Below are 57,671 nucleotides of genomic sequence, written 5' to 3'. Positions count from 1 at the left end.
CAGTCTCGCGATTGGTTTCGTTAAGCTTGGACTCGGCCACGATCTCGACAAAATCATTATCGGTTCCGTTATGCCTTTAGTGCCTGGGCTCCATATAACCAACGCAGTCCGCGACCTGATGGCTGGACATCTTGTGTCTGGACTATCCAAAGGCGCTGAAGCTTTTTTGACCGCCTTTGCCATCGGATCCGGCATAGCAGCCATATTATCTATCTTCTATTAGGAGCACAACATTCGGCATGGATATCATCTACCAGCTTATAACAAGTTACGTCTCATCCGCTTTATTCGGATTTATCTTCAACTCGCCGATTCGCCAGCTTGCGCGATGCGGGTTTGTTGGCATGTCCGGCTGGATCGTCTATTATGCCGGCATAGAGCTTGGGCTTGATGCCATTCCGGCGACGCTCATCGCCTCATTTCTCGTAACGGTCATCAGCCAGCTGTTCGCCAAGCTCTACAGAACGCCCATCATCATCTTTAGTGTTGCGGGAATTATCCCGCTTGTGCCGGGAGGACTCGCTTATGATGCAATGAGACATGTCGTCTTGGATCAGTACGATACGGCTGTCGAATTGGCGGTCAAAGCCTTTATGATTTCTGGCGCAATTGCGATCGGTTTAATTTTCTCCGAGGTTATCAATCAAATTATTAGGCGAACGGCTCGTTGACACGATTAGGAGGCGCTGGGAGATGGATGCAGTTAATGAAAAAGTAAAGTATGAGAATCCCTTATTGTCCGTACGCATCTTCCGAACGGGGCGGTTCGAATCGGGGGTTACAAATTGGCATTACCACAAACAACTGGAGTTTCTGCTCATACTGGAAGGGAATCTCGATGTATATTTGGAGCAGGACAGCTACCATCTCGGTCCTGGCGATCTTGTTGTCATTGGCGCATCTGAGCTGCATCGCGACAAAAGCGACTGCAACAATCTCGACTACATCGTGTTGCAATTCGATCTGGAGCAGTTTTTTGACCATAGCTCCATCCCGTACATTCGGTATTTCTCAGCGACACATGCGCCGCTTAGCAAATCGAATTACATCTTCGAAGAAAACGCCGAGGTGAAAAGGGAAGTATCCGCATGCATCAGCCGAATACTGGAGGAAGCGACCAATAAGTCGACGGGGTACGAACTGGCTGCGAGCATTCTAATCAAACAAATTTTATTGATCCTTCTCCGCAACGACTCTCGCAAGCTCCTTGTCGAGCAAGACAACTTCGATAAGGTTCGCCTAAAGCCAGTCCTTGACTACGTGGAGAACCATCTGACCGATCGTATACAAGTCGAGGAAGTATGCAAGATTGCCAACATGAGCTATTATTACTTCGTCAAATATTTCAAAAAAACAATCGGACTTTCATTCACCGAATACGTCAATTACCGCAAAGTAAAATGGGCCGAACGGATCCTGCTTACCAAAGACATGAGCATCTCAGAGGTCGGTGAGAAAATCGGGATGCCCAATATGGCTCACTTCTATAAGATGTTTAAAAAGTACAATGATTGCTCGCCCAAACAATTCCAGCGCAAAATGTTGGCGTGGCAGAGTCATTAGAACAAGAAAAAAGCTCGGAATCCCTACGGTTTAGGGGTTGCGAGCTTTTTGGGCATTACAAGTTTGTAGCCGACTCCACGAATCGATTCGATCTGTACAGATTGTTGGCCAAGTTCCAGCTTCTTACGCAGTGAGCTGACATGTACGTCCACTGTGCGTTGTCCGCCGATGTAATCGAAGCCCCATACAATATTCATCAGATCGTCGCGGGTAATCACCATGCCGGGACGCTGTACAAGATACAGCAGCACTTCGAATTCCTTAGGACGCAGCGGAATGGACTCTCCATTCACGACGACCTCGTATTTCTCCGGATAAATCGCTAAGTCGCCAACCGCAATAACCTTTTCGTTCGAGGTAACCGGCGCCGGATCTTCATTCTGCGTTCTGCGCAAGACAGCCGATACACGGGCAAGCAGCTCTGCCACGCCGAACGGCTTCGTAATATAGTCGTCTGCGCCGTGTTTGAGCCCTTGAACGACCTCCTCTTCGGCATTGCGCGCCGTAAGGATAATAATCGGAGTACGGACGCCATGCTGACGCAAGCGGCTCAGTACTTCGAATCCGTTCATGCCGGGCAGCATAATGTCCAGAATAATAAGATCGAAGCTGCGTTGAAGTGCGGTTTGCAAGCCTTCGCTGCCATGGTCGATTACCGTTGTTTCGTAACCTTCCTGAGTCAAGTTGTAAGACAATAACCTAGCTAATGTCGGTTCGTCTTCGATAACAAGCACTTTATAAGACATGTCGACCTCCAACCTCTATAGCGGCAAGTATTAGCCCGCATACACGATATAATTAACGATTTGTTAACAGTTTAACACGATAATATAGGTTTGAGCTAACTATTTGTAAACAACGGCCCCTATTGTATAACCGGCAGGTCGATCGTAAAGGTTGTACCAACGCCAACCGTACTGGATACCGATATCGTGCCTTTGTGCAGCTCAACCAAATGTTTGACAATAGACAAGCCAAGACCCGTACCGCCTGAGCTGCGCGATCTCGCCTTATCCACACGGTAAAACCGCTCAAATATGCGCGGCAAATCCTTTTTGGGTATGCCGATTCCGGAATCCCGAATTTGAATGCGGATATGCTCTTCGCCATATGCGAAGATTCGGATCGAAACTTTCCCGCCTTCAGGCGTATAGTTGATGCCATTAGACAACAGATTCATCATAATCTGACGCAGTCGATCTTCATCCGCTTCGAGATACAACCCCGACTCCACATCGCGTTCCAACATGATCCCTCTGCGGGTTGCTTCCGATTCTAACATCGTCATGGTCTTGCTCATGAAGGCATCAACCTCAACAGGGGAGAACATCAGCGGCACTCGTCTCGATTCGATCTTCGATAGCTCAAGAATATCGCCAATAAGTCGATTCAGCCTCTCACTCTCGTCATAGATAATTTGAAGGAACGAACGCGTCGTCTCTTCATCCTTTACGGCCCCTCCAAGAAGCGTCTCCGCAAAACCTTTGACCGCCGCGATCGGTGTCTTGAGCTCATGAGACACATTCGCAACGAACTCGCTCCTCATCCGCTCCAGGCGCCGAATGGCCGATACGTCTTGCAAGACAAGCAATACGCCGCTGAACTGCCCGTCGTCATTTTCCATGACCGGTACCAAATTAAGCTCCAGCAGTCTTTCTTCCGGGAAGTAAAAGGTAATTTCCTCGCGCAGATGCTCTCTGGTATCAAGCGCCTCCTGAATAATTTGGGCTAGCTCGTACTGCTGCTTGGCTTCTGCGAAATGTCTGCCGACCAGCTCGCGTGCAGAGAAACCTAATATCTCTTCCGCTCTACGGTTCATGAGCAGGATCCGTCCGCTGGTATCAATCATGACGACACCATTAATCATGTTCGCAAGGACGCTCTCTAGCTGGTTCTCGTTTTGCTTGATTCGGCTCATTTGTACTTGCAGACTGTCCGCCATGGCATTAATAGCATTGCCGAGCTCGCCAATCTCATCATGTTTCGTCAGCTTGACGCGCGCGCGGTAATCCATGTTTTTGATCCGTTTGGCTACCTTCGTAATTTGCTCCAGCGGGCTCGTTAAGCTTCGGGCAATACGATAACTGATCAATGCTGCGACGGCGCATAATACCCACAGACCTGCGATCAGAACAAGCATCAACTGGTCGATGCTGCTTTCCACCTCTTCAATCGTCATGGCTAGCCGAATAATGTACGTGTCGCCGCTGGCAGCGTGATAGGGCATCGCGACGTAGATTAGGCTCTCTCCAGCCGTATCGCTTGAACGTATAGATTGACCTACACCCTTCTCGAACGCTTCTTTAACCTCTTTGCGGTCCGAGTGGTTGTCCATCTTGCGGGCTTCATAATCTGAATCTCCAATAACCGTGCCATCCTGCCGGATAAACGTAATTCTAGCATCCGTATATCCTTCGAGCTCGACAGCTTCCTTGGTATAATAATCGAATTGTTGCTCGGGCTCACCGGCCAGCCATACCATCTTGTTAACGATCAGATGCATCTCGCGCACCAAATTATCTTCTAGTGCGTTGATGTGGTTATCTTTGAATGTCTTCATCATTAAGAACCCTGCGGCCGTTACCGACAACGCAGTCATAGCAATGATGATAAACGTTAATCGCGTGCGAAAACTGTTCAAGTCCGTTCACTCCTCACCGATAGGCGGATCCACTATGTTAACGTCTATCGTACATGCGTCATCACACTTTCGCCAGTCTTATTCTTGTTAATTTTCTGTAAAATATAATGATGTACGGTAGCGAAGGGCTGTTGAATCAGAATGGACAGCACTACCGGAACCGCTGCAAGCGGGCTGAAATAACCCATCGCAAGCACAATGCCTAATGAAATATTGCGCATTCCCGTGGCATAGGATACCGTCGTCTGCGTTTCATGGTTGCGAAGTCTCGCCGTGAAGATGAAGCCTACAGCATAACAGATGCCGACCAGCACGATTACGATCGGAATGAGCATTGCCATATCCTGCTTCAGTTCCTCAACGTAAGGTGCGATAGCAGCTGCGTTCAGCGCAACGACAGATACGAAACAAAGCTTGGAGAACGGAGCCGTAATAGGTTTGACACGTTCCGCGATACGACCTTTGCTCCATTCATACAAGATGATGCCGATAACGGTAGGGAGCACGATCAATATAGTTAAGTCCAGCATCAGCGGCCCCGCCTTAACCTCGACAGCCGCCCCAAAGAATAGATGGATTCCTGCAGGCACGACCAGCGGACTCAGCAATGAATCAAGCACCACCATCGCCAGCATAAGCGGTATACTGCCTCCCGACATGCCTACCCACAATACGGACGATACGCCGAGCGGAATAATCGTAAACAACACAAGACCGACAACATAAGGCGAATCTGATCCGAATATCGCACTTCCCACCGCATAAGCGATGACAGCCGACAATACATGTGCCAGCATGAAGGTCAGCACCATGATACCCGGTCGCTTCATGACACCTCGCAGCTGATCAAGTCCACAGCCCATCGCCATTGTAAGTGTAACAAAAGCAAATAAGTAAGGAACAGCTGGAACATAGGGACTTAATAGTCGTTCAAACAAAAAACCAAGGATTAATGAACACGGGACGATAAGAAACATCCATTTCTCGAATAATGCATTAAAGGTCAATCCAAATTTCCGTAATTCCATCTGAGTTCTCCCGTCTTATAGATGCCATACATGCCATAATGATGACTCCAATGATAACCCTAATCTGCAATTCTCACCATCATTCGCAGGAGAAAGTTTTCCGGATTTTTTTCCGAATAATAATTTAACAAATCGACCGAATAAGCATCTCCCTTCACTTGAAGCTCATTCGTATCGATGAATGTTTTGATAATCTCGAAGGTGTTCGGCGCACTTTCGTAGGTTCCCTTGTGATCCATCACCACATACAGACCCGCTGGTTTCTTACCGAATCTATCCGTCTGTACTGGCTCCGCCAATCGATAAGCGATCGACTCCGGGTCGAAATCTCCGCTCATGAAACGTTTTTGTCCGATGATGCACCATATCGCGAAGCCATGATCCGCTTCAAGCTGCTCACAGTAGCTTCGGTGTTCACTTAGCTTGCTCGCGAACTCCTTGTCTCCTGACTCCTCCAGCTTCGTCATAATCAAATATTCCGCATCGTATCTTCTAATGATCGGTTGTGAGATAAACTCTTCATTCCCGATTCCCGTCATGTCGATAGCATCCTGCAATAAACGATGCATTCGCTTGAGTCTCGATTGCTCCAGCTCCAGCTCCCTCTGCTTTTCCTTGAACATGCTTACCAAAAGCTCGGGAGTTTGATCCACGATATAACTTTTGATTTCCTGCAGGCTGCTGCCCGTTTTCCTCAGCACGTTAATCAGGTCCAACAGATAACATTGCTTCAACGAATAGTAACGGTATCCCTTATCGTTGACGAACTCGGGCTTGAGCAAGCCGATTTCGTCGTAGTGAAATAAAGCATGTTTAGTGACTCCGCATGTTTTGGCGACTTCTCCGATCGTCAACAATGGGCTCGTCATATCCGACATCGACATCGTTAACCTCATCCTCTCTCTACGCCATTCATTATAACGTGATTCTTAGGACTTGACTATTGGGTTACCCGATAGTATACCTTTAGTATCATTGCTGAGAGCATACATCAATAGAGAGATGGAGCCTAAAGAGATGACGATCAAAACGTTAAACAAACCATTTTATTACTTGTTAGGTACGCAAACTGCATCCAATATGGCCGATATTTTATACAGTATGGCGCTTACTGTGATGGTACTGAACCAGACAAACAGCTTGATCTCAGCGACGCTCGTGCCGTTGATTCGCGGTGCGATGGGGATGCTCAGCGGAGCTGTTGCGCCACTACTCATGAACAGAGTCAGGCTGCCGCGTTTACTTTTTTTCTCACAGCTAGGACAATTCGTTGTATTCGGACTACTTGTGATATATCTTTGGATTACGGGTGATTCGGCCAAGCTCCTCATGATTTTGTTACTCGTTGCAGGTTTGTCCTTCCTTGACGGGTGGACAACGCCAACGCGCAACGCGCTTGTACCGAGGCTGATTGCCTCTGACGCCGGACTATTGAAGGCAAATGGATTGTTGTCCGTCAGTGACCAGATCGTGCAATTTGCCGGCTGGGGGTTAAGCGGTATCGTCGTTGTACTGATAGGCACAGACTTTACGCTGATGACAGCATCACTCATTTACGGCCTTGCGGCAATCTTGACTCTTCGCATCCAAGAACCTTCCACACATGTTCGAGAGATCGGTGACGAAGAGTCACAATCCACTAGCCAGTGGAAGGTTATGCTTGAAGGCTGGCAGCTCATCTGGAGAGTGCCGAGACTTCGAGTGTTGACCTTCATGGACGTATCCGATATGGTGGCGAACTCGGTATGGGCCGGTGCGTTCCTACTCGCATACGTACATGAGGTTCTCGGACGAGGCACCGAGTGGTGGGGATATCTGAATGCCACGTTCTTCTCTGGTGCCGTGCTGGGCGGCATTATCGTCGTTTCGCTGGTTCAAAGGCTAAGCTCCAGTATTTATCCCTTCATGCTTGTCGGAATGATTGGATACAGCCTGTTCATTTATTTATTCGCTTTCAATCAATCGCCATGGCTTGCGCTGCTGTTCGTCATTCTGTGCGGGCCATTCGCAGAACTCGCGATGGTAAGCCGCAGAACTTTGCTGCAACGCAGTGTAGAGAAGCGACTGCTGCCTCAGGTATTTGCCGCGCAAGGCGTGCTGCTTAATTTGTTTTTCTGCCTGTCGCTGCTTGGCATGGCATGGATCGCAGAGACGTTCGGGATTGTACGTTTGTTTATGTTCGCGGCATGTCTGACCTCGATCACATTCCTAATCGCCTTATTTAACTACAGAGTCTTTCGCCAATCGGATGCTGAGGAAAAGTCTGGTCAAAACGTTTAACGCATACAGAGAAAATTGGAGGGGAGATACGCATGAAGAACAGCCGATATACCAATGCCATCATTCAAATGCAGTATGTGTCCCGGTGGAAGGAGTTCTCTCCCAGGTTCAAGGACAATGCGGCCAGCCATAGCTTTCGTTGTGCGGCCTTCGCGATCATGATTGGCTTAATAGAAGAGAAGATCACCGGTCATTCGATAAACAAACTACAGCTAGTCGCTCGCGCATTGCTGCATGACCTTAACGAAACGGTAACCGGCTCAATCAAATATGTGACGAAGAAGGACATACATGTCGCCGACCACATCCGCCACCTGGAGAGCGAGGTCAGCAAAGAAATCGTCTCGCATCTCTCACGCTCTCTCCAGCCGCATTTCTACGACTATATCGTTGATGCGGAGGATGACACCTATGTTGGTCGGCTTGTACAAGCGATTGATTCGTTCGACGCTATGTTGTTCTGCATGAGAGAGTACGAGCTGGACGGCAGCCCTTATTTCACGTCCAAATTCGAACAGCTTCGAACCGAGCTTACTGCCTCCCAATATCCTTCCATCGTCTGGCTCCTGCAGGCGCTAGAGATGGACAAAGGTGTCCGCCAATTTCTCGACCATATTCTTAATCTCGATCTCATCGACCGCTGGGGCGGCAGCTTTAATCTCATCCCGGATAATGACGCAACCCACTCGTTCCGGGTAGCCGCGATGTCTTTGTGGAACGGTCTATTGGAGAAGGAGCGGTTCGGGCAGCAAAACATCGATCTTTATCGTCTGCTAGGCAAATCCATCATGCACGACATCGTCGAAGGGGTCAGCGGCGACGTAGCCTCCCCGATCAAAAAGTCTTCTGCCGTCGTACGCGAAGCGTTCGAGCGATACGAGCAGGAGGTTGCACGCAACATGGTGGAACAGCTCCCTGAATTTTTCCATGAAGAGATGATGGATTTTCTCGTTAACGCCAAGGATGACACGTACGAAGGAGTACTCGTCGATGTAGGGGACAAGCTGGATGCGTTAATTAAAAGCAATCTTGAGATGCGCAACAACCCTCACTATGGGGAGAAGTATTACGGACAACTGATCCATATCCAACATCACTATGAACAGCCGTGCGTTATTTTTTTTCTCGCGTATATCTTGCATGATCTTACGTATGATCATTTCGTCCGCTAGAAGGACAATGACAACTCCCTGCCTCACATCACAAAAAACATCCTTCTCCGGATGATCGAGGAAGGATGTTTGTATTTACCGGATATTATTCTGCGTTCCAGCCGAACGGATATGCCGGCGAGATTTCGAGCGGCAGCTTGCCTTGCGGTTTGAGCTCGCCAAGAAGCACCTTCGCGGCAGACGACAGTGCCAGAGGCCGGCACTCGTATACAGCGATGTATGCCTTCACATCCGGGTACAGGAGAAGGTCAAGCGGATTGCGGACAGACACCGCCACAACCTTTTCCCTCGCGCGCTCTACGACTTGCCTAGCGATGTGTCGCTCCAACATATGTTTGTTTGCATCGTAAGTAACAACGACAATCTGATCGAATTCCTCGAGACCGGCAAGCGGCTCCTCTCCGGTCATGCGGCGCTCGGTCACATGGGCACCTAGCTGAGACAAGAAGTCGCCAAGCGTGCCGTCTCCGGACAACATCTCATCCGCAACAGATACAGGAACGATGTCCGGCCATAATACAAGCGTATTCGCTTCGCGTTTGAACGGCAGCAAGCCATCTTCATTCTTCACTAACGTTACAGATGATTCGCTCCAGCGGCGGGCAACCGCCTTATTGGCTTCCGTACCGATGGCGGCCGACGCTTGCTCCCAAGATACGATTGGTTCCGATAGTTCAAGCTTACTCTTGAGTTGCATAATACGGCGCAGAGCCTCATCAATACGCGATTCGGATAGATCTCCGTTCTCGACAGCGGCGCATACCGCTTCCAGAGCGGCACGCTGCTTCTCGATCGTGTGGCTCACCAGCACCATATCCGCTCCAGCTTTAATCGCTTTAACCGAACCCGCAGCCGGACCGTAGAACTCGTCGATCGCACTCATCTCGAGGCAATCCGTCACAACGACGCCATCGTAACCTAGCTCGTTACGAAGCAGCCCTGTCAACACATTCTCGGATAGTGTACATGGCACTCCACTCGGGTCCAGGGCCGGCAGCACGACATGTGCCGTCATAATACAATCCGTACCCGCTTCGATAGCCGCCTCAAAGGGCTTAAGCTCAATGACATCAAGTCTTGTGCGATCATGAGGCAATACAGGCAATGCATGATGCGAGTCAACCGACGTATCGCCATGTCCCGGGAAATGTTTGACGGTTGCAGCTACACGCGCAGACTGATACCCTTGTACAGCTGCAGCGCCGAGCTCCGACACGAGCTCTGGACGGTCGCTGTAAGAACGAACGTTGATCACAGGATTATCCGGATTATTGTTTACATCAATGCATGGCGCGTAATTAAGCGTAATTCCTAGCGTCCTTAATTCTTCTCCGCATACGGCTGCCGTCTGCCAAGCTGCTTCCGCGGAACCAGTTGCGCCAAGCGCCATGTTGCCAGGCATGAGCGTCACGCCGTCAACCAGCCTTGCCACCATTCCGCCCTCTTGGTCGATCGCGATCAACAGCGGCGGGCGTCCGGCCTGCTTGGCCTTATCTTGAATCTGAACGGATAATCCATGTACCTGCTCGGCGTTCTTGACGTTACGAGTAAAGTAGATGGTACCGCCGATTCCGTATTCTTCGATCAGCTCATTTAATTCCGCGGAAGGCTCATAACCGTGAAATCCGAACACAAACAGCTGTCCGATCTTTTCTTTCAAGCTCCAATTACTCCATTGTTGTTCTCCCATATCAACTATTCCTCTCCAGTTAATTAATTTGATTTCGAACGCTCTATGATTCCGATTCAGGCTCACCAGCCCATCCGGAAACCTCGGCATTCAGGTATTTCCCGCGGAAATCCGTTGGATTCTCACCGGTATATTTCATAAATACTTTCGTAAAATATCTACGCTCTGCGTATCCAACCTCTTTGGCGATTTGGGCAACGCTCTTCTGAGACTCCGCAAGCATCGTCTTGGCTCGCTCCATCCGCTCGCGAGTCACGTATTCGATAAAGGTCTCGCCGAAGGTTTGTTTGAACAGCAGGCTGAAGTAAGACGTACTAAGTCCGACATACGTGGCGGCTTCTTCTACGCTTAGATCTCGATTGAGATTCCGGTCAAGGAACGTACGGGCCTCCAGCATAGAAAGCTCTGACTGCTTTTTCTTATCCATACTCCGCTCCGTTACCGCCTCCGTCACTTGGCGGATAAAGTTCAGCAGATCCTTGATATTAAACCGGCGGTCAAGCTTACGCCACAGCTGCTCCTCCTGCTCCTTCGTAAAGACAGCCATTTCTTTCATCTCACGCATCAAGTGGAGGACAAAAAAGTGGAGCAACGGCTTTACTCGCGAGCCGTTATGTTCATTCAGATGCTGCAGCTGAGTCGCGATATGATCGACTTCTATACCGACCGCCGTCGCATCGCCTCGTTTCACTGCTCCGATGAGACGTTCCGCGGTCACCCAGAACGCCTTGTCTTCCCCTGGATGGCGTTCGCCATCGGATGGATATAACGTAATCGTGTCATGTACAGGTGTCAGCTGCATCCCCAATTGCACTTGTTTATACGCTTCCGACAATTGCTCGACCGTAGCGAATCCGCGGTAGATGCCTGCATTCAGCGACAGCTTAACGTGGTTGTGGACAGCAGACATGAGCATCTGCGCCCAATCCTTCACCCGAGCCTCGTCAAATCCGTCCACCTCGTCAGCAGTCTCGATTAAGACGCACCACTCGCCATCACGCATCTGAATAACGGCATGATGCAGCCCGTTTACCTGAAGCTTCTCGCGAAGTACATTACAAACTGCGAAATTCCACAGCTTACGTTCCTTGTCTGTCCAGTCCCGCCAATCCTTTGTCGACTCCGAGCTCACATCGAGATCGAGTATGATCATCACGAATTGCTGCAGCTTAAGTTGCTGCTCATCGCCGGAGAACAACCAATGACTGCCCGAAAAATCGGTATAGTCCATGATGATGTCATATAGAATCTTCTCGCTTGCAAGATCGATCATACGACCAATCTTCTGTTGCTCCTCGAATAGCTGCTTCTGCTTGCTTCGCTGGTTGGACATAATTCTTGCGATAACGCCTGTGAGCTCGTCATACGGTATCGGCTTCAACACATAGTCGTTAACCCCGTATTGAATGGCTGCTCTCGTATAAGCGAAATCCTGGTAGCCCGATAACATAATAATGTCGCATGGAAGCTCCTTTTCGCGAACTTGGCGAACAAGCTCAAGGCCGTCCATCACCGGCATTCTGATATCGCATAACAATAGCTGGATGGATTGATCAGCCATAATTTGCAGCGCTTCCGCACCGTTCTTGGCAGTACCCGCCACCTTCAAGCCGAGCATTTCCCAGGGAATGACCTTCTCCAAATTACGAGTAATATGGGCTTCGTCATCTACTAACAGCACCTTATCAGTCATTCGCGCTCACCTCTACTCTTAGGAATTATGCATCTGATCATTGTGCCTTCCCCTTCTGTGCTGCAGATCATCATTCCGAAGCCCGGACCGTAATGAATACGGAGCCGATCGGCCACATTGCGAATACCTAATCCTCTGCGTTCCCCTAATTCCGCTTCATCATGGGTTTTCCTTGATGGGTTGTAACCTTCTGCGAGCTGTTGAAGGATATCTCGGCCCATGCCTTTTCCGTTATCGCTTACCATAATGACTAGAGCATGAGGCTCGACCTGTACATCAATCGAAATGAGGCCATAACCGTCCTCGTACCCTTCGAATCCATGTTGAATACTGTTCTCGACCAGCGGCTGCAATGTCAGCTTCAGAATCGTATAATCAAAGGCTTCCTCAGGAACATGCAGCTCATACGCAAACAGATCCTCAAAGCGGTATTTCTGAATCTCGAGATAACTCCTGACATGTTCGACTTCTTGTTTGATGCCGATTTCCTCGGAGTGATGCATACTCGTGCGAAGCAGGTTGCTTAATCGTCTTACCATCAGCATGATCTTAGCGCCTTCGTTCTGGGCGGCGAGCGCATTAATCGACTCTAGCGTATTGAACAAAAAGTGCGGCTTAATCTGTGCTTGCATGAGCATCATCTCTGCATGCTGCTTACGATCCTGTTCTCTTCTTACTTCGCTGAGCAGATTGCCGATTCGCTCTACCATGCTATTAAAGCTGTTGGCGAGCAGCACGGTCTCATCCTTGCCCTGCGCGGATACTCGAATGTCCAGCAGACCTTGCTCCACCAATTTCATCTTGCGAACGACTTTAATAATCGATTTGGCGACTCGATTGACGAAGAATACATTAAACAATACCGCGGATAACAGACCAATGACCGTAATCATCCCGATCCATTGCACGAATCTTACGTTCTCATTCGTCAACGAATTCCACGGCTGTACAGAGAGCAGCACCCAGTCATTAATATCCAGCTTCTGAGAAGATACAAGACTGTCGACACCATCAAACTTCATTCTGGAGCTCTTGTAGTCTTCGGTCAGCTGCGGCATAAATCCCGTATAGTGATCAATGCTTTCGCCATCGTATCGCTTATTGCTGTCCAGCATAATTAGACCGTTGCCATTAATGATGAAATAACGGGAGCCAGAAGATGCTGAATCCGGTTTCTGGAAACCCTTCAGCATGCTGCTGACATCCTCAGTCTTGTATTGCGTTACCATGATTCCAATGTCGTTGAAGGATTGAATATCCTTGACAACGCGGAGCATCGTGAATAATGGCGGATCAACCCCCGTCAGCTCTCGCTGCTCGTGCGGCCCAATCCAGAGCGGCTTTCCTCCAAGCGATATGACTTGGTCGTAGAGCGAATGTTGCTGCAGCTGTCCGAACGTAATCGGCCTAAATGTTGTAGGATCATTACGATTGGATCTGTACATCGTGCCGTCGCTTGAATACATGACTACAAAACTGACGGCGGGATGTTGGAACAGGATGCTGCTAATCTGCTTCTCATCCTGATTGATCCGAATCAACGTGCTGGGATCGTCCATATTAAGGTCCGTTTGGTTTAAAATATCTTGTACTTCCTTACTGACGACATTACCATTCGACAGTTGGTCAAGCTCACGGAAGAAATACGAGATATTTCCTGCGATCGCTTTCATCGTGATCTCCGACTGTTCGCTGTACTTCTTCTCCAGAAGAGTCTCGGAATTAAGAAAGGAGAATATGCCAAGTCCGATCATCGGAATAATAATAAGTGAAATAAAGGCAAGCATCAGCTTCGGTCTCAGATTCATGATGCTCCCCCTATCGTTCCCCCGAGTCGGTCTGGCTGGCGCCTTCCGCTGTTTGACCAAGTGATGTCTCCGTCACAAAAGTCCGATTTGCTTTTTCTTGCGCCTCCTGGATGGACTGCGCTACTTTCTCCGGCGTACTTAAATTACCGATGAGCTTCTGCAGGCCAACGCCAATCTCAGAGGTCACAACCGGCTGCACAATGGCGTCAAAGGCCGGCCACTTGCTCGAGGCTTGCCCCATGACCGTCAATACTTCATTCACAATTGGATCCGTATCGGTCAAATCATTGAATTTCATCGACGGGAGCAATTTATCTTCGTTCATAGCGCGCTTCTGCACTTCTTCATTAAAGTAATTCGCGATAAAAGATTTGACGACCTCGATTTGATCTTCATTCAGATTCGAAGAGAAACCAAATCCGTTAGAGTAAGATGCATTAATCGATTGTTGATCGCCAAGACCTCCAGGAATGGTCGGAAACGAAAAGAATCCGATTTGGCCACGCAAATTCCCTGCTTCCACACTCGTAAAGTGGCTCATATCCCAGGTCCCCGTGAAGACCATTGCAGCTTTGCCTCCCAGCAGCTGCGATCCTTGCTCTGAGTACTCGAATCCAAGAGCTCCCTTAGGGAAATAATCTCGTTCAATCAGCTCGGCATAGGCCTCGAACCCTTGGATAAAGCCGGGATCCGTCCATTTTGTTTCACCGGTAAGCAGTCCACTGAAAGCATCAATGCCCACATAACGAACCATGATTGTATTCCACATCATACCAGTAGCCCATGCGTCCTTCGCTGCTAGACCAAATGGTATGTAACCCGCATTCTTAATGACTTCTGCAGCATCAATTAATTCATTCCACGTATGTGGAATGGACAGCCCTAAATTCTCGAACATTTGTTTGTTGTAGAAGATACCTTCGCTGTATCCTCCATAAGGAACACCATATACCTTGCCGTCAATGGTGAACTCTGACAAACTCTCGAAGCTGTCCGTTAATTTGAGCTCCTGCAGCAGCGGAGTCAAATCCAGCATACGGCCTGCTTTGACATACAGCTTGAGATCCGCTCCTCCGAACACCTCGAATATATCCGGGGGATTGCCTACGGCCATCTCTTGCTTCAGCTTGGTATCGCGGTTCACGATCTCGTCGATCCCCTCGAGTTGGATGGTTGCGCCTTCGTTCTCAGACTCTGTTTGGGCAACAACATCCTCCAGCACGCGCAGACGGGCTTCGCTAGTCTCTTTGATTTGGGTATGTCTAAGGGAAAGCGTAACTTGCTTAAACGTCTGTGTTTGATCTGTATTGTTCTGGTCCTGCGTACAAGCAGAGGTTCCCGTTGCAATGACCAGAAGCGCAGCAATCAGAATATAACTGTTACGCAAGCCTTTCCCTCCCCCAATCCACTGTCACCATGCTCGCTCTGAGGTATTCCATAAAGTCCGCTGCTCCGTTTCTAGCTGTATTCAAGCTTGTCGATTATGTATTGGCGAACAATCCGAACATACCTGTCATTATTATATCCGCTTAGAGGCTAAAGACAGGAGGTCCAAATAACGATAACTCGGGGATACAATTCTATTATTTGTGAAGCTGACGATTAATCCCTCAGCCGTTCCGTCGCTCTTTTGATGGAAGCGTACAATCTACGCCATTCTTCATTCGCTTGCGGAGGCCCGAGATGCAATGGCAATTCCTCGCGTTGCATCCCGCTTGCCTCTATATGCTCGTTCGTTGATTCAGATCGGGTATTCCTTGGTCCCTTCAGACGATCCAACCGATCGATCCGGTGCGGGCTGTTAGACACATTATCATTCGTCAACATTTATCATCCTTTCAACCATACATCCCGCAGCGCAAAGAGCTCCTTCAGCTCATCCGTGCTCATCTCCGTAATCCATTGCTCCGACACGCCAACAACTTGATCGTTGAGCGACTGTTTGCTCTCGATCATCTCGTCAATTTTTTCTTCCAAGGTTCCAAGCGTGATGAATTTATGAACTTGAACCTGGCGTGTTTGACCAATCCGGAACGCGCGATCGGTTGCTTGATTCTCGACGGCAGGATTCCACCAACGGTCGAAATGAAAGACATGATTGGCTGCGGTAAGGTTTAGCCCTGTTCCGCCAGCCTTAAGCGACAGAACAAACGCACCACCGACCGTTTCATCAGACTGGAAGGCGGCGATCATTTCGTCCCGCTTCGCCTTAGGTACGCCACCGTGCAAATACGGAACCTTCACGCCAAGTGTTTGCTCAAGCGTTTCTTTAATTCGCTGGCCCATCTCCACGAATTGCGTAAAGATCAAGCAGCGCTCTCCCTCCGCGGCGATCTCCTCGCACATTTCGATCAGTCTGGCCATCTTGCCCGAACGTTCGGCTTCCCACTTTTCGATCTCCGTCTCATGCAGCAATAATGCAGGATGATCACAAAGCTGTTTAAGCTTAGTTAGTGTCGCCAGTATCAAACCTCGACGCTGCATAGCGTCTAAGGTATCCAGTTTCTCCATTAGCTCGGCAACGAGATTCTCATACAAGGTGCCTTGCTCTGCGGTTAATGTCATATAACTTTTGGTCTCTATTTTGTCTGGAAGCGAGAGCTGGATGGCGGGATCCTTCTTGACCCGGCGCAGCATGAACGGCTTCACCCAACGCTGTAGACCTTGGATCAGCTTCTCGTCCCGCGTCCGTTCGATTGGCGTGACGACCGCCTTGCGGAAATCCGTCATATTGCCCAAATATCCAGGATTAATAAAATCATAGATGGACCATAGCTCCGTTAGCCGATTCTCCATTGGCGTACCGGTCAAGGCGATATTGTGCCGGGCATTCAGACGTCTAATCGCGCTGGATTGTTTGGTATATACATTTTTAATATTTTGCGCCTCGTCCAAACATAAGGAATTCCATTCGATGTTCACGAGATCCTCTTCGTCCAGCTGTGCAAGCGAATACGAGGTAATGACCACATCCGCTTGCATCGCTAGTTGGGTCAATTCCTCGCCATGTCCCCTCTTCCCGCCGTAATGCAGATGCACGTTAAGCGTTGGAGCGAATCTCCGCAGCTCCCGCTCCCAGTTTCCGATTACCGATGTCGGGCATATGAGCAAAGACGGTCCCGCCACGCTGTCTGCATCCGACTTGACGCAACACAAATAGGCGATGAACTGAATCGTTTTGCCGAGACCCATATCGTCTGCCAGCACGCCGCCTAGTCCGAATTGACGCAGAAACAGCAGCCATGATACGCCTTGAAGCTGATACGGACGCAGCTCACCAAGGAATGACGGCGGCAGCTCCGCTTCCGGAATACGAGATACTTGCTGCAGCTGTGTGAGCCAGGCGCCGAGATGCTCATTAAGCTCTACCTCAGCGCGCAAACCATCTTCCCGTTCTTCGTCAAGCGAAAGCTCCGTGCCTCCGCGGAGATGCATCTCCAATATATCGCGGAACGACAGCCCTTTGCGTTTGCCGACACGCTTCAGCCAAGACCTGATTTCCGCTGCATCCTGCGGATCAAGATGCACCCATTGATTGCCGATTCTAACAAGACGCCTGTTCTCTTCGGCCATTTGCATAAATTCGGCTTCTGACAAATCCACGTCTCCAAGAGCGAGCTTCCAGTCGAATTGCACAATCTGATCCAGTCCAAACATTGGTTGAGTTGCCGATCCAACGGACGATTTGAGCTTCGCGCGTACCCTCAGCCTGCGGCTTCGGACGGCTTCCCACCATGCAGGCAATAGGACCGGCGTACCTGATTCCAGCAGTCTGAGACTATCGTGCTCCAGAAAGCCCCATGCCTCTTGTTCGGTCAATTCCATACGCAAATCTATATCATCGCCCATCGACATCGATAACACTTGAGATGGTCGTTCTTCTTCAACAACAGTTTTACTGAGATGCGGCAGCACAGTCGCCCACTTCTGTTCTTCTTTGGCCATCTTGCCAGCAAGCTGCTCCGTCCACTCTGCTGGTAACTCAAAGTATTGTCGTTCCACTTCTCGTCCGCCATCAGGTGACCCATCAGACTTAACCGCCATCCAGCGTCCTGCTTCGAGTTGTTCGATCGTGATCCACTCGCCGCCGCCTTGCGATTGTAGTGCGGGACGCAGTCGCCACCCCTCTGATTCTCTCGGCTCAAGCAACTGCAACGCCACCCGGAATGGGAGCATATCACGTTGCAGGCCTATGGCAATTAGCCATTCTTCTTCATCCGTCCCTTTATGCCGGAGAACGCCGTCGCCCATTGTGGCTCCAATCGCCGTCCAGGCGCTTGACGTATCGCTGTCTGTATGAATCAATTCCTCGATTGCCGCGCCAAGCCATCGCGACACTCCCACATCGCCGTTGGCCTCCGCCTCACGAAGAGACTGGGCCCACTCATCCGCGAGCGCCGCTTCGCTCTCCGGCCATGCTGCCGTCCAGCTGCGCTTAGTTTCGCTCCAATTATGCCAATCCGGCATATACCACCCTTGCAGCAGCATCGTTCGCACCATACCTGCCAATCGCACCAATACGGTAAGCCGATCCGACCATGCCACATCGAGAAGTCGGACAGGCTTCGGCAACGTCAAATAGTCAACTGCAAGAAGTGGTCGCAGGCGAAGAAATCGTTGATTCCCTACCCGATGCTCGTCGATATCCGCACCATACCATGAAGCCTTATGCCACGCGAACAGCAGCGAGCTTAGTCGTCCTTCCGTCAAATCCTTGCGGTCAACGGCGCACAGGAGCAACCCCGGTTGACCATCTTCCTCGCCCCACATGCCATCTATCGTCAAATTGCGTAAATTCGTAGACGTTCTCATTGGCCGACTTTCCCTTTCCACAACTCTTCCTGCAGCGCGCGCAGCCGTTGATATTTGGTATTTAGTCCAGCGAGATAGGCTTCCCATTTCTCCGTCTGCTTCAATGTCTTATAGATTTTCTCCAATTTCTTAATCCCTTTAACCGCAATTCGATAACCTTGTCTGTTACGTGTGGCAATGTTCGATTCCACGGATTGGTGATACAGCGGTAATAACGATTCCGGTGATAACTTGGCGACCTCACGAAGCCCTGCAGCGTCCAGTTCCTCGGCCTTTGCCCCCATCAGCATCTGCAAATCCGCCCAATCCTCGTATCGTTTGACGCTCAGCCAATGCTCGGATAAATCGCTGTACGAGTATGGAAGGAGTTCGATCATGTACGTCGACCAGATAGGTGATTCAGGGCGGTCCTCTTCCGCACGGCGGCATAAGGTCATAAAGGGTCCAATGTTCCGCGCGTTGCGCGCAGCATGCACCTTCTCAAAGAGATAGGACATCCACGCTTCAGCTGCTTCCCAGTTACCCGACTCCATTCGCTGCGCGACACACGGATACATCAGCTTCTGCGTTTTCTCGAACGAACTTAGCTTGAACTGTGCAATAGAGGTGAGATCGTCTCCATCTAAGTAATAGAACATGCCCGCCGCCGCATGCAGGAACGAGGTATCTAGTTCCTCATCCTGTCTCTCCGATGCATCCAGCAGAGCTGAAAGCTCGGCCTCAAACCATTCTCTGCGCCGAGAGAGCACCTGACAGAACGAGAGGTACAGCATCGGCCAATCGAACATCTGGCTTTCCGTTAACATCGCCCATTGTTTCGATCGATCTGCCAGAGCGGATGCTCTCTCCCATTCTTGCTCGCTCATCTGATCAGTGTCTAGCTCGAATAACAGCTCGTAGCCCTGCTCAAGCCAAGGCTCCGCCATTCGCAGGAACGACATCTCGTGATAATAGCGGCTAAAACTGTCTACCGTCATAATCGCGCGCTCCGCCTGCTCCATCGCGAACATAATGGAAGTAAACCAATGCAGCTTCTGCAGCGGCTTCTCCCACTCCCTCGCCAACCCTTTAAGTCCGGATAACACCGGCTGAAGCGCATGCAACGAATGTCGGCATTTGAGATACGAATCGCCGTACTCCGCCTCCATCCACTGGAACCACTCCGCTGTCGTCCCCTCCATGCCGGGATCCGTGGCTCCTATAGGCTTAGGAATATGTACACCATCCGCTTGTGCTGGCTTTGCCAGCCGACTTGCAGGTGCGATACCGAGCAGCCTGAAATAAGTGGCCTCCGCCGCTTCAGCGCTTTGTTGCAGGGCGATGTAATAGAAGTAGACCGCCGCCATGTGCTTACAATATTTGCTGACGGGGCATGTGCATGTGCTGTACCGGATCTGATCTGTATCGATGACGACCGCGTACAGCTCCGTGCCTTGTACGATTCCTGTCAATATATCATCGGTCGTATCCTTCACATTACGGACACGCCCTTCCTTATAATAACTCCAGCCGCGCTTGAAGACGACGCTTCCCATATTCGCCTTCAGCTCTTTCTCCAACCTGTCGCTATCCTTGTCGAATAAGACCATTGCCGTCATTCACCCGCTTTCTGATTCAAAAGCATCTTTCCATTATAACACAAAGAAACGTCATGCCGGCGACATGGAATCGCCGGATGACGTGTTGCAACTTTTACTGACAACTTCATTTCAGATTAGGATAACGGGATATAGACCGTAACGGTTAATTTATCAGGAGAAGCAGCGAATGCAGCTACATGACCTTTGTTTTTCTCCGCAATTGTTTTAACGATTGCCAGGCCAAGCCCTTGATGTCCATCTTGTTTGGTGGAGAATCCCGCTTTGAAGAGTGGTTTATTTGCAAGCTCTTCGGCACTTAGACAGGTATTCGTAATAATGATTTCGAGCGCGTGTTTGTTCTGTGTAACGGATAATTCGATTTCACGCTTGCTCTCGTCATACTTCAACACTTCGTCAAAGGCATTATCAAGCAAATTGCCAAGAACACGGTTGATATCAAGCGTCTTCGCGCCCATCCCCTGCATATCTAGACCATTAAAGCTGCATTCCAGCATGATGTGATAGCTTTCTGCCTGAGAAATCTTGGAGCGGATGAGAGCGGCAATCGCCGGATTACCGATGTTAATATATTCGTTTACAGAACGAATATCCCCGGTCAACTCCTTCGTATATGCAACAAGCTCATTCTGTTTGTTGAGCTCTGCCAGCGCCTGAATGGTCTGAACATGATTAAGAAAATCATGGCGCTGCGATTTGATGGATTGGAACAGGCTGTTGATTTCTTCTGTGTACGTCTCTTGGGCGACTTCGACTGCCTTCTCTCTTGTGTACCGATAGTAACGTAAAGCAAAATATGCAATAAGTAGACTTATAATCGACAAGAATAGAATGATAAGACCCAAATCCAGAAATTGATCATGAAGCTTCTTCTCGATAAATTCGTAATCCGAAACAATCGTCAGCACATAACTGTCTAACTGCTTGCCGAACTCATCCGTTATTTTGATGCCTGCTTCCTTGACATAGACGGGAACGAACAGCTTATAATAATGTTTATTACCGTCCTTATATTGCAGAGATTGTACATTATGGCTCCGATAGGCTTCGCGTACGAGTGTAATATCCTTATCCGATTTGACGGAATAGTTGCCGTATATTAGAGGGCGCTGGACAAGATGCTCCTGCTCTTGTCCGTCCTTGGTTGTCGTCCATACGCCATCGGGAAAGGTTGCGGGATTAATGGCTGCAATCTCTACGATGGATTCGCTCTTATTCTCTAATTCGGCAATAAGCCGTTCTGCTCCCGTTATACGATTGTACTCATCCATATCCGTGAAATTGACGTATGGATCGACAATATAGTTCGTTGAACCGTCATAATAATAACCCCATTTGTAAACTTTATCGATCTGGGTCGTGGATACTTCGTATGGTCCGCTCCAGAAATTCGTCATCGCCTGTCCGAGCCACTCCTCTTTGATGGCTTCTCTTGCGAACAGTTGTTGGAATACCTGGTGCCATGGCGTCCAGCTTTTTGTGCTTCCGCTCTCCATCTTGTCGGATGAGCGATACATGATAATGTCGTCAGCCGTTTTCTTGAGCAGTGTAATATGTGCGATATCGAGTTTGCGACTTAACTCCTGAAGTTGCTCAGTTGTCACTTTCTCCACATCGGGATCTAGCGCATATTGCGCTGCAATTGCCGCTGTTCGAAGTTCTCGTCCAATCTGCTCCTCGAAGCGCTCTGCGCCCAGACGTGATTGTTCGACTGCAATCTCGATCTGTCCCGCCAGCGTGAGCAGCTCTGCGCGATGCCCTTCCTCCAAGGTGGATCTCGTTAGAAAATAATATACTGTGTTGTTTACGAGAATCAGCGTGACGATAACGCCGATTACGATCAGCCAGAGATTGCGTTGCATAACAAGCATCTTGCCCCTTACCTTATTTTTTGAATAATAACCTCAAGGCCCATCTGCGCTCTGATCGTTTCCTATATTTGGGTAACGTTCGGTATACGCGCAGACCTTCCTCAGCCGCATCCTTCGCATCGGCTTCCTTGCCCATCCGCTTATAGATTTCGACTAACCGGTAGTAGGATTCGCAGGATGAAGAATGAATGTCCTGGAATGATCTTAAATACGTTAAAGCGAGCTCTTGGTTATCGCTTGCATACATAGCCGCAAGTCTCAGATACGAAGCTCCGTACTTCACGCGAGGATTGATTTTGAGTGCCCGCAGCATGGCTATCTCCCCTTCGGGAACACGCCCCTCGGCTACTAATGCTCGCCCTAGATCATCCCAATATTCAGCGGATTCTTCAAGAACACGTCCCAGCGGTTCAAGCAATCTAAGCGCCTCTCCGAACTTCCTTTTCTCGATCAGCAGCCTGGCAAGCTCTTGCTTGGCGGATACATCATTAGGCGATGAGACGATGATACTCTTCAGCTTGCGAATCCTTGAATTCCGTTTGAACATCCCCATCAAGCTTGGAGATAAACCGACGAATCTACGATCAATCAGATACAGGATAACAAGGAGGACGATAACGGCCACAATTGGGCTGCCTAATAACCAGGACAACCAAATGAATAAAAATGTGAATTTAAACAGGATTCACACCCCCGAATTCATACACTTATTTTCCGATAAATCTCGTTACATCATACCACATTTTAGGGATTTCTGTTGTGGAAAGTTCATTGGTTTCAAGCTATTCATTTGTATATTCTGGTATCCTCCGTTCCATACTACACATGAATTTACACTTGATTCAGGAGGATGACTGCAAGATGAACAAGGACGATAAGCATCCAGGAACGGTGGGGCGTGAAGACGTCCTCGCGCCTGATGAAACAGAAAGAACACTCACCAACCGGCAAGGGCATCCCATTACAGACAATCAGAACATTCGAACCATCGGAAGCAGAGGACCATCCACACTCGAAAACTATCATTTTATTGAGAAAATATCCCACTTTGACCGAGAGCGGGTTCCCGAGCGCGTCGTGCACGGCAGAGGGGCGGGAGCTCATGGCCACTTTGAGGCATACGGCAAGCTCGGCGACGAGCCGATCGCCAACTATACGCGCGCGAAGCTGTTCCAAGAGGCAGGGAAACGTACACCTGTATTTGTCCGTTTCTCGTCCGTCATCCATGGCGGACATTCGCCCGAGACGCTTCGCGATCCGCGCGGCTTCGCCACCAAATTTTATACGGAGGACGGCAACTGGGATTTGGTCGGCAATAACTTAAAGATCTTTTTCATCCGCGATGCGATGAAGTTTCCGGACATGGTGCATGCCTTCAAGCCGGATCCGGTTACGAATGTTCAAAGCATGAAACGTTTCTTCGACTTTGTCTCCCAAACGCCTGAAGCGACACATATGATCACCTTCCTATTCTCGCCTTGGGGCATTCCTGCCAACTACAGACAAATGCAAGGTTCAGGTGTCAATACATACAAGTGGGTCAACGCAGATGGCAAGGCCGTTCTTGTAAAATACCATTGGGAGCCGCTCAAGCAAGGCATTCGCAACCTGACGCAACAGGAAGCAGAGCAGCTGCAAGCCAAAAACTTCAATCATGCAACGCAGGATCTATATGAGGCGATCGAGCGCGGGGACTATCCCGAGTGGGAGCTGCAGGTCCAATGGATGAGCGATGGAGAACATCCAGAGCTTGACTTCGACCCGTTAGACGATACGAAGCTATGGCCGCCGGAGCAATTCCCGATGCTGCCTGTCGGCAAGATGGTGCTCGACTGCAATCCGCTCAACTACTTCGCAGAGGTGGAGCAAGCAGCGTTCGGAACCGGCGTGCTCGTCGACGGTCTCGACTTCTCGGATGACAAGATGCTGCAGGGCCGGATTTTCTCCTATTCGGATACGCAGCGTTATCGTGTAGGCAGCAATTACTTGCAGCTCCCGATCAATGCGCCCAAAAAACATGTCGCCACGAATCAGCGCGACGGTCAGATGGCGTTCTACGTCGATATCGCGCCAGGACAGAATCCGCATATCAACTATGAGCCTTCTTCACTAGGCGGGCTGACAGAAGCCGATCGCCCTGGCGCTCCCCACGAGCCCGAATACAATGCGAAATTAACCAGGCAGACAATTGAGCGCGAGAATAACTTCGCACAAGCTGGAGATACGTATCGCAAGTTCGAAGTCTGGGAGCGAGACGAGCTTATCTCCAATCTTGTGGATGCGCTCAGTACCTGCACCGATTTCATTCGCGAGACGATGATCGGCTACTTTACCGAAGCAGATGCCGACTATGGCAGAAGAGTTGCCGAAGGTCTGAAGGCGATGAGCAAGAGCAGCGATCATATCGGCACGTTCCCCGCCAATGAAGGCATGGAGTTCGCGGACGAGCTTGGGCAATCAACGGACGGATATTGACGAGAACAGCTGATTCTGTGATCAGTTAGTTTAGGAGCCGCTCGGATCATGGATCCGTTCGGCTCCTAAACATGCTGTCGCAATCTTTCGTTTCCTTGCCGGGATACGGATAAGTATCGTCGTGCCGATGCCCAAGCGGCTGAAGAAGGATACGCCATATTGCTCTCCATATTGCAGCTGAATACGTTGATGGATGTTGCGTATGCCAATTCCCGTCTCTCCATCCGCCTTCATCGAAACAATCTCCGCCAATCGTTCATGAGTAACGCCCATCCCGTCATCTACGATCCGGTATACGATGTCATCCTGTTCAAGCGATACGGCAATCCGGATAGCGATTCGGTCGCCGCTCCAAGCGTGTTTAAGCGCATTTTCCACAAAGGGCTGCACGATCAATTTCATCGTCTCATAAGGCCAGACAGCCGTATCAACATCGATCATGACTTCTAGTCGCGTACTGTATTTCACTTTCTGAATGTCAATATACGCCTCCGTCTGTTCGATCTCAGAGGCAACCGGAATTAACGACTTGCCTGAATTGAGTGTGAGCCGATAAAATTTGCCTAACTGGACGACCATCCGCTGCAGCTTGTCGTTCTCGCCGAACTTGGCCAGGCGATTAATCGACGATAATGTGTTGTACAGAAAGTGGGGATTGATTTGCGTCTGCAGCATCTCGAGCTCCGCTTCCTTCTTCTGTAGTTGAGTTAAATACACCTTGTTGATCAGCGCCTCTATGTCCTCTCCCATTTCATTAAGCGCCGTTGCAATCTGCGAGAATTCATCTTGCCCTTTATAAGAGATTCGCTTGTGGAGATCTCCTTCGCGGAACGCATGAAGGACCGACACAAACTTTCCGATCCGTTTGGAGAAATATCGAGAGATAAATACACCTGCAAATGTGAAAAGAACGAAACAAATCACACAAATTCCAATGATATAGGCACGAACCCGCTCGGCCTCCCGTTCGATAATCGTAAGCGGCACTAGTGCCTCAATCGACCAGTTCTGCTGGAGCATCTGTTCGTTTATTCTGATGTATGCACCCTCGTCCTCTGTCTTCTCTGATGCATATGAGCTGGAGTCGCTTGTGGAGGATGCCTCGAACGGAAGATGATCCATCCGTTCGCCCGAATCATAGATGATATGGCCATCGGCATCCTTAACCGCGATGTAACTCCCTTCGCCTAGCTTCGATTCTACAACACTCTCGAACAGCTCCGACTTGGGGACGCTGAAGCGCATCATACCCACTTCCTTCACCTCAAGCAGGTCACTCATATCTACGATCCGACGTATCATCGAAATTCGATTATCACGAAAATCATCCTCGACCTGCCCCCAACTCATGGTCTCCCGATACACCTCTTTCGGAAAAGTCTTGTACCACGTCTGATGGGCGATTCGATCAAGATGATAAATATCGAATGTCTGCTCGTTATAGTCCTCCAACCCGATCCGATTCTCATAACGTTCGTTAATCGATTGATTGTGCACATACACGGTCAACCTTAATTGAATCCCGATCGACTTAGCCGCAATATCAAGCTTTGGCAGTATAATATTGGTCATCCGTGTGTAGTTCTCTGATCCCGTCAAATCCGCCTTTAACTGCTGAACAAACGTATAATCATCATATAAAGTGCCGGATATTCGAAGCATGTCCCCAGTCTTGTAGGCGATGTTGTCACGGATCTGGACAACCGTCGCTTGAATGTTCGACCTCGTCTGCTTCCTCATCGAGGCTTCGTACATGGAATGCGAAACATACCCGTTGATGGTCACCAGGAAAATAATAAAAATAAGATACGATAACATCAGCTTGTAGCCAATAGGCAAATACCGGGTTCGCAGCTCTCGCCGCCGTTCGAGTCGATTCACAGGATGTTCTTCCTGTATTCCATCGGTGTCATACCGAATTTCTCTTTGAATTGTCTGCTGAAGTAAGGCAAATAGCGGTAGCCAACCTGATCGGACACTTCATATATTTTCAGCTTTGGCTGCTTGAGAAGCTCGCAGGCTCTTTCCATCCGCAGCTGGACGAGCAGCTCGTTAAAGGTCTGTCCAGACTTCTCCTTAATAAGGAAACCAAGATAACTTGGCGAGAAGGAGAAATGCAGCGCAATATCCTTCAGCGTAATATTTTCCCCCATCCGCTCCTTCATCGTCGCCATCACATTTCGAATGAACCTGCCATCCTTCGACGAAGCCTTCTCATGAAGCCGTTCAGACAATTCATACAGCCGGCGAATTAGCCAAGCACGGATGTCCGTAATCGTATCCATTTGCATCAGAATATCGAGATTGTTCAACTCGATGCCTAATAGCTCAAACAGATTTTCGTTGCGAGCATTCAAGTAGTTGTCCAGCTTCCAGATGATGTACCCGCTTACGTTCTGAACTGTGCACTTCGAACGAAGGGAAGCGATCGACCGAAACAGATTGTCACATTCATCATGAAGAAGCACAAGATTATAATCCGACATCGCCTGCAGCAGAGCCGCCATTCGGATATCCAGCTCCCTGGCATCCATCATCTCCGGCTTCGACTGCGCTTCCTCAAACTTAATTGTAATCCCCTTGCCAAGAAACATCTTGCCCTCAACCGCTTCAACTGCCTGCTTGTAAGACAGAGCCAGACCTTCTGCTCCATCCACCGCTGTGCCTAATCCTGTAGTAATGCTCAAATTCAAACCCTTGCTGGCAACAAGCTGCAGCTGCTTGAGCTCTTCTCCCAGCCTTTGCTCCTCCACAATCAATGCGATCCGTTTGGCGTCCATGCGGCAATAGGGAATATGCGAGCCTATTGCGCCTATCCCGTCATGCAGCTGCCGCACGAACATACGGGACATCTCCAGCAGTGTGCTATCACTTCCAAGCGCTCCGCCTGCATCAAGCTCCATCACCGCAACGCGAGCCGGCCACTTTAGCTGCTCCAAATCCTGTGAGACCGGCAGCTTGCCGCCATATTCCTTTAGACTCGCCGCTTCTCCCTCGAACAACCGGATCAGCAAATCGCTTTTGGCGATCGGGATGAGATGTTTGTACGCTTCCTCCACTTCCCGCATCTTCCGTTCATCATCCAAATCACGTTTGACCTTCATCAGAGAAGCAACCAGCTCGCTATCGTCCATAGGCTTCAGCACATAGCTATAAGCTTTGAGCGACAACGCTTGCTGCACATAACTAAATTCCTGATAACCGCTGACAAAGATAATTCGTATATTAGGCCTGCGCTGCAAGGCAATCCTAGCCAGCTCTAAGCCAGACATGTATGGCATATTGACGTCGCTAACCAATATATCGATCTCCTGCGTCTCCAGCAATTCGCAGGCCGACAACGCATTATTAACGCCGCCCTTCACGACCATATCAAGCTCTGACCACGGAATAAATTGTTTCATTCCTTCCAAATCCAGCTCCTCGTCATCAACCAGCAGTACATTGTACATGACAACATTACCCTCCGCTCTATTCCTGCCGTCATCATCAAAGATTAAGCTTCTGAATATTTTCTTGCCATCTCCCTGTGATGTAATCCAAATAAGATTCGAAGCCAACCTGCATAGACGCCTCATGTGCCTGATCCAGCATGTTCAGCACCTCCTCGTCGGATTGACCGAACATTGTAGCTGCCCGAGTATGCAGCCAGATTTCTTTGAGCTTCAAATAAATTTTCCCTTCCGGCGAGAATGCTGGAGGAATAATCTTGATGAAGGGTGTAGCGTCACCTTGTGAATCCCATGTTATATGTTGCTGCCAATATGTCGCCCAGCTCCGCTTCTCTTCAGGCAGCGTCGCCTCGTATTCGCTTTTGATCTTATCCAGATATACCGTATTGCCTACCCAAATCATATCGCCGGAGATGGCTTGTATTTCTGCAAGCCCTCTCGGATCCAAGCTGTATTTGTCTGTAAATGCCGGTGTCATGCCATCCGCCTTGAATCCATTCCAATAGCCGTCTTCGCCAGGAGGACCCCACATTTGCACAGCAGAGCCTTCCGGGCCTGTCATCCAATCAAGCAAGGCGAACACGGCTTCGGGATTAGCAGCGCTCGTCGTGATGGCGGTTGCATTCCAGCCTAGCAGGTTGTAGGTTCCCGGATAGATTCGTGTTGGATCAAGCCCTTTTTTGTAGATCGGGTTAATAAAGAAATAACCATTCTGTTCATCCTGCTTCGACAGCTCGGCATCCGCAGTCATGACCATTCGCATCGGATCGGCGCTTGCGTATATCGCGACTTTGCCCGCCATCAGCTTCTCGCTCACCTGGAATTCTGTTTGCTGCAAAGCATCCTGTGTCATGAGTCCTTCCCGCATCAGCTTTGCTACGAACTGTACGGATTCGCGAAAACCCGGATCCTTATAGATCGAACTCATCCGCTCACCCTCTGTCACGGCAAAGTACCGAGTAAAGCTGAAGTTGTCTTCCTTGAATGCAGAGAAAAGCTGATCGATACCATGTCCCTCGGTCGCCAGCCCCGTTTCGAACGGAACAACATCAGGATAGCTTTTTTTGACCATAGTCAAATAGCGATACAGGTCATCCGTCGTCTCCAGCTTAGGTGAGCCCAACTCGTTATATATTCGTTTGTTCACCACGTAACCAGCGTTGCCATAGGGCTTGTTCGTATAATAGTTGGGAAAGTAATAGATATGACCATCCTCTGAGCGTAGCATCTTCAATATTTTCGGGTCTGCCCACTTCTTCAGATTCGGGTACTTGTCAATATAATCATCCAGCGGGACTAGCAGCCCAGCTTCTCTTAGACGATCCAGATCGGAATCCCGATCTCCCCATACCATATCTGGCAGAACACCGCCTGCCACCAGCTTCTGCAGCATCAGCTTGCCATTCCCCTCTGCACTGATGCCTCTGATGTGAACATTCAGCTCATCCCGGATCCATCTGGAGGACGGATCTCCCCCCCAGGCCGGCATTGTATAATACCCATAATGACCGTAAAAGGTTAGATGCAGCGGTTCTTTGCCCAGCTCAAACAGCTCTCCGTTTTCTTCGAACGGTTTAAACGCCAACGGTTTGCTGCTCTCTTCGACCACAATAGCAAAGTTGTTGCTTGCTCCTCCGCTGCATCCAGACAACATCCATGCAAGTATTACGATTCCGCTCAATCGCAGAATGCCATTACCTTTCGTTCGCACAGGAATCCCTCTTCCTTCCAGATTAACCCAATACATAATGAACTAATAATACCAGAAAATACATGATAGAATAAGATGCTTTTTCACAAACGCGCAGGATCCCAAGGAGCATTGCTCCTTGGGAATTTGTGGTAAACGTTTATTCACCTTTCATACGTTTTACATTTTCCTGCCATTTCACTGTGCGCCATTTCAGGAGCTTGTCATATCCAATTGCCATCATATCGGCATTGCCTTTATCGAGTATTTTATCGACTTCCTCGTCACTCTTCGCATTGACGGAATTTGCATAAACTTCGAGGAATAACTCGTCAACGGATGTCCTGATGATACCCTCTTCAGATTCTGGACTAGGATTAAGATTAATAAATTCAGTCGCATTCGCTTGCGACGGCCATGTGATCGTCATCTGGTATTTCGTACGCCAATCCTGCTCTTCAAATGGCAATTTCTCCATATATTTGTATTTCGCAGGATCGATGTAACTCGTATTGCCTACTAGCATAAGCGGTTCATTTTCAGACTGGATTTCTTGTATCTTCTTTTGGTCGTACGCATCCGTAAAGATCGGCTGACCCTCGGCATCAAATCCATCCCAATACAAACCTTCTGGTCCAAAGAATTGGAGGTTCATCCCCTCAGGTCCTGTGTACCAATCAAGGAATGCAAAGATCGCTTCCGGATCCTTCGCTGCTGTCGTAATATAGGCTGCGTTCCAGCCAAAGCTTGTGTATGTTCCTGGGAAAATTTTATTCGGGTCAAGCCCAGGCTTATGAATCGGCTTGATCATGAAGTAACCAGCGTTCGGATCTTCCTTCACCAATTCGGCATGCGCATCGCCAGCAAACGTTGTCGGGCTTGAGCCGGCGAATACGGCTACCCTGCCGGTCATTACCTTCTCCTTGACCTGATCTTCGGTTTGATTGAAGGCATCCTGCGAAATCAGCTTTTCACGGAATAACTTCGCTATATACTTCTGTGCTTCACGGAATACTGGATCCTCAAAAATGGAGACCATCTTGTCGCCTTGCGGTACACCAAGCACATTACGGTTCAAGAACGAATAAAGCGCACCTTCACCGAATGCTGTATAGAGAACACCAAGTCCTTGCGAATCCTGAGCGCGGTGGGGCTCGAACGGAATAATCGAATCTCCATGCTTTTCTTTGACCTTGACCAAATACGCGTAGAGATCATCGGTTGTCTCAAGCGGCGGTGAACCAAGCTCCTCATAGATCTTCTTGTTCACAACATATCCAGCATTGCCGAACGGTCTTGCGGAATACCAGTTCGGGAACATATACAGCTTGCCATCATCGTGGCGAAGAAGATTAAGATCTTCACCCATCCACGTTTTCAGGTTCGGATATTTATCCAAATAATCATCGAAGGCAACTAACTTGCCTGCTTCACGCAGCCTCTCGAGATCGGGATGATTGCGATCTGTCCAGATCAGGTCAGGCAAGTCGTCTGCCGCGATCAGAGAAGCCAGCTTCTGTGTATGAGCAGAGCCTGCTTTGACCATCTCCAGATTCACTTGCTTGTTCTCGCTTAACCACTTTCCGACAGGCGTACCTGTCCATTCTGGAAAATCCGAATTTGGATAATGCGAGTATGCGGAGAACGTAAGCGGCTTCTCGCCTAGTACCCACTTACTCGAATCAGCGCCCTCCTTGCCAGCATTGTTGTTTTCACCTTTTGCATTCGTTCCGGCGTTTGATGTCGGCTTGACGTTATTATTGCCGTTGTTGCTGCCGCTGCAGCCTGCCAGAACGGTCGTCAGCACCAGTATAGCTGCCGTAGACGTCATCAATGTCTTTTTTGTCATCTTCATCGTTCGTTTGTACCCCTCTCTACCGAGAATTATATGTCCAAAGCGGGATACCCCGCCCCAAACCAAGTGGATGTGCTCCCTATTCTTTCAGGGAACCGATCATAACGCCTTTTACGAAATACTTCTGAAGAAACGGATACACCATCACGATAGGCAGTGTAATAACAACCATCATCGCCATTGTGAGTGATTTTGACGTGATATTTTTCCTGCTCTCAATAAACGCTTCCGCACCCGAGTCGATAACAGAAGACTGCTCGGACACAATGTTGGCATTTAATGTCGTTCGCAGAATCGTCTGAATCGGAGTTAATTCTTGCGATGTAATATAGATGCTCGGCAGAAACCAGTCGTTCCAATGCGCAACCGCTGTGAACAATGACAGTGTTGCGATAATGGGACCAGACAACGGCAATACAATTCGGAAGAACGTGCCCCACACACCGCAGCCGTCAATCTGCGCAGATTCTTCCAAGCCTGCTGGCAACGCTCGGAAAAATGTGCTGAATACGATCATATTCCAGACGCTAATCAGTGCCGGGATAATAAATACCGCAAATGTGTCCATCATGCCGAGAGACCGAATCAATAGGTATGTGGGAATAAGACCGCCGCCAAAATACATCGTAAAGACGAAGAACACCATATAGAAATTTCGCCCAACTAATCCACGCTTCGACATGCCATATGCGAGCATGGAGGTCATAAATATCGCACTAAGCGTACCCACAATTGTCCTACTGACCGAAACCATAAAACCGTCAAGCAGCTTGCTGTCGCTTAAGATGATTTTGTAATTTTCCAAGGTAAACTCCCTCGGCCAGAAGGTTATACCGCCCTTCGCAGTGTCGACTCCGACGTTCAATGAAACGACAATTGAATTCCAGAATGGATATAACGAGGTGAAGCCGAGCAGAATTAATGCTGAATAAATCAATACGATCATGATGCGATCGTTTGGGCTGATACGTTTCAAAGTCAGCTTGCCTCCCTTCTGTTACATGACTTCTACCAGAGACTGTTGCCGGATCTTCTCGCCACATAATTGGCTATGGTCAGCAGCATGATGCCGATGAGCGCCTTAAACAATCCGACAGCGACTCCATAGGAGTAGCGGTGTGTGCCAAGACCCATACGGTAAACATAAACATCAATGACATCGGATACCGGACGCAGCACCGGGTTTGTGGCCAGGAGCAAGATATCTTCGAAACCCGCATTCAACAGATTGCCGATGGCCAGGATCATAAACAGAATGACGACCGGCATGATCGAAGGAAGCGTAATCAGATAGATTTGTTTGAATTTGCTCGCACCGTCAATATCTGCGGCCTCGTACAGATGAGGGTCAATACTTGCGATTGCAGCCAAATACACAATGGAGTTGAAGCCGATATCCTTCCAGACATTGCTCGTAACCAGGATCGTCCAGAAATACTTTTTCTCAGAGAGATAGTTGATCGGCTCATCGATCAGTCCTAAACCTTGCAGCAGCATGTTCACGCTTCCATTTTCAGTAGACAACATCGCCATAGTCATCCCTGCCACGATGGCCCAAGACAAGAAGTAAGGCAAATAAGTCACGGACTGAATGATACGTTTGAATACCATGTGCCGCACCTCGTTCAGCAGCAGCGCCAGTATGATCGGCGCAGGGAAGCCTACGATAAATTTCAACAAGCTGATGATGATGGTGTTACGTATTAACCGATCGAACTCCGGAGCGTTAAAAAACATCTCAAAATGTTTGAAACCTACCCATTCGTTCTCCCAAATACGCGAGCCTGTGAACAGGTCGTAATTCATGAACGCAGTCAGCACTCCATACATCGGCAGATACGAGAATACGAATACGAGCAGCACTCCCGGAATGACCATAAGCTGTACTTGCCACTGCATGAGGAAACGCTTGAACGCATTATGTTTCGGACGGAGTTGCTTCGCGGGCGCCTGTCCCAGCGACCGTCCTGCATTCGCTTGCTGCATGCTCAACCTCCCATTGTTGTCGTTTGATTACATTTTAGCCGGTTCTCGGGAAGTGAACGATATAACAGAATATCGAAATGTTATACTTCGCCATGCACTTACGATTGACAATTGATACGAATCCATGTGCTGTGACAATTATGATGAATATCAAAAAAAAGAAGACATTCATCCCCATAATCCGGGTACGATGTCTTCTTACGGGGTTGTACTTTGCCTTTCATTATAACGAAAAAAGGTACAGCCACCTCCATGATCGGAAGGGGCTGTACCTCTTGCTTATTCTGTCTTATTCTGTCTTCAGAACATGCTCCGCAATATTCTTGCTATGGTCGCCGATTCTCTCCAAGTTGCTCAAAATGTCCAGATAGATAGCTCCGGAGTTGCCGGTGCAGAGATTCTGGTTCAGACGGTTAATATGCGCCTTCCGGTATTCCTCTTCCATCCGGTCCAGCTCCGCCTCGCCGGCCAGCACCTCATCCGCAGCTTCCTTGTCGCTATGCTCTAGAGCGTAGATCGCTTTGGCTACCGTGCGGTCCGTCATCTCCAGCATTGCCTTCAGATCCCGTTCCGCATCGGCGGAGAACTCCACATTGTTATTAATGCTGAATTCCGTCAGCTCCACGATGTTCTCAGCATGGTCGCCAATTCGTTCGATATCGTTGATCGTGTGCATAAGGCCGGAAGCTTTCTCCGACTCTCCTGCTGGGAGGCCGTTCTGATGAATCTTAACCATGTAATCCGTAATTTTGCGCTCCAGATCGTTAACCAGCTGTTCCTTCTGCAAAGCGAGATTAGCCGCTTTGGGCTCCCGTTTAAAGAAAAACGCCGTTGCATCATTCAGTGTTTCGCGGGCGTAGTTGCCCATACGCACAATCTCATGCTGGGCTTGTCCAAGCGCAACCGAAGGTGTTGCAAGCATGCGCTGGTCCAGAAACTTCGGTCCAAATTCCAGCTCTTGCTCCTTCATCGGCACCAGCTTTGTGACGATCCAAGCGAGTACGCCAACAAAAGGAAGGAAGATCAACGTATTGGTTACATTGAAGAGGCCGTGAGCGTACGCGATCTGCATCCGAATATTTACGTCTTCGCCAAGCCACATCACAACATGGTACACAACTCCGACGAGCGAAGTAAACAAGATCGTACCCAGCACGTTGAAGATAACATGGACAAGCGCAGCCCGCTTCGCGGCGACGCTTGCGCCGATCGACGCGAGCACGGCCGTGACCGTTGTGCCGATATTATCGCCGAACAGCACCGGCAGCGCGCCTCTAAGCGTAATCATGCCTTCATCCGCGATCGTCTGAAGGATGCCGATCGTCGCACTGGAGCTTTGGACGATCATCGTGAACACCGTGCCCACGATAACACCGAGAACGGGGCTATGCGACAGGTCGATGATAAAATTCGTGAACTCCGGCAGCGTTCTAAGCGGCTTCACGCCCCCGCTCATCGTGGACAATCCGAGGAATAAGGCACCAAAACCGAAAATAATTTGCCCGATATACTGTACTTTTTTCTTATTGATAAAGAACAGCAGGAATGCGCCGATGGCAATGATCGGCAACGAATACTCTTCAATCTTGATACCCACGATAAACGCCGTCATCGTCGTTCCGATGTTGGCGCCCATAATGACACCGATTCCCTGCCTTAGCTTCATCAGACCCGCATGAATGAGACCGATCGCAAGTACGGTCGTACCCGAAGACGACTGGATCAGAATCGTGACCACGATGCCCGCCAGAACTCCGAGCAGCGGATTCGACGTATATTTCTCGAGCAATCCCCTCATTTTGTCGCCTGCTGTCTTTTGCAGCCCGTCCGACATATATTTGATGCCGAACAAGAAGATGCCGAGTCCACCGACGAACTTAAACAAAATCTCCTGCCAATCCACTTTTTTGAGTCCTCCCGACACACGAGTGTTTTCTATCATAAATCTCCATATCATTATAGTGGATAAAATCGGATTTACATATCCTCAATATTTGTCGATTCGGCGAAAATATCCGGGGTTTTCGCAGGGAGCGTCTGACTTATCAGCATAATTGCTAGTGGATTGACACAATCTTTTTATAAGGCTAGTCGTCTTCAACATCTATCTACTCAGCATTTGTCTACCGGAATCGTCATTACGTTCTAATGTTAATCAATCTACTGCAATACAACCGTTTCAACCTGCAGCAACTCTCCTACTTTCTTAAACAAGGAGGCTTGATGTCCAACAGCCATTGCACAATGATGCGTAGGCGCTTCCGCAAACCATGAAGTCATATATTCGTCCGGATGCTTGTTGAATTTCACATGTGTTTGTGTGTTGCCAATCTGCATAATGGGACCGCTGATAGCCTCGCCTTCACTTATAATAAACTTCAGCTTTCCTCCGCAAGTTTGTGTCACATTGAGCGTCGTAACAGGTCCATGCATGACCTTGGCTTCCACAGAAACTCCGGTTCCTTGCTTGCCATGATACAGCCCCATCCCTCGAAGCACCGGCTTCCCCTCCGAGATGGCAATATGAAACGGTCCATCATGCCCCAGTAATATAGTGCCCAACACATAATCCGTGACAACAATTTCGCAGAAGCTGCCCCCGGTATTCAGAAGGTCGCATATTTTCATCGCTATTGCTGTCTTGAGATCTCCTTCTCCGGCACAAGGTATTCCGCGAGCCGTCAGTAAGGAATGTCCAACAATCGTTCCGCCTTGCAGCTTCTCATATTCTCCTGAGGGGGAGCCGTGGTAATAATAGGCCAGCGCATCCAAATCCAATTCCTCGACCAGCAATTGTTGTGCCGCAGCTACTCTACAGGCCCAATCCAATTGCTCATCAGTCGGTTTTCGCGCAATCGGATCGGAAGCGGAATCGCCGCTTATTGCAAACATCTCGTCAACCTGTTTATGCTTGTCCTGAATATCTGCTGCCGATATCCGCTTCATCCGGCTATCTAAGTCACACATCTCCAGCACTTCCACATGTAAGCCGAGCTCTGCTTGAACCATTGTCAAGTCGCTGTACATATCCAGCATGCCGCTGTACGTGTTGCCGAGGAAGCCGAATCGACTATACGTCAGGTTGCGTTTCACTGCAGCGGCTCCTATCCACTCTTTCATTTCATTCCATGCTCTAATGGCTTCCGGCCGATCGATCGTCACTTCATCGGTCAACGAAATGGTTGGCGTTTGCTGTAATCCAAGCAGTCCATTAATGACTCGGAAGGGTATCCCGGCTCGGTTGAATGCATTGGAAATTTCAGGAACAGGACATGCGCCGCAGTGTGCCAGCCATTCGCCAGTCGTTGTATCGCTATAATTGATTTGCAACGCAGGCTGAAGATTCAATACAACGACAGGCGCTTTGCAAATTTGATGCACGGGAAGGACGGTTGAGCTTGTCGAATAGGTGGCGGAATGGCAGAAAATCAAGTCCACATTATGTCGATTAAACCACTCTCCTGCTTTCCTCCCCTCATATTCCGTATCGACGAGGCCATAATAAAAAACCTCACACTCCTCGGAAAGTCGATCCCGCAAATAACCGCCGTACCCTTCCAATCGCTCTTTCAATCCTGCAAACTGCTCCCAATAAGCTTGCAAGCCTATACAATAAAGTCCAATCCTTGCTTTAGCAGCCGGCTTAATGGCTTTCAGATTGGGATGACTCATGTGCGAGCAACTCCTTTCTCATGTTGACTTTCATTCATTTCGATTGATTTTAGCGCCGTTCAACAGCTGATGTTGCATCCAAGGGCCCGCAACGGCACCGTCCTTCATCTCCGACAGCTCTTTATATAGCCGCTGCCTCAATGCAGCTACGATGGATGCATGCTCCGGTTTATCAATTAGATTATTTATTTCATGCGGGTCCGACTTCAGATGGTACAGCTCATCCACGTCTGTTGGATTCCATACATATTTCCATTCCTCATTTCTGATCATACGCTGCACGAATAAGCCGAATTGCTGGCCATTATACGTACAAATAATAGAGTCTCGCCAACCGATATCCTTCCCATCTTTGTCCCATAAGGGGGTTAATGATCTGCCATGCATGAAATCAGGAATATCGGCCTCAATAATATCCAGCAAAGTTGGAGGCAGATCTAACAAATTGTACACAAAGTCATTGATCTCAATACCCGCTTGGATGTGTCCCGGCCAACGTATGACTAACGGCACTTTGACGACATCATCATACATAACATAGTGTTTATCCATCATTCGGTGCCCGCCGCACATATCGCCGTGATCGGATGTATAAATAACCAAAGTATTCTCGTCAAGCTTCAACTGCTTAAGCTTGTCCAGCAGAAGCCCCACAGCATGATCGACCTGCGAAATATAGCCGTAGTACATTGCAACTGTCGGCTCCCAATCACTCCATGTAAAATGTTCAACCCCCCAATTATAAAGCTGCTGCCTTTGAATATAGGGTTTGTTCTCGAATTTGTCCTCAAAGCTCCCCCACTTTACGGTATCTTGGGCTTGATACATGGATGCAAACGGCTCAGCCGGATGACATGGCAAGTGAGGAGCATGGAAATCGATACGCAAATGCCAAGGCCCCGCTTCTTGGCTGAGACCTTCCATCAGGTTTAACGCTTGCCCGGTCATGTAATGCGTATGTGTATCCTCAAGCGGAATACGGCTGGCTTCGCCAAAAAAGCCGTTATCATACTGAATTTCACCATATTTTTCGTTAATGTATGTAGCATGCATCTCATCCGTTACGACGTGCTCATACCCAAATGCATCAGGTCCATCCGTCGGATGCACATGCCACTTGCCCAGATACGCTGTACTGTAGCCTGAGGATGCCAGCTCACGCGGCCATGCATAGGAAGCTTTGTCCAATACGCCAGTCGGCAAGGTTTGATCGTAATTCCATAACGCTCCGAACGACTCCGGTCTTCTGCCATGGATAAACGCTTGTCTTGCCGGGCAACACAAAGGAATAGGCGTATAGGCCTGATTGAACCATGCTCCCTCCGCTGCAAGCTGATCCAGATGCGGTGTCTTCACCGGATATGATTTGCTGGGGCCTCCACAATCGTAGCGATGCTGATCGGATTGTATAATTAAGATATTAGGTTTGCGTTTCATGCATGAAGTCTCCTTCGTCCGTAAATATAAATGATTGTAAAGCGAACCCACGTTCAATGGATGTTGAACGTGGGTTCCGCTATATTAAAGCTGTTCTGTTTGCTGCAGCAAGCGAACGACTGCGGTCGCTGCCTGAGCACGGCTTGCCAGGCCTTGAGGGTTGAACTCCGTTGCGCTCATGCCCTTCAGCAAGCCAAGCTTAACCGTTGTGAGGACATCTTCTATTGCCCAATCTTGAATATCTTGATCATCATCGAATGCGACTTTCATGTCACCAGAGCCACTTGTAGCAGCTTCGTCCATTTGGTAGCGATAAGCTCTCATTAACATGACAGCCATTTGCTCGCGGGTAATTCGGGCATTGGGATCGAATCGGTTGTTACCGACGCCCGTTACGATACCCGCTTCCGCTGCCGTGCGCACACTATACTCGTACCATGAGCCTGTCGGCACATCAGCAAACGAATGGGTTGGCGTGTGCAAGGTGATGCCCAGGGCCTGAACAAGCATCTGTGCAAACTGAGCACGTGTCAGCTGCTCCTCCGGCATAAACAATTGCTCGGACATCCCGCTTACGATATGCTTGGAGGCCAACAGCTCGATCTCCTCCTGCCCCCAATGACCGATAACATCCTCAAAGCTGCGGTTTGTTTCGGCAATTGTGTAATACGAGAAGGTGTTCGTATAGAAGGTGACGCTATGTTGCGAAGTTAGGGATACGCTTCGTCTAGGCTCCCAAGCTCCTGATTGCTCATTATATTTGTACACATTAAGTTTCCTTGCATCTGCCACGTCCTGAATATCATCGGGATTGTAGCCAATGACGCCCTTCACCTGAGCATCTCCAAATTCGCTGATTGTCAGAACGCGATCCCCACCGGCATTCACCTCTATGCCAAAGGACCAAACGCTGCCAATCGGCTTCTGATCACTCCCCAGCTTTCCGGTCATTTCGGCAGATTGCTCCGCCTCAACCGCACTTACTTTCAAGGTAACTGTCATATTCGCATTGAGCTCGCCAATCTGTTTCTTGAGCATTGCCATATCTAATACTTGACTTGGAACTTCCAATTGTACATTGTCCACCGATATCATAAGCCGGATGTTGCCAGCCTGCAGTTGTTCAATAGACTGTAATGGAAGCTGCCATGACAGGTTATTGGAATTGCCCTCATATCCAACAGCCAGAGCTTGAATACCAGGCTGCTTCAATAGCGCATCAATCTGTTGCTGACTCAAGCTGGCGTACGTCATGATATTTCCATCATCATCTTCGCCTTCGCTAAATTGCGCCATTGCCGAGACATCTGCTACGCCGTCGCGAACTTCCGTTTCAACCACCGTTCCCGTTCCCGTTCCCGTTCCTGTTCCGCCACTCTCTCCGTTATTATCTGGAATTGTAGGTGGAGCCGTGACATGAATGATGATTTCATCCTGATAGCCGCCGTCAATTGTCGTGGCAGTAATGGTTGTCGTACCCTCCTTTACTCCACGCACCAGCGCTTCATTGCTTCCATAAACCGCTGTGGTCACAACCGCAATGGATTCATCTTGCGAGGACCAAGTAACGCCCTTATAGGCAGCAAAATCAGGTGTTACCTGAACCTGCAAAGGTGCTGATTGCCCTACCGCGACGCTTTGCTCCTCCTCTGTAAAGGCAATGCCGTCTACTCCCGGCGTAGAGCTGTACACCTCGAGTTCGGCCAAGGTCAGAACATAAACCGTTTTGCCTTGGTCTTGAACCGGCGCGAGCTTATCCGAATACAAGCGAACATATCGGCCTTGTCCTTGGACATCGAATGTAACAGGCTGATCCTGAGGGTCGACATAATCCTCTTGGGATTGATCTACAACGGTGGTGTAGGTACCGAACTCAGGATCGTTTGAAACATCAATCCTGAAGCGAACCGGGAAGCGGTACTGACCATTGGCCTGGATTTTGGACGGATACATGATGATCTTGGTAACATCCTCTTGCTCCTCCAGATCTATGACAGCCCATTGTGTTGTATTCTGATCCGTTACGCCTTGCTTGCTGTGATATCCGGTCCCTGTCTTAATCCCATCAACAAGGCCGTCCTTGGACCAGCCCCAGCTCTCCACAGAGCTGGATGCCGACACGCTTTTTCCATAGCTTGCCAGCTTGACAACCGTCTTCTTGAATAGCGGATACGCTGTTAGAGCCCCATCCGATAATCCATAATGGTTATAAGCCTTCACTCTGTACTCATACAATCTGTTGTCAAACGAATCACTGTCTATATAAGACGTTGTACCAGCCGGAACATTGCCAAGTACGGTCCAGGTATGTTTGCCTACCTGCTTTCTCTCCACTTCAAACCCAACCTCGTTGCCCGAGCGATCCTCCCACATAAGAGAAACCTGATTGTCAGCAGTCGTTGCCTGCAATTGGGCTGGCGATGTTGGAGCTGTCCCTGCATCTCCATAAATTTCAATCTCGCTCAATTGCAGCCCGTATTGTCCAACAGGCGCCGCGGAGTGAACCGTAATCTCCTTTAAGGCGAAGCCGAAGTCTGTACCGCCTACATTCGTCAGCTTTGTAGCATAGAAACGAACATACCTGCCCTCGTCATCAACATTCAACGTCAGCACTTGTCCATTAGGAGCAGGATAGTCACTATACGTACTGTCGATTACTGTGATCGAATTGCTAAAGTCCGGTGTATCGGAGATTTCAACCTTGAAGCGCGGAGGGAATCTCGTATTGCCATTACTTTGTTTGTCAGCTGGATGGATCAAGATCTCATCAATTCCTACTACGCTGCTCAGGTCAATCGATACCCACTGAGGCGTGTTTTGATTCTTAACGCCAAGTGCCGAATGATAACCTTTATCTAACAAATCACCATCATTCACATCGTTTTTGAACCAGCCATAGTTTTCTACTGAGCTTGAAGCTGTAACTGATTTGCCGATTGAAGGCACAGTCGTAGACGTCAGCATGGAAAGCTCATTTGCGACCACTCTCACATATTGGTAGCTTACTTCCTCGAATGAGAAGGTCTGGGCATCCTCTACCGGCAGTCCATTATTGAAATTAGTCTGAACGGACAAATTCTCCCAAGGTCCCTCCATACTGTTAGAGCCTTGAATCGTAAAGCTATTAGGGAAGCCCTTTCCCTTCTGATCTCGATAGTCAATGGGATACAGCTTGACCGTATGGAAGGTTTGTTGCTCTCCCAAATCAATGCCTACCCATTCTTCTTGCTCCGCCTGATCGGCAATCGAGCTTCTCCAGCCTAAGCTTGGTCCACCCTCATTCGCATCCGGGAAGCTGTGACGCGATCCATCATTAATTCGGCCAGCCGACCAGCCTGCTCCTTCTTGCGAGGAGCTATACACTACATTCTTGCCTGCAGCCAAATTCACGGCTGGCAATGGAGCCATCGGAATCGGCAATTGCTTAACAGGCGGGAGATCTGTCGGCTCCAGAATCAACTGAATGACGCTATTAGGCGACATATACAGTTCTTCGGACCAGGTTTGGCTCGAAGCCTCAATGTAGCTGCTTACCAGCGCAAGCTCTTCCGTCGGTCCTTGCTCAGCGCCATAGATGCCTCTCTGAATATCCTTGTAAAAATTGGAATGCGTTTCGTCAATCAAATATTGTGACACTTTAAATTGTTTGCCTTCGTCCAGATAAGGAAGGTTATCCAGATTCAGGTTTACTTCTGTTTCGCGATTGTTGTAATTCCATACCATCATAGACACTTTTCCACTTGCATCATCTTTCGTCACGATTGCATATGTGTCCTTGTCCGTTGTCGGCTCACCCGAAATATCGGCAGCTACAAGCTCATTCTCTAGCTGGCTGTACATCTTCATCGTGTGATAGGTAGCCTTCTTGTGATTATTGATCGTTAGAAGTCCCAGATCGCCGTTAAATACAGCATTCGGGCTCCAGCCCTCTGCCGGTGTGAAGAAAAATATTTTGTCCAGGTCCGTGTACTCAAGCGAGTTGTACATTCGTTTCGCCATGTAAGCGGCTCCAGCATTGGTATCGACGAGTCCGCCTGCACCGCTGGCCATGTCCGTCGTAAAGTTCCACTCCGTAATAAGCAGCTCTTTCTCACCAAGATTATTTTCTTCCAGCAGATCATTGATTACGTTAACGGACTCGAAGGAATCCGTTCCATAATGATGCCAGGAGACAAAATCCATTGGCACCTCGGGATGCTGGCCCAAATGCGTAAGCAATGTATCCAGTACATGACCCGTCGCATAGGCTTCACCGGAACCGCCTACCTTTGCGGTTGGATCCGCCGCCTTCACCGCATTGGCCGTATGCTCATACAAGGTCACATAATTTTCGGGCGTATCATTCCAGAAGCCCTTATAGTTGGGCTCGTTCCATACTTCCCAATACCAGCCCGTATGGCCTAAATCCGCGTAATGCTGAACCAATGCCTCTACGCATTGCTCCCATTCCTCTAGATTTTGAGGAAGCTGACGATTATCCGGGGCATTATTCATTAATGCGCTTGGCATATAAGACACGATCATAAATGGTTTGATTCCCTTGTCCAGCAAAGGCAATATATTCGCATCCAGCCTGGAGAAATCAAATGAAAGAGCACCATTTTCCCCACGGGTCACCGCATGATAGAATTGATCGTTTAACAAATGGCCGAAGCGTACCATCTGCAGACCCGCTTCTTCGAAGTGGTCATAAAACCCTGTCATCCACTTGTCATTCTTGAGCGCCAGATAACCACCTTGCGATGCATTAAGCAGCTTGGCCTTATCAAGCATACCGGCATCCTCGTTATAATCTGCTTGAATTGTAACCAAATCCGTATTTTCGAAGGTCTCAACTTGCTCTGCGAAAGCGCTTAAATTTGTTGACATAAGCATACATGCGCTCAATACCGCACTTAGGATAACCTTGAATTTCAACGTTCCTCTCGTCACCATTCACTCCTCCTTTGGATGTTCATAGCGATACGGACCCAATGGGTATTGGGCCGTATCTTCGAAGTCGATTTATTTTAGAGCACGCTGCTTTGCAGCATAATTTTCAATATTTTCAGCTGCCTTTTCAGGAGCTAACTGTTTCAGCAGCAACAGCTGTACTTGCTTTTTCACTTCAGAAGTCGATGCCAGCACCTCGTCCTCCGGAATCCAGCTGGCTACATCGCCGTTTGCTGCCGCTTCTGCAAATCGAGCAACCTCTGCAGCATCCGTACTGATACCGCCTTCAATCGTCGTAAACGCCGATTGACTCTTCGCCCAGCGGCCCAGGTTTTCCTTCTCTGCAACAAATTGAACAAATTCAAGTGCTTTGGACTTCAGATCGGACTTTGCATTTACAAAGATATTAACCCCAGGGAACAACAACGCTTTGGCTGTACCTTCTTCTTGAGCAGGCATTGGAATAAATGCAAAGGTCATTTCCGGGTTCGCTTCCTTCAGCTGAGCGACCTGCCATGTGCCACCCAACATGAAAGCGCCATTGCCGTTAACAAACTCCGTAAAGGATTGTTGATTCCATTCCATGCCCACCGAGTTCTTCGCATTCACATAATCATTGTCAATCAACGTTTGAAGCTTTTGCAGCGCAGGCAGGTAAGCTTCCGCATATGTCATCTCGCCAGAGTAAAGCTTTGCTCCTACGTCTGCCTGACCGCCATACGTGCTGTTGACATTAATTTTGGCAAAGTGACCAGCCGACCAGCCGGATTTGTTACCCATCATCATCGGCAGCTCTCCCGCTTGTTTAAGCGCTTCGCTGGCAGCCAGGAACTGCTCCCAATTAGTTGGAATTTCGATTCCATGCTCCTTCAGCATGTCCTCATTAACAAACATGCCAAGACCAGCAGCCTCGATCGGCAGACCATACAGCTTGCCTTCCGAGCTGAGCAGCGGCTTCAAGGAAGCCAGCACCTTGCCCGCATACGGCTCCTGCGAGAGGTCCTCTGCATAACCGGCATCCGTAATTAAGCCAAAGTTATCTGTGTTGGACATAAACACGTCTACCTTCTCGCCAGCTGCAAGACGTGCTTTCAGCACATCGTTGTAACCATTGGCAGTTCCGATATATTCATATTCAATTTCCACATTCGGGTTGGCTTTCATATAATCGTCGATAATGTCTGGCAGCGCGCCCGCTTCAGCCCCGCCTTTAAATCCTAAGAACAGCAGCTTCGTTTTTTCCACTTCTTCTGTTCCGTTCGAGCCGCCTTGCGCATTTGAATTTTCAGCATTATTGGAGCCAGACCCGCAGCCTCCCAAAATTAGCGAAAACGCTACCAATAGGATGAGAGCTAATTTGATATTCCCCTTTAACATTCTATTTCCTCCCAGTGTTTTTTTGTCTTGCCTTGCTAGTATAGATGGCACTGGACGAGAATCACATCCACATTTGTTGCATCCAATGTTGAAAATCGTAACAATCACATGACGAACTAACGCTCCGATTCCATCGAAATCGGGATGCTGAATAGAACCGATGTCCCTTCTCCAGGAACACTCTGAACGGTGAGGCCTTTATTATCCTCGAACCGAAACTTCAATCGATGATGGACATTCAATAAGCCGACATGCTGCTCCTTCGCCCCTCTCATCACATCACCCCCGAGCAGAGCAGCTTGAATGTCTGCCATACGGCTCTCGGGTATACCAACGCCTGTGTCGCTAACTTCGATAAGCACGCTTCCCTCCTGACCTTGTTTGCCAGACAATTCGATCAGCGTGACCCCTCGTTGCTTAAGCGCGCCATGGCCGATACAATTTTCCACCAATGGCTGAAGAATCATTCTAGGCACCTCTACCTCCTTGATTTGCTTCGGAACATCGATACGAAAATCAATTTTATTGGGATATCTCACTTGCATAATCTGCACATAATCCTGGACATGCGCGAGCTCCTCCGCCAACGTGACCATCGTTTCATGCCTGAACGCATACCTGAAGTTATTGGATAACGCCTCTGTCAGCTCGCTGACTCGCTCATTCTCTCCCATTGCCGCCAGCGAATCGATGCTTGCCATAGCATTGTAGAAAAAATGAGGGTTGATTTGTGCCTGAAGCGCTTTAATTTGTGCTTCCTTGGTAACGAGCTCGAGCTTAAACATCTTATCGTACAGCTCCTGCAGTCTGGTAGCCATCGCATTAAACGAATGGGCAAGCGACCCGATTTCGTCCTGTGTCGCAATCTTTACGCGAGCGCTCCAATTGCCTTTTTCAATCTGGCGTAATCCTTTGGCCAATCTTCGAATATTTTTGGACATCCCCATGGCGAGCAAATAATAGATTATAAAAATCGCAATAACAATGAGTCCCGTAGAGTACATACGCACCTCATAAGCCTGCTTTAGATTTGCTAATGTTTTGCTGTTGTCAAATTCGTAATGGATTTGCCAGGCGGTTTCATCCACCTGTCTCTGAATGAGGCTGAATTCCTTGCCTCCGGCGTCTATTAACGATTGATTGTCCTTACCCATCGGTTCTAAATCCAAAGGTTCAGGTGAAGCGTTAGGAGAACCTCCGCTTAGCAGCGGAGAATGCTGCTCTCCATCGACCAAATAGAAACGGCCTTCATATAAGCGAAGCGGACTCTTCAGAATCTGCTCAATGACATGTCCCAGGTTCAAATCAATTTTGAGATATCCCAAGAACTCTCCCGTCGTCGGATTGACAATCCTTCGTATGTATGACAGATATTGACCCGTTCCTTGATTGTCGATATATGGCGTTTGACTCAAGTCCTGCTCAAGCATGGATGCATACCACTTCTCCTGTTGATAATTAGAACTGACTGCATACAAGACGCTCTTGGACTGATAGTAGACTTGACCGCTTTTCATATAGATGGAGAGTCCCTCCACCTTATTCCAGTTCGCAATATACGAGGTCAACATGGGCGCTATGCTCTCCGCTTCCCTCATTTGCTCCACAATAAATGCCTCATCCGCATTGCTCTGTTGATAAAGCTTTAACAGGGAATTAATCAGCTCCTGGTTGGTTGATAAGGCAAAAGAAATACGGGATAAAAAGAAAATTTGTGTTTCGAGGCTTTCCTTGGCGTTCTCGACTGTATGATTCATCGATTTCATCGAATCAAGTCTGATCGTTTCTACTTCTCTCTTATAGGATTGCACATTCTGAACGACGGTAATGAGCATAAAGACCAGGCTGAACACCAAAGAAAGCTTCAGATGAAAGCTTATCCCTCTAACTACCTTTTTCATATTAGTCTCCATGCTCCCCGACTATACCTTTAACAGCAGGTACGTTGTTGTCTGCATATTCTTTGGGACTGTAGCCTGTCATTTTTTTGAACACCTGACTGAAGTATCGACTATCCTCAATGCCGACAGATGTCGCGACATCCTTTACCTTAAAGCCGCTGGATCTCAGCATGGCACATGCTTTCTCTATCCGCAGCTCCGTCAAAAATTCATTAAATGTTTTATCCAACTGTTGCTTAAAGAGTCTGGAGAGGTGGCTGCGATTAATAAAGTATTTGTCAGCCAGATCCTTCAAAATCAGATTCTCATCATAGTGATGCTCAATATACTTAATGACCTCTTGCAATATTTCCTTGCCCGATTGCTGATGATTAGCTTTGTCAACAATCCACTGCGCCCGATTGGCAAACTCCCGAATCATATCTTCCTTATGATCCATTTCTCTTAACCATCCGTCATCGAGGATCTCATCGGCTTTCTCTTCCGCAGCTTGATAGATCGCAGCAGCCATCTTTCTCCACAGCCCCTCTACAAAAACTTGAGGCAGCTGCGGATGATTGAGAATCGTTCGAAATATGTCCGTAAGCTTGTCTGTATTTTGGGACTTTATTGCACTGCGAATCAGCTCCTGCTGCTCCACAACAAAGGTTTGTACCGATTTGGTTGCGGATGAATCTAGTGAAGCAGACATTCTCTCCTCCTCGAGAAGCACCTTTTCTCCCAAACATAAATTAGCTCTAATTTCTTGTCTCGCCTTCTCTACCACCTGGTCAAAATGACGCAAATCATCATATACACCCGAAGTAAACATCGTAAACGTATCGACATTTTTGATAGCACCATACTGCGCATCAGGGTAATGAAGCGTCACTTGATGATTGACCGTTCCTGGATAGGCCAATTGAATCTCATTGTTTGAAGAATTGTAAGCGGGGAAGGTCATTTTCCCATGTATGTTTCCCACAACGGATACCGAGATTCGAAAGCCTTGCGGGTACCATTTGCAGAGCAAATCTTTATCCAGCGCTATTGCTCGTTCTCCGTGCTTGCTTAAGAGGCCAATCAAATCAGCGGTCAGTTTTTCTTTCCAGTTGCTATTGCGTATAACGAGCTGATCGCGCAGCTCATCAAACAATTCATATAACTTCTTTTGACTTACCGGCTTTAACAAATAATCATTGACGCCAAGCTTAATGGCCTTCTGTGTATATTGAAAGTCACTGTAACCGCTTAAAATAATGATAATCAAATGCGGATATTTTTCCTTAAGCAGCTGTACAAGCTCCAGACCATGCATGAGGGGCATCTCGATATCGATGATCGCAACGTCTATCGCGTACCTTCCGTGTTTAATCAAATATTGATCCAGCAGCTCCCCATCGTCCGTATCAAAAACAACCTTGAAATCATCCAATTGCAACTTTTGCTGGATGCCCTTTCGAATCAGAATCTCATCATCAACTACCGCCACGTGATACATTCTTGTTGTGCCTCCCATTCGCTTACAAGCTCGCAATAGCCCCGCATGAATTCCATCCGTCGCTATTGATTTGCAACATTATTGAACTATCTATGCAACATACACATGTATAAACAACGATTTAAAAATGAGAAAATGACTCTTAGCAAAGGATAAATGAAAGTATAAACGATTCGATAAACAAAGACGATGACAAATTATTGAATCTGTTCCTATTAGAGAGGAGTAGCACCAGATGCTTGTTTGTTTAGGATAACTTCACGACAATCCAAAAAAATATTAAAAGGAGGATTTGGACCCCATGCATGCCGGACTTGAAGCAAGCCGCACATCTCAACCATCATCGGCTCCCAAAATCCGAAAGGAACGTTTGAATTTTAACAACTTTTATGGGTATTTAATTTTGACGCTCCCATCTATCTTTTTCTTTGGACTCTTTTTTGCACTTCCTGTCTTTGCGAGTTTTTTATTCAGCTTTACGAATTTCAACGGTCTGAACCTTAATTTAGAGTTTGTTGGATTAAATAATTTCAAGCTCTTATTGAGCGACCCAAGCTTTTATCATGGCATCAAGAACTCCTTTATCTTCGCTCTTGTCGTTGTCATTATTCAGAATATCCTTGGATTATTGGCGGCTCTTGGATTAAATCAATCCTCCAAAGGCAGTAATTTAATGAGAACGCTGATATTTGCCCCTTGTTTAATCAGTGCTGTCGTGGTCGCATTTATTTGGACCTATATCTATGACATTAACGGAACTATCAATTTCTTGCTCACTTCCGTCGGTCTAGAGAAATGGGCGATGCCATGGCTTGGCATGACCAATACGGCATTGCTTGCCGTCATTATTGCGCATAGCTGGCGATTTATCGGCCGTACCGCCATCATTTATATTGCCAATTTGAAATCCATCCCGAATGATATTATCGAAGCATCTATCATTGATGGCGCATCGCCGTTCAAAAGATTTGTGCATGTTATTTTCCCGTTATTGGCGCCGGCTACAACGATCAACCTGACCACTTCCTTTATGGGCTCGCTCAATACATTCGACATTTTCTTCGCGATGACGGAAGGCGGCCCCGGACATGCTACCGAAACGATGGGCACGTTTGTCATCCGCCAAATGTTCAATAACCTGAACGGCTACGCATCTGCCGCATCTGTCATTAACATCATTGTTATCCTTATTACCGGTGCCGTACTATTTAAGTGGCTGACTGGACGGGAGGAAAAAGCATGGTAATACGTAGAAAGCTGCAACAACATTCGCTGAAGCTCATCATGGTTCTGTTCAGCTTAATCATTATTTATCCGTTTTTTATGATATTTAATATGTCTCTTATGACCAACGATGAGGTTGTAAGCTCGCCGCTGAGCCTGGTCAGCCAATTGCAATTCGAAAATTATAAAATTGCTTTCGAGAAAATGAATTATTTGACATCATTTAAGAACACGTTTTTAATTACCTTCTTCACCGTCATCATAGGCGCCCTGTTTTATGCCATGGCCGCATATGGTTTTATGAGGGCAAGAAGGGGGCAGAAGTTTTTTGCCGTCCTATACCTGATTGTCATTGCGGGTCATATCCTGCCACCGCATTCCGCTTTGACTCCGTTAGTTTTTCTGCTCAAAAACCTTGGATTAATTAATACCATACCCGGTCTCGTAAATGTGTATGTCGGCGCTTATGCCGCCTTTGGCATCTTCCTGTTAAGCCGATTTGTGCGAACGATCCCTATATCACTCGAGGAATCAGCCATGATCGATGGATGCAGCCCGTTTGGCGTATTTTTCAGAATCATATTGCCGCTCTTGAAGCCAGCGGTTGTGACATTGATATTAATTAAAGCTGTAGATGTTTGGAACGACATGATCTTCTCTCTCATTATCCTGCAGGGCAAAGAATCGAGAACGCTGTCGCTAGCTGTATATTTCTTTAGAGGCGAATATGTTACCCAATGGAATATTTTGTTCGCAGCGCTCGCTCTATCCATCATTCCCGTTGCTATTTTCTACATGTTTATGCAGAAGCAATTGATTGACGGTCTTATGACTGGAGCAGAAAAAGGTTAATCAACTATTCGCACGTAGAAGGCGATCGACTCTCTCATTTACAGAGAATCGATCGCTTTGTTGTCTCTAGTTTTGATACTCTTCTACCTCGATAACAAACGGCTCAAACAAACCGTAATCGATCAAATCATATTGTTCAGGGTTAGGTCGGCCAATCAGCGGAGCTTTCTTCCAATTACCCGGCCACGCTACTTGGCGGGGTTTATCCGGATCATGATGAGGCCCCAGCATGTTCTTCAGGCTGCCTGCCACTCGCAGAATCAGTTCATTGCTGCCTATCTGCAGCCATTGTGTAATCTCGATACGCTCAGAGAGAGCTAGGCCAAACATACCTGCATGTTGGCCGTTCACAACGAGTGAAGCGACCGTCCCCTTCCAATTAGGCAGCGTAATAAACACCTTTGTCCCTTCGCGGTATCCCTTCCACTCTTGCTTATACAACACTGCGCCCCCATAAAAGGGATAACCTTGCTTGCGCCAAGAGCCCGTTGTCAATGGCGCCGGAGCATTCAATATCCACTCCTTTTCTCCGGGCTGCACCAAGAAATTGCCTTCAAGATAGATCGGCTCAATCTCGGCAAATATCGAGAAGGGCGAGCAGAGCAGTTCAATTTCATTGCTGCCTGGTCGAATATATTCTGCGATGGACCATTTCCCCATATGATGATCCCAATGTGTAGCTTGGCGTTTATCCTGTACAGCTGCTCCATTAACATATAGCTGAATGAGCTCTGGACGCTCTGCCAATACATGGACATCAGCCGGCTTACAGCCCTCTGCAACCATAAATCGGTAAGCGACTCGGTAGCCGCTGCCAGACCGCTTGAGTTCAGCTTCTTGATCAAGCAGCCGGCGTTTGAACTGCACCGAGCAATCCCATGGATTATCTGCAAAGCCATGATGCTCGAACGCCAGCTTGGATGCATAGATCGTTGAGATATCGGTGTATCGCTTCGTGCCTACGACAAGATCGCAATAATCGATAACGACCATATTAGCCGATTCCGCTTGTACCGTCAGATCATTAGCCGGGCCTATTGCATTTGACGGCTTTCCTCTGTCCTGGGCACAATTATGATCTGTTCCCAAGACGGGAGCAGACGGCATAGGCGGATCCGATACCCGTAGCAGCATGCTTTCGCCTTGAGCTAATCTGACTGAAAGCACGGCTCGCTCTCTATTCTCTGCGACCGCAAGGACCTCTGCTTCTCCCGTCCATAGATCCCACTGTTCCACACAAGTCCCTTGCACCTCCAGGACTTGCTCGAACGGCTTCGGAGACGAATGTGTCAGGAACAAGAACCGGCTCCCGTCTTCCATCACTCTCTCCAGATACATAAACCCGTCGTGAGACATGTCCGGACGTCGGAAGATGATGGGACGATCCTCCTTGCATTGCGCCTTGAGGGCATAATGAATATCCTGAACGCTGAGCACCTTGACCCATCCGCTGTGGGAGACCAGCTCCTCCCATTGCTCCGACTCTACGCCATCTACAAGCCCCCCTGGCTGACCGACGGCGATAACGGTGCCCCCGCTCTGGAGCAGTCTCTGCAGCTGTTTCACGGTCGATGATTTGAGATTAATCGTCATCTCATGAATAATGACAACATCATACCGGCATTGGCCAACCTGCCAATGACCTCCTTCGACGACTTGGCCGTGGCGCTCCAGTATATATTCATCGGCCAGATCGTAGTTCCACCCGTGCTGGCACAACCATTGCGCCGCACTCAAATAAGATTTCATAAGGCGATGGTATACTTCTCCCTCCTCGGTCTCTCCGCTTATATCTTGTGTACTTAGACAGAAGGGAGACGTTGTCGGGTTCAATAACAAGATACGATTATCGGTACGGCCTGACGACAGAATGGCAGAAAGTCTGGCGTAATAATCGTTTAACAACGTATATTGCTCCCACCACGGCTGACGCCAATCAAATGATTGGGGATGATCCCGCTTCCTGACGCCTGCAATTGTAGAATAGGTCAAATGCTGGTTCATAAATGTGATGCCATTGACAAACAACCAATCGCCGATCCGTTTATAATCTTTGAACGATGAATCCCATCCTCCCGCGCCGAAGGCTTCGCACAGTACCCGCTTATGTCCGAATTGATTAGCAGCGCTATGCGCTTCACGAATTGTAAGCATAAGCTGGGCTTCTATGCCATCCTCCTCCAGCAGCGATGTAGTCAGCATGTCGATGGCGGGCCAATGCATGTATTCATATAATGACATCACGCCCGGCGATAACCTGCTGCCAGGAAACGGCCAATTATGCTCCAAATAATGACCGGTATAGGCGATACCTTGTTGTTGACACCAAGCGGAGATCGGTACCACCCAATTGCTTACCCATAGCTCTCGAATCGTCTCATAATAGTCGAATCTGACTTTTGAGGCGGGATGTTCGGCATCTGCCCATTCAGCATCAGTGAACAAACAAGGCAAATAATCCTTCAAATCGTAGCCGTTACGCTGTTCAAATTGCGAAGCGAACCAATAGGAGAAAGGCAGGAAGGACGTCCCCTCCTGAAACAGATTTCCCGGCGATATCTCTGGTTCATCCGTAAATATCGCCGGGATGTGCTCGCCGAAATACTCTCCGAATGCTTCCGCATAAGGCGCATAAGTGGTTTCAATAAACAGCTTTGCGACCTCCGGACGCAGCACATCCACATAGGCGAAGCCGCCCAGCCATGTATTAGTCTCCGGCACACTGATTTCAAGTACACAGAAGCGGGAGCCATACTGCGCCCATTCCTGTACCGGGAGCAGGGTCAGATCCTTGGTCAGGACAGGATTGCCGCTCCCTGCCCGTGTCTCGTATGCATAGGCTCGTACGGGATTGCCCGGTCGGTTAAGCATCGGCGAGTTCACATAATGCTGCAATTGATCAGCCGTCAGCCACTTGCACGCTATTGAAGTAGCCAAACAATCCGGCAGCTGCGACGGGACATGACCGCCAGCGAACCCGGATGGATACGAATTCTCATCATAGATATACAGCTTGAGCCCCAATCGGCGGGCTTCTTCCAGCGCATATGCCCAATGATCAAACCATTCATCCGACAAATATTCTGTCACGAGACCTGGACGAGGATGAACAAAGGCGCCTCCGTAGCCATGTGCGTGCAGATCGCGTAATTGAGTAGCTATCACTTCTTTGTCCATTCGATCATTCCACACCCATAAAGGTGCAGGACGATAGATGGAAGGCGGTTTCTCGAACATTGTTTTTAACTGTTGAACATTATCCTGCCTCATAGCAGCTCGCTCCCTTGGTGAAATGAATGTATACGCTCCGGAATAAAGTCATTAGGTCGATCCATGTGTTTCTCTGCCCATGACGCTCTGCTGTTATCCTCCGTCGATTGTCTCCACTCCAGCAGCTTGCGCATATAGACATGCACGATGGGTTGCGCCCACTCTTCTTGCGCAATATTGTGCAGCTCGTCCTTGTCCGCGATCAAATCAAACAGCATAGCCGGCAGGCCGTTGAAGTGTACATATTTGTACTGATTGTCTCTGATCATCCAAGCTCTCCGCTTATTCCTCTTAAGGCCGAGAGTATCTCCGCATGTATGAAAACGGAAATCCCAATCACAATAAACTTCCGTCCGCCACTCCACCGATTCGCCCTCATCACGTACACATGGCAGCAGACTGCGGCCTTGAACGCCGCCAGGCGTCGGCAGCTTGAAAGCATCCAGCACAGTCGGTAGGACATCAATGAGTTCGACAAACCGCTGTTCTACCTTCCCTCTTGTTGCATCGGCAGCGGGAGAAGGATCGCGAATTATAAGAGGAACCCGTATCGCCTGATCGTAAAACAATTCTTTCTCAAACATCCAATGATCGCCCATATATTCACCATGATCCGAAGTAAATACGATCAAGGTATCCTTCATCCGTCCCGACTGGTCCATATATTGAAACAGCTTACCCAAGTAATCATCCAGCTGCTTGATCAACCCGTAATAGGTCGCTCTCATCGTTCGCCAGCCGTCCTCGTGATCCAATTGCGTGCCCCGTCGCTCTTGCCTGAACAGGTCAAGCATCGGATGACCCTCCGTCAGTTCGGCATCGCTTCGAATCGGCTTGTCCATCCGTTCTGGATCGAACATGCTGTGATAGGGATCTGCAGCCACATTAGGCCAATGCGGTTTAAAATAAGACAAATGCAGGAACCAGGGCTCTTCGGTCTCTTCCATAAACGAGATTGCCCGATTGGTTAGAAAGGCCGTATCGCCGTCTTGGTCCTCTATGACGGTAGGATATCGGCAATTGTCAAAGCGCCAGCCATTCAGCCATTCACCGTCTGGACCGGTAACGATAAATGGCGCATGAGCGGGATATTCGTCGAAAGGCAACGTATAACCCTTGTCTTTCAAATGCTGCACCCAGCCTTCGCCTGACATTTCGAGCACTTCCCAAGGCTCTAGTCCGGCATGAATGCCATCCAAGAGAGCGGGGTTTGCGCCAATGCTTTCCAGTCGCTGATGGAAGGGGTGGTCCGGGATATGATGTGTTTTCCCGCATAATGCCGCACGAATACCGTGGGGTCTTAACAGATTCCCAATCGTTAATTCATCGGCCGGCAACGGTACGCCATTCCATAATGAGCCATGCGTATGCATGTATCGCCCCGTATACGCACATGCCCGGCTTGGACCGCAAACGGCAGATTGTACATAGGCCTGATCGAAGCGGACACCTTGCTCGGCAAGCGCATCCAGATTAGGAGTAGAAACAACAGGATGACCGGCACTGCTCAAGCAATCCGCCCGAAACTGATCTGCCATAATCCACAACACATTTCGTATGCTGCTCAATAGATTCACCTCTCGAATATGATGATTAATACGTATTGATTTTGACTTCATGCTTCCATGGCTCAGGCAGATGAAGCTCGAACTCGATATGTGGCGGCAGACCGATTACAATCGAGAATACATCCTCTTGGATCTCCCAATGAACGTCGACACGATTGCCATCAGGCAGGGGAACACTTCCGCTCGCCCATTGCAAACCGGACACCTGCGGCTCTATACATATCGAAGTCCAGCCCGCTTTATTACTGTGAACACCCAGCACGTTTCGGCCGAGGAAGTAGGCAGGCGCCGCAGACCAAGCATGGCAATGGCTCCTGGACAGCATATCGGGATTCGCCCGATTCTCTGTGAAATGAGGATACATCTCCCAGCATGTGGTCGCCCCGTGCTTTAACATTTCGCCATAATTGCTTCCCATATCATTCATCATTCGTTCGTACTGCTGCATTTGTGTTAGCGCCTCATAATAGAAGAAGGACATAAACGGACTGCCGATCTGAACAAAGTGATTAGGTGCCTCTATCAGATGTATCTCTAGCAGCTTCTTTCTATCGCCTTCGGCAATGCCTGACAAATAACAAACGACCTGCGTCTGCAGGCTAAAGGTGGTGGAAACCTCTCCACTACGATAGATACAATCAATATATGCTTGCTCTTGCTCGCACCATAGCACCTTGTTGATCGCAAGACGAAGCTTGTTCGCCCAGTCCTCCATTGCATCGGCTGCTGCCATATCCTCTACTACAGCGCCAAGACGCGCTGCCGCCATCAATGCTTTGACCAAAAACGCATTCTGATGCGTAACAATGCCATCGTCCGGCTGCTCCATCGGCGCCCAGTCCAACAAATTCCAGGCCTTTATGTCCAGCAGTCCATCTTCGTTCATATACTCAGCATAATGAGCAAGCGTATATGTGATGCTTGGCCATATTTCCTTGGCAAACTTCAAGTCGCCTGTGTGCATGTAATGCTCCTCGCAGGCAATAATCCAGAAGAACGTCCAGTTGGGAATGACACTGTTCCAGCCGCTCGGAACCTGATTCATATATAAAGGATTATGTTCGGCAGAGCCTGGTACAAGCCGCAAGCATCGTTCTACAAGCTCTTGATTATGGAACAGATATTGACTGATCAACGCTTCATTGCGACTGTCACCTACCCAGAAGGTTTGCTCGTAAGCCGGACAATCGACAAACGTATCCTCCATACACAGCTTTGTTGTATGCTTGCTGATTTCCCATATTTCATTAAACAACGCATTGGAGCACTGGAATCGTCCGATCTCCGCCGCTGGGAAGTTGCTTTGTATGATGCTCACCTTATGCCAGCGAACAGGCCTGGTCATACCTCTAAGCCGGATAAGCAAATAACGTAATCCTCTTCGTATGGGAGAGATGTACGATTGTCTCCCCTCTCGGCACACATAACGGAATGTATTGTTCAGATCGTACGTATCCTGCCGGATTCCTTGACTCATATATTCAAAACCATAGAAATCGAACGTTACGCCCGCTTCCGCTTCCAGCTCAAACTGGATGTACCCCGAATACTCCTTTCGGAAATCCACCACCAGCTCCAGCTCATGGTCCTTCGAACATTGGCCAATGACCGCCGCATTCTGATTGGACGCAGCCATAGCTTGTATTTGCGACCCCATGGGTACAAAGGTACGCGCTTGTCCGCTCCATACCGTTCGGGTGAAGATATCGTCAATGGCCACAAACCTGTTGGACAGCGGTTGAATATGAGTCATCCACTCCAACGCTTCTTGCTTGCTCTTGATCTGCCCTGCCTGCATATACAGCGAATCGCTGCGATTTAACGGATAGATGCCGATATCCTGTACTTCCCCACTTTCGAAAGGCCCAATGGTAAACAGAGGCGTGGTATCAGTCAACTGCTCAAGCTCCTCTGATAAGTAGCGGAGGTGAAGCTCGGCTTCGGCGTTCATGCCCAGATGAATCGTTCTGCCATGGTCACTGTCGTTCGTCACTTGGTACAGAACCAGATGTTCGCCCGCGCTGAGCTGAACAACGGCATATCTCTCCGGAGAGATGCCATAATAGCGGGAGGCATGGATACGTTCGCCGTCAATAATTAGAAATTGCGGCTCCTGAATGCCAGCTACACATCCGAAGGTAACGGAGGCGCTTTCCTCCATCGACAATATAAAGCCCAAGTAGCCCGAATAAGCTACCCGGTTGGCATGACTGCTGCTCTCTGGTATGAAGTGCGGTCTCAAATCGATAACCGCCGACCAGGACAAGGCCGAACATTCATGCACGCTTTCCACCCGATTGGGATATATAGTCTCTTCGGTAAGATGCGGTATATCTCGCGGGAG

At 48.7% G+C, this 57,671-nt stretch carries 36 protein-coding genes and 1 pseudogene (2 of these 37 running past the window's edge); 8 read left to right on the top strand and 29 right to left on the bottom strand.

Annotated elements, in window-relative coordinates; all coding sequences use genetic code 11:
• The 3 genes in view from ACX1C1_RS15435 to ACX1C1_RS15425 are tightly spaced (at most 22 nt apart) and all read left to right on the top strand, a layout consistent with a single transcriptional unit that may run on beyond the window.
• Nucleotides 1-223, top strand: the 3' end of a protein-coding gene (locus tag ACX1C1_RS15435) for a threonine/serine exporter family protein (protein ID WP_458953061.1). Its footprint begins 536 nt before the window's first position; the window shows 223 of its 759 coding nt (coding positions 537-759); the start codon falls outside the window, past its left edge; it ends in the stop codon at nucleotides 221-223.
• 16 nt (nucleotides 224-239) lie between these two features.
• Nucleotides 240-671, top strand: coding sequence for a threonine/serine exporter family protein (locus ACX1C1_RS15430; RefSeq protein WP_458953060.1), 432 nt, complete (start codon nucleotides 240-242; stop codon nucleotides 669-671).
• A 22-nt stretch (nucleotides 672-693) separates the two neighbouring features.
• A complete protein-coding gene (locus tag ACX1C1_RS15425) occupies nucleotides 694-1,563 on the top strand; it encodes an AraC family transcriptional regulator (RefSeq protein WP_458953059.1) in 870 nt (289 codons plus the stop codon).
• A 23-nt stretch (nucleotides 1,564-1,586) separates the two neighbouring features.
• Here ACX1C1_RS15425 and ACX1C1_RS15420 read toward each other — a convergent pair whose 3' ends face one another.
• From ACX1C1_RS15420 to ACX1C1_RS15405, 4 genes are all read right to left on the bottom strand, one after another.
• Nucleotides 1,587-2,309: a response regulator transcription factor gene (locus ACX1C1_RS15420; RefSeq protein ID WP_458953058.1), complete on the bottom strand. Its 723-nt coding sequence runs from the start codon at nucleotides 2,307-2,309 to the stop codon at nucleotides 1,587-1,589.
• A gap of 119 nt (nucleotides 2,310-2,428) precedes the next feature.
• Nucleotides 2,429-4,204, bottom strand: a complete 1,776-nt coding sequence (pnpS, locus tag ACX1C1_RS15415) for a two-component system histidine kinase PnpS (RefSeq protein ID WP_458953057.1) — start codon at nucleotides 4,202-4,204, stop codon at nucleotides 2,429-2,431.
• Between the two features lie 44 nt (nucleotides 4,205-4,248).
• Nucleotides 4,249-5,232 (bottom strand): bile acid:sodium symporter family protein, encoded by a 984-nt coding sequence (locus ACX1C1_RS15410; RefSeq protein WP_458953056.1) that lies wholly within the window; start codon nucleotides 5,230-5,232, stop codon nucleotides 4,249-4,251.
• A gap of 59 nt (nucleotides 5,233-5,291) precedes the next feature.
• Nucleotides 5,292-6,116 carry a MerR family transcriptional regulator gene (locus ACX1C1_RS15405; RefSeq protein ID WP_458953055.1) on the bottom strand — a complete coding sequence of 275 codons (825 nt, stop codon included), beginning with the start codon at nucleotides 6,114-6,116 and terminating at the stop codon, nucleotides 5,292-5,294.
• A gap of 133 nt (nucleotides 6,117-6,249) precedes the next feature.
• Between ACX1C1_RS15405 and ACX1C1_RS15400 the strand changes: the two genes are divergently transcribed.
• Together ACX1C1_RS15400 and ACX1C1_RS15395 are read left to right on the top strand one after the other, a co-directional pair.
• Nucleotides 6,250-7,512, top strand: coding sequence for an MFS transporter (locus ACX1C1_RS15400; RefSeq protein WP_458953054.1), 1,263 nt, complete (start codon nucleotides 6,250-6,252; stop codon nucleotides 7,510-7,512).
• Nucleotides 7,513-7,544: 32 nt separating this feature from the next.
• Nucleotides 7,545-8,684, top strand: coding sequence for a YfbR-like 5'-deoxynucleotidase (locus ACX1C1_RS15395; protein WP_458953053.1), 1,140 nt, complete (start codon nucleotides 7,545-7,547; stop codon nucleotides 8,682-8,684).
• Nucleotides 8,685-8,769: 85 nt separating this feature from the next.
• Here the strand turns inward: ACX1C1_RS15395 and nagZ are convergent, their stop codons facing one another.
• The 9 genes from nagZ to ACX1C1_RS15350 all read right to left on the bottom strand — a co-directional run bounded on the left by nagZ (nucleotide 8,770) and on the right by ACX1C1_RS15350 (nucleotide 22,781).
• Nucleotides 8,770-10,374, bottom strand: a complete 1,605-nt coding sequence (gene nagZ, locus ACX1C1_RS15390; protein WP_458953052.1) for a beta-N-acetylhexosaminidase — start codon at nucleotides 10,372-10,374, stop codon at nucleotides 8,770-8,772.
• Nucleotides 10,375-10,417: 43 nt separating this feature from the next.
• Nucleotides 10,418-12,067, bottom strand: a complete 1,650-nt coding sequence (locus ACX1C1_RS15385; RefSeq protein ID WP_458953051.1) for a response regulator transcription factor — start codon at nucleotides 12,065-12,067, stop codon at nucleotides 10,418-10,420.
• Nucleotides 12,064-13,875 (bottom strand): cache domain-containing sensor histidine kinase, encoded by a 1,812-nt coding sequence (locus tag ACX1C1_RS15380; protein ID WP_458953050.1) that lies wholly within the window; start codon nucleotides 13,873-13,875, stop codon nucleotides 12,064-12,066. Before ACX1C1_RS15380 ends, ACX1C1_RS15385 begins: the two co-directional genes overlap by 4 nt.
• 10 nt (nucleotides 13,876-13,885) lie before the next feature.
• Nucleotides 13,886-15,262 carry an ABC transporter substrate-binding protein gene (locus tag ACX1C1_RS15375; RefSeq protein WP_458953049.1) on the bottom strand — a complete coding sequence of 459 codons (1,377 nt, stop codon included), beginning with the start codon at nucleotides 15,260-15,262 and terminating at the stop codon, nucleotides 13,886-13,888.
• 215 nt (nucleotides 15,263-15,477) lie between these two features.
• Nucleotides 15,478-15,702, bottom strand: coding sequence for a hypothetical protein (locus ACX1C1_RS15370; protein ID WP_458953048.1), 225 nt, complete (start codon nucleotides 15,700-15,702; stop codon nucleotides 15,478-15,480).
• A gap of 3 nt (nucleotides 15,703-15,705) precedes the next feature.
• Nucleotides 15,706-18,687 (bottom strand): DEAD/DEAH box helicase, encoded by a 2,982-nt coding sequence (locus tag ACX1C1_RS15365; RefSeq protein ID WP_458953047.1) that lies wholly within the window; start codon nucleotides 18,685-18,687, stop codon nucleotides 15,706-15,708.
• On the bottom strand, nucleotides 18,684-20,285 hold the full coding sequence (locus tag ACX1C1_RS15360; protein ID WP_458953046.1) for an SWIM zinc finger family protein: 1,602 nt from the start codon (nucleotides 20,283-20,285) through the stop codon (nucleotides 18,684-18,686). The genes ACX1C1_RS15365 and ACX1C1_RS15360 overlap by 4 nt, the downstream gene beginning before the upstream one ends.
• Nucleotides 20,286-20,401: 116 nt before the next feature.
• Entirely contained in the window at nucleotides 20,402-22,147 is a 1,746-nt protein-coding gene (locus ACX1C1_RS15355; protein WP_458953045.1) for a sensor histidine kinase, read from the bottom strand.
• A gap of 22 nt (nucleotides 22,148-22,169) precedes the next feature.
• Nucleotides 22,170-22,781, bottom strand: coding sequence for a tetratricopeptide repeat protein (locus tag ACX1C1_RS15350; RefSeq protein ID WP_458953044.1), 612 nt, complete (start codon nucleotides 22,779-22,781; stop codon nucleotides 22,170-22,172).
• Nucleotides 22,782-23,074: 293 nt separating this feature from the next.
• Between ACX1C1_RS15350 and ACX1C1_RS15345 the strand changes: the two are divergent.
• Nucleotides 23,075-24,631, top strand: a pseudogene (locus ACX1C1_RS15345) (catalase); the annotation flags it as partial.
• A gap of 30 nt (nucleotides 24,632-24,661) precedes the next feature.
• Here ACX1C1_RS15345 and ACX1C1_RS15340 read toward each other — a convergent pair.
• The 13 genes from ACX1C1_RS15340 to ACX1C1_RS15280 form a co-directional block, all read right to left on the bottom strand.
• The gene (locus ACX1C1_RS15340; protein ID WP_458953043.1) at nucleotides 24,662-26,512 is read right to left on the bottom strand and encodes a cache domain-containing sensor histidine kinase; all 1,851 of its coding nucleotides are present in this window, start codon (nucleotides 26,510-26,512) and stop codon (nucleotides 24,662-24,664) included.
• Complete coding sequence (locus ACX1C1_RS15335; protein ID WP_458953042.1) at nucleotides 26,509-28,083, bottom strand: response regulator; 1,575 nt, start codon at nucleotides 28,081-28,083, stop codon at nucleotides 26,509-26,511. The genes ACX1C1_RS15340 and ACX1C1_RS15335 overlap by 4 nt, the downstream gene beginning before the upstream one ends.
• Nucleotides 28,084-28,120: 37 nt before the next feature.
• Nucleotides 28,121-29,794: an extracellular solute-binding protein gene (locus ACX1C1_RS15330; protein WP_458953041.1), complete on the bottom strand. Its 1,674-nt coding sequence runs from the start codon at nucleotides 29,792-29,794 to the stop codon at nucleotides 28,121-28,123.
• Between the two features lie 139 nt (nucleotides 29,795-29,933).
• Nucleotides 29,934-31,628 carry an extracellular solute-binding protein gene (locus tag ACX1C1_RS15325; RefSeq protein ID WP_458953040.1) on the bottom strand — a complete coding sequence of 565 codons (1,695 nt, stop codon included), beginning with the start codon at nucleotides 31,626-31,628 and terminating at the stop codon, nucleotides 29,934-29,936.
• 79 nt (nucleotides 31,629-31,707) lie between these two features.
• The gene (locus ACX1C1_RS15320; protein ID WP_458953039.1) at nucleotides 31,708-32,604 is read right to left on the bottom strand and encodes a carbohydrate ABC transporter permease; all 897 of its coding nucleotides are present in this window, start codon (nucleotides 32,602-32,604) and stop codon (nucleotides 31,708-31,710) included.
• A gap of 32 nt (nucleotides 32,605-32,636) precedes the next feature.
• On the bottom strand, nucleotides 32,637-33,614 hold the full coding sequence (locus tag ACX1C1_RS15315; RefSeq protein ID WP_458953038.1) for an ABC transporter permease: 978 nt from the start codon (nucleotides 33,612-33,614) through the stop codon (nucleotides 32,637-32,639).
• Between the two features lie 289 nt (nucleotides 33,615-33,903).
• A complete protein-coding gene (locus ACX1C1_RS15310; protein WP_458953037.1) occupies nucleotides 33,904-35,517 on the bottom strand; it encodes a Na/Pi cotransporter family protein in 1,614 nt (537 codons plus the stop codon).
• A 257-nt stretch (nucleotides 35,518-35,774) separates the two neighbouring features.
• Nucleotides 35,775-37,286: a hypothetical protein gene (locus ACX1C1_RS15305; RefSeq protein WP_458953036.1), complete on the bottom strand. Its 1,512-nt coding sequence runs from the start codon at nucleotides 37,284-37,286 to the stop codon at nucleotides 35,775-35,777.
• Nucleotides 37,287-37,316: 30 nt separating this feature from the next.
• Entirely contained in the window at nucleotides 37,317-38,723 is a 1,407-nt protein-coding gene (locus tag ACX1C1_RS15300; RefSeq protein WP_458953035.1) for a sulfatase-like hydrolase/transferase, read from the bottom strand.
• Between the two features lie 84 nt (nucleotides 38,724-38,807).
• Nucleotides 38,808-43,658 carry a GH39 family glycosyl hydrolase gene (locus ACX1C1_RS15295; RefSeq protein ID WP_458953034.1) on the bottom strand — a complete coding sequence of 1,617 codons (4,851 nt, stop codon included), beginning with the start codon at nucleotides 43,656-43,658 and terminating at the stop codon, nucleotides 38,808-38,810.
• A gap of 69 nt (nucleotides 43,659-43,727) precedes the next feature.
• Nucleotides 43,728-45,032: an ABC transporter substrate-binding protein gene (locus ACX1C1_RS15290; protein WP_458953033.1), complete on the bottom strand. Its 1,305-nt coding sequence runs from the start codon at nucleotides 45,030-45,032 to the stop codon at nucleotides 43,728-43,730.
• A 116-nt stretch (nucleotides 45,033-45,148) separates the two neighbouring features.
• A complete protein-coding gene (locus ACX1C1_RS15285; protein WP_458953032.1) occupies nucleotides 45,149-46,933 on the bottom strand; it encodes a sensor histidine kinase in 1,785 nt (594 codons plus the stop codon).
• Nucleotide 46,934: 1 nt separating this feature from the next.
• The gene (locus ACX1C1_RS15280) at nucleotides 46,935-48,413 is read right to left on the bottom strand and encodes a response regulator transcription factor (protein ID WP_458953031.1); all 1,479 of its coding nucleotides are present in this window, start codon (nucleotides 48,411-48,413) and stop codon (nucleotides 46,935-46,937) included.
• A 301-nt stretch (nucleotides 48,414-48,714) separates the two neighbouring features.
• On the opposite strand from ACX1C1_RS15280, the gene ACX1C1_RS15275 reads away from it, so the two are divergent.
• A complete protein-coding gene (locus ACX1C1_RS15275) occupies nucleotides 48,715-49,659 on the top strand; it encodes a carbohydrate ABC transporter permease (RefSeq protein WP_458953030.1) in 945 nt (314 codons plus the stop codon).
• Nucleotides 49,653-50,489, top strand: coding sequence for a carbohydrate ABC transporter permease (locus tag ACX1C1_RS15270; RefSeq protein WP_458953029.1), 837 nt, complete (start codon nucleotides 49,653-49,655; stop codon nucleotides 50,487-50,489). Before ACX1C1_RS15275 ends, ACX1C1_RS15270 begins: the two co-directional genes overlap by 7 nt.
• A 66-nt stretch (nucleotides 50,490-50,555) precedes the next feature.
• On the opposite strand, the gene ACX1C1_RS15265 is transcribed toward ACX1C1_RS15270, so the two are convergent.
• The 3 genes in view from ACX1C1_RS15265 to ACX1C1_RS15255 are tightly spaced (at most 25 nt apart) and all read right to left on the bottom strand, a layout consistent with a single transcriptional unit that may run on beyond the window.
• Nucleotides 50,556-53,759 carry a glycosyl hydrolase gene (locus ACX1C1_RS15265; protein WP_458953028.1) on the bottom strand — a complete coding sequence of 1,068 codons (3,204 nt, stop codon included), beginning with the start codon at nucleotides 53,757-53,759 and terminating at the stop codon, nucleotides 50,556-50,558.
• Nucleotides 53,756-55,327, bottom strand: coding sequence for a sulfatase-like hydrolase/transferase (locus tag ACX1C1_RS15260; protein ID WP_458953027.1), 1,572 nt, complete (start codon nucleotides 55,325-55,327; stop codon nucleotides 53,756-53,758). Before ACX1C1_RS15260 ends, ACX1C1_RS15265 begins: the two co-directional genes overlap by 4 nt.
• 25 nt (nucleotides 55,328-55,352) lie before the next feature.
• Nucleotides 55,353-57,671, bottom strand: the 3' portion of a protein-coding gene (locus tag ACX1C1_RS15255) for an alpha-L-rhamnosidase-related protein (RefSeq protein WP_458953026.1). The gene runs 597 nt beyond the window's last position; only the last 2,319 of its 2,916 coding nucleotides appear in the window; its start codon lies beyond the right edge, outside the window; the stop codon is at nucleotides 55,353-55,355.

The sequence above is a fragment of the Paenibacillus sp. strain BS8-2 genome, assembly GCF_054483835.1.
This window is presented reverse-complemented; position numbering and strand designations above follow the sequence as displayed.

Excerpts from the sequence above, each read along its gene's own strand:
- ACX1C1_RS15275 (WP_458953030.1), top strand. The coding sequence starts at position 48,715 with ATGCATGCCGGACTTGAAGCAAGCCGCACATCTCAACCATCATCGGCT.
- ACX1C1_RS15315 (WP_458953038.1), bottom strand. The coding sequence starts at position 33,614 with ATGCAGCAAGCGAATGCAGGACGGTCGCTGGGACAGGCGCCCGCGAAG.
- ACX1C1_RS15335 (WP_458953042.1), bottom strand. The coding sequence starts at position 28,083 with ATGTACAATGTACTGCTGGTTGATGACGAGGAGCTGGATTTGGAAGGA.
- ACX1C1_RS15325 (WP_458953040.1), bottom strand. The coding sequence starts at position 31,628 with ATGAAGATGACAAAAAAGACATTGATGACGTCTACGGCAGCTATACTG.
- ACX1C1_RS15405 (WP_458953055.1), bottom strand. The coding sequence starts at position 6,116 with ATGTCGATGTCGGATATGACGAGCCCATTGTTGACGATCGGAGAAGTC.
- ACX1C1_RS15295 (WP_458953034.1), bottom strand. The coding sequence starts at position 43,658 with ATGGTGACGAGAGGAACGTTGAAATTCAAGGTTATCCTAAGTGCGGTA.
- ACX1C1_RS15380 (WP_458953050.1), bottom strand. The coding sequence starts at position 13,875 with ATGAATCTGAGACCGAAGCTGATGCTTGCCTTTATTTCACTTATTATT.
- ACX1C1_RS15420 (WP_458953058.1), bottom strand. The coding sequence starts at position 2,309 with ATGTCTTATAAAGTGCTTGTTATCGAAGACGAACCGACATTAGCTAGG.
- ACX1C1_RS15400 (WP_458953054.1), top strand. The coding sequence starts at position 6,250 with ATGACGATCAAAACGTTAAACAAACCATTTTATTACTTGTTAGGTACG.
- ACX1C1_RS15410 (WP_458953056.1), bottom strand. The coding sequence starts at position 5,232 with ATGGAATTACGGAAATTTGGATTGACCTTTAATGCATTATTCGAGAAA.
- ACX1C1_RS15270 (WP_458953029.1), top strand. The coding sequence starts at position 49,653 with ATGGTAATACGTAGAAAGCTGCAACAACATTCGCTGAAGCTCATCATG.
- ACX1C1_RS15290 (WP_458953033.1), bottom strand. The coding sequence starts at position 45,032 with ATGTTAAAGGGGAATATCAAATTAGCTCTCATCCTATTGGTAGCGTTT.
- ACX1C1_RS15360 (WP_458953046.1), bottom strand. The coding sequence starts at position 20,285 with ATGACGGCAATGGTCTTATTCGACAAGGATAGCGACAGGTTGGAGAAA.
- ACX1C1_RS15265 (WP_458953028.1), bottom strand. The coding sequence starts at position 53,759 with ATGAGGCAGGATAATGTTCAACAGTTAAAAACAATGTTCGAGAAACCG.
- nagZ (WP_458953052.1), bottom strand. The coding sequence starts at position 10,374 with ATGGGAGAACAACAATGGAGTAATTGGAGCTTGAAAGAAAAGATCGGA.
- ACX1C1_RS15300 (WP_458953035.1), bottom strand. The coding sequence starts at position 38,723 with ATGAAACGCAAACCTAATATCTTAATTATACAATCCGATCAGCATCGC.
- ACX1C1_RS15280 (WP_458953031.1), bottom strand. The coding sequence starts at position 48,413 with ATGTATCACGTGGCGGTAGTTGATGATGAGATTCTGATTCGAAAGGGC.
- ACX1C1_RS15365 (WP_458953047.1), bottom strand. The coding sequence starts at position 18,687 with ATGAGAACGTCTACGAATTTACGCAATTTGACGATAGATGGCATGTGG.
- ACX1C1_RS15370 (WP_458953048.1), bottom strand. The coding sequence starts at position 15,702 with ATGTTGACGAATGATAATGTGTCTAACAGCCCGCACCGGATCGATCGG.
- ACX1C1_RS15395 (WP_458953053.1), top strand. The coding sequence starts at position 7,545 with ATGAAGAACAGCCGATATACCAATGCCATCATTCAAATGCAGTATGTG.
- ACX1C1_RS15285 (WP_458953032.1), bottom strand. The coding sequence starts at position 46,933 with ATGAAAAAGGTAGTTAGAGGGATAAGCTTTCATCTGAAGCTTTCTTTG.
- ACX1C1_RS15305 (WP_458953036.1), bottom strand. The coding sequence starts at position 37,286 with ATGAGTCATCCCAATCTGAAAGCCATTAAGCCGGCTGCTAAAGCAAGG.
- ACX1C1_RS15385 (WP_458953051.1), bottom strand. The coding sequence starts at position 12,067 with ATGACTGATAAGGTGCTGTTAGTAGATGACGAAGCCCATATTACTCGT.
- ACX1C1_RS15355 (WP_458953045.1), bottom strand. The coding sequence starts at position 22,147 with ATGCAACGCAATCTCTGGCTGATCGTAATCGGCGTTATCGTCACGCTG.
- ACX1C1_RS15425 (WP_458953059.1), top strand. The coding sequence starts at position 694 with ATGGATGCAGTTAATGAAAAAGTAAAGTATGAGAATCCCTTATTGTCC.
- ACX1C1_RS15430 (WP_458953060.1), top strand. The coding sequence starts at position 240 with ATGGATATCATCTACCAGCTTATAACAAGTTACGTCTCATCCGCTTTA.